The sequence below is a fragment of the Roseomonas sp. HF4 genome, assembly GCF_005222755.1.
In the GTDB taxonomy this organism is placed as follows: Bacteria; Pseudomonadota; Alphaproteobacteria; order Acetobacterales; family Acetobacteraceae; genus Neoroseomonas.
Genome location: NZ_STGD01000006.1, coordinates 167,050 through 221,931 on the forward strand (window position 1 = coordinate 167,050; position 54,882 = coordinate 221,931).

The 54,882-nt window shown below is 73.8% G+C and carries 53 protein-coding genes and 1 tRNA gene (2 of these 54 cut by a window edge); 43 read left to right on the forward strand and 11 right to left on the reverse strand.

Features of this window, described 5'->3' with window-relative positions; genetic code table 11:
• Positions 1 to 277, reverse strand: the start of a protein-coding gene (locus E8M80_RS11520) for an alpha/beta fold hydrolase (protein WP_137125839.1). The gene continues 839 nt to the left of window position 1, outside the view; 277 of the gene's 1,116 nt are visible here — the first part of the coding sequence; it begins with the start codon at positions 275 to 277; its stop codon lies off the left edge, out of view.
• A gap of 101 nt (positions 278 to 378) precedes the next feature.
• Here E8M80_RS11520 and E8M80_RS11525 point away from each other — a divergent pair, with 101 nt between their 5' ends.
• From E8M80_RS11525 to E8M80_RS11535, 3 genes are all read left to right on the forward strand, one after another.
• Positions 379 to 1,914 (forward strand): class I adenylate-forming enzyme family protein, encoded by a 1,536-nt coding sequence (locus E8M80_RS11525; protein WP_137125840.1) that lies wholly within the window; start codon positions 379 to 381, stop codon positions 1,912 to 1,914.
• Positions 1,915 to 2,016: 102 nt separating this feature from the next.
• Positions 2,017 to 2,490, forward strand: a complete 474-nt coding sequence (locus tag E8M80_RS11530) for a peptidase S1 (protein ID WP_206035619.1) — start codon at positions 2,017 to 2,019, stop codon at positions 2,488 to 2,490.
• Positions 2,491 to 2,646: 156 nt separating this feature from the next.
• A complete protein-coding gene (locus tag E8M80_RS11535) occupies positions 2,647 to 3,618 on the forward strand; it encodes a tripartite tricarboxylate transporter substrate binding protein (RefSeq protein ID WP_137125841.1) in 972 nt (323 codons plus the stop codon).
• Positions 3,619 to 3,811: 193 nt separating this feature from the next.
• Here E8M80_RS11535 and E8M80_RS11540 read toward each other — a convergent pair whose 3' ends face one another.
• Positions 3,812 to 5,065 carry a UbiH/UbiF/VisC/COQ6 family ubiquinone biosynthesis hydroxylase gene (locus E8M80_RS11540; RefSeq protein WP_137125842.1) on the reverse strand — a complete coding sequence of 418 codons (1,254 nt, stop codon included), beginning with the start codon at positions 5,063 to 5,065 and terminating at the stop codon, positions 3,812 to 3,814.
• 204 nt (positions 5,066 to 5,269) lie between these two features.
• Here E8M80_RS11540 and E8M80_RS11545 point away from each other — a divergent pair, with 204 nt between their 5' ends.
• A complete protein-coding gene (locus tag E8M80_RS11545; protein ID WP_137125843.1) occupies positions 5,270 to 5,608 on the forward strand; it encodes a P-II family nitrogen regulator in 339 nt (112 codons plus the stop codon).
• 11 nt (positions 5,609 to 5,619) lie between these two features.
• A complete protein-coding gene (locus E8M80_RS11550; RefSeq protein WP_370287368.1) occupies positions 5,620 to 6,987 on the forward strand; it encodes an ammonium transporter in 1,368 nt (455 codons plus the stop codon).
• A gap of 146 nt (positions 6,988 to 7,133) precedes the next feature.
• Here E8M80_RS11550 and E8M80_RS11555 read toward each other — a convergent pair whose 3' ends face one another.
• Positions 7,134 to 7,850 (reverse strand): response regulator transcription factor, encoded by a 717-nt coding sequence (locus E8M80_RS11555; RefSeq protein WP_137125844.1) that lies wholly within the window; start codon positions 7,848 to 7,850, stop codon positions 7,134 to 7,136.
• A 277-nt stretch (positions 7,851 to 8,127) separates the two neighbouring features.
• Between E8M80_RS11555 and E8M80_RS11560 the strand changes: the two genes are divergently transcribed.
• From E8M80_RS11560 to E8M80_RS11590, 7 genes are all read left to right on the forward strand, one after another.
• Entirely contained in the window at positions 8,128 to 9,318 is a 1,191-nt protein-coding gene (locus E8M80_RS11560) for a GTP cyclohydrolase II (protein ID WP_370287369.1), read from the forward strand.
• An 11-nt stretch (positions 9,319 to 9,329) separates the two neighbouring features.
• The gene (locus tag E8M80_RS11565; protein ID WP_137125845.1) at positions 9,330 to 9,827 is read left to right on the forward strand and encodes a L,D-transpeptidase; all 498 of its coding nucleotides are present in this window, start codon (positions 9,330 to 9,332) and stop codon (positions 9,825 to 9,827) included.
• A 277-nt stretch (positions 9,828 to 10,104) separates the two neighbouring features.
• On the forward strand, positions 10,105 to 11,217 hold the full coding sequence (locus tag E8M80_RS11570) for a glycosyltransferase family 4 protein (RefSeq protein ID WP_137125846.1): 1,113 nt from the start codon (positions 10,105 to 10,107) through the stop codon (positions 11,215 to 11,217).
• Between the two features lie 61 nt (positions 11,218 to 11,278).
• A complete protein-coding gene (murJ, locus tag E8M80_RS11575; RefSeq protein ID WP_137125847.1) occupies positions 11,279 to 12,841 on the forward strand; it encodes a murein biosynthesis integral membrane protein MurJ in 1,563 nt (520 codons plus the stop codon).
• A 717-nt stretch (positions 12,842 to 13,558) separates the two neighbouring features.
• A complete protein-coding gene (locus E8M80_RS26945; RefSeq protein WP_137125848.1) occupies positions 13,559 to 14,761 on the forward strand; it encodes a Hint domain-containing protein in 1,203 nt (400 codons plus the stop codon).
• 641 nt (positions 14,762 to 15,402) lie between these two features.
• A complete protein-coding gene (locus tag E8M80_RS11585) occupies positions 15,403 to 16,647 on the forward strand; it encodes a Hint domain-containing protein (protein ID WP_137125849.1) in 1,245 nt (414 codons plus the stop codon).
• Between the two features lie 255 nt (positions 16,648 to 16,902).
• Positions 16,903 to 17,814, forward strand: coding sequence for a Hint domain-containing protein (locus E8M80_RS11590; protein WP_137125850.1), 912 nt, complete (start codon positions 16,903 to 16,905; stop codon positions 17,812 to 17,814).
• 66 nt (positions 17,815 to 17,880) lie between these two features.
• Here E8M80_RS11590 and E8M80_RS11595 read toward each other — a convergent pair whose 3' ends face one another.
• Positions 17,881 to 18,852, reverse strand: a complete 972-nt coding sequence (locus tag E8M80_RS11595) for a tripartite tricarboxylate transporter substrate binding protein (protein WP_137125851.1) — start codon at positions 18,850 to 18,852, stop codon at positions 17,881 to 17,883.
• Positions 18,853 to 18,865: 13 nt separating this feature from the next.
• The gene (locus E8M80_RS11600) at positions 18,866 to 19,861 is read right to left on the reverse strand and encodes a tripartite tricarboxylate transporter substrate binding protein (RefSeq protein ID WP_137125852.1); all 996 of its coding nucleotides are present in this window, start codon (positions 19,859 to 19,861) and stop codon (positions 18,866 to 18,868) included.
• A 198-nt stretch (positions 19,862 to 20,059) separates the two neighbouring features.
• Here E8M80_RS11600 and lpdA point away from each other — a divergent pair, with 198 nt between their 5' ends.
• The 10 genes from lpdA (at position 20,060) to E8M80_RS11645 (ending at position 28,536) form a co-directional block, all read left to right on the forward strand.
• On the forward strand, positions 20,060 to 21,451 hold the full coding sequence (lpdA, locus tag E8M80_RS11605; RefSeq protein WP_137125853.1) for a dihydrolipoyl dehydrogenase: 1,392 nt from the start codon (positions 20,060 to 20,062) through the stop codon (positions 21,449 to 21,451).
• 66 nt (positions 21,452 to 21,517) lie between these two features.
• A complete protein-coding gene (locus tag E8M80_RS11610; protein WP_137125854.1) occupies positions 21,518 to 21,799 on the forward strand; it encodes a PGPGW domain-containing protein in 282 nt (93 codons plus the stop codon).
• Between the two features lie 41 nt (positions 21,800 to 21,840).
• Complete coding sequence (locus E8M80_RS11615) at positions 21,841 to 22,203, forward strand: DUF423 domain-containing protein (protein ID WP_137125855.1); 363 nt, start codon at positions 21,841 to 21,843, stop codon at positions 22,201 to 22,203.
• Positions 22,200 to 23,108 carry an SAM-dependent methyltransferase gene (locus tag E8M80_RS11620; RefSeq protein WP_137125856.1) on the forward strand — a complete coding sequence of 303 codons (909 nt, stop codon included), beginning with the start codon at positions 22,200 to 22,202 and terminating at the stop codon, positions 23,106 to 23,108. Before E8M80_RS11615 ends, E8M80_RS11620 begins: the two co-directional genes overlap by 4 nt.
• A gap of 190 nt (positions 23,109 to 23,298) precedes the next feature.
• A complete protein-coding gene (locus tag E8M80_RS25915; protein WP_170979348.1) occupies positions 23,299 to 23,598 on the forward strand; it encodes a hypothetical protein in 300 nt (99 codons plus the stop codon).
• 52 nt (positions 23,599 to 23,650) lie between these two features.
• Positions 23,651 to 24,523, forward strand: coding sequence for a YihY/virulence factor BrkB family protein (locus E8M80_RS11625; protein ID WP_170979349.1), 873 nt, complete (start codon positions 23,651 to 23,653; stop codon positions 24,521 to 24,523).
• Between the two features lie 34 nt (positions 24,524 to 24,557).
• Positions 24,558 to 25,646 (forward strand): enolase C-terminal domain-like protein, encoded by a 1,089-nt coding sequence (locus tag E8M80_RS11630; RefSeq protein ID WP_137125858.1) that lies wholly within the window; start codon positions 24,558 to 24,560, stop codon positions 25,644 to 25,646.
• A 13-nt stretch (positions 25,647 to 25,659) separates the two neighbouring features.
• Complete coding sequence (locus E8M80_RS11635) at positions 25,660 to 26,580, forward strand: NAD(P)-dependent oxidoreductase (RefSeq protein WP_137125859.1); 921 nt, start codon at positions 25,660 to 25,662, stop codon at positions 26,578 to 26,580.
• Complete coding sequence (locus tag E8M80_RS11640) at positions 26,577 to 28,304, forward strand: metallophosphoesterase (protein WP_206035621.1); 1,728 nt, start codon at positions 26,577 to 26,579, stop codon at positions 28,302 to 28,304. The genes E8M80_RS11635 and E8M80_RS11640 overlap by 4 nt, the downstream gene beginning before the upstream one ends.
• Before the next feature lie 145 nt (positions 28,305 to 28,449).
• Positions 28,450 to 28,536, forward strand: a tRNA-Leu gene (locus E8M80_RS11645).
• A gap of 11 nt (positions 28,537 to 28,547) precedes the next feature.
• On the opposite strand, the gene E8M80_RS11650 is transcribed toward E8M80_RS11645, so the two are convergent.
• Positions 28,548 to 29,288 carry a VacJ family lipoprotein gene (locus tag E8M80_RS11650; RefSeq protein WP_170979350.1) on the reverse strand — a complete coding sequence of 247 codons (741 nt, stop codon included), beginning with the start codon at positions 29,286 to 29,288 and terminating at the stop codon, positions 28,548 to 28,550.
• A 260-nt stretch (positions 29,289 to 29,548) separates the two neighbouring features.
• Here E8M80_RS11650 and E8M80_RS11655 point away from each other — a divergent pair, with 260 nt between their 5' ends.
• From E8M80_RS11655 to E8M80_RS25925, 7 genes are all read left to right on the forward strand, one after another.
• Positions 29,549 to 30,364 carry a DUF4239 domain-containing protein gene (locus E8M80_RS11655; protein WP_170979351.1) on the forward strand — a complete coding sequence of 272 codons (816 nt, stop codon included), beginning with the start codon at positions 29,549 to 29,551 and terminating at the stop codon, positions 30,362 to 30,364.
• Entirely contained in the window at positions 30,361 to 30,744 is a 384-nt protein-coding gene (locus tag E8M80_RS11660) for a hypothetical protein (RefSeq protein WP_137125862.1), read from the forward strand. The genes E8M80_RS11655 and E8M80_RS11660 overlap by 4 nt, the downstream gene beginning before the upstream one ends.
• 148 nt (positions 30,745 to 30,892) lie before the next feature.
• The gene (locus E8M80_RS11665; RefSeq protein WP_137125863.1) at positions 30,893 to 31,645 is read left to right on the forward strand and encodes a hypothetical protein; all 753 of its coding nucleotides are present in this window, start codon (positions 30,893 to 30,895) and stop codon (positions 31,643 to 31,645) included.
• Positions 31,646 to 31,688: 43 nt separating this feature from the next.
• Complete coding sequence (locus E8M80_RS11670) at positions 31,689 to 32,750, forward strand: PstS family phosphate ABC transporter substrate-binding protein (RefSeq protein ID WP_137125864.1); 1,062 nt, start codon at positions 31,689 to 31,691, stop codon at positions 32,748 to 32,750.
• 24 nt (positions 32,751 to 32,774) lie between these two features.
• On the forward strand, positions 32,775 to 33,497 hold the full coding sequence (locus E8M80_RS11675; RefSeq protein WP_137125865.1) for a hypothetical protein: 723 nt from the start codon (positions 32,775 to 32,777) through the stop codon (positions 33,495 to 33,497).
• 54 nt (positions 33,498 to 33,551) lie between these two features.
• A complete protein-coding gene (locus E8M80_RS25920) occupies positions 33,552 to 33,986 on the forward strand; it encodes a hypothetical protein (protein ID WP_170979352.1) in 435 nt (144 codons plus the stop codon).
• A 47-nt stretch (positions 33,987 to 34,033) separates the two neighbouring features.
• Positions 34,034 to 34,834, forward strand: a complete 801-nt coding sequence (locus tag E8M80_RS25925; protein WP_170979353.1) for a DUF4239 domain-containing protein — start codon at positions 34,034 to 34,036, stop codon at positions 34,832 to 34,834.
• 14 nt (positions 34,835 to 34,848) lie between these two features.
• Here the strand turns inward: E8M80_RS25925 and E8M80_RS11685 are convergent, their stop codons facing one another.
• Positions 34,849 to 35,448, reverse strand: a complete 600-nt coding sequence (locus E8M80_RS11685; protein ID WP_137125867.1) for a hypothetical protein — start codon at positions 35,446 to 35,448, stop codon at positions 34,849 to 34,851.
• Here E8M80_RS11685 and E8M80_RS11690 point away from each other — a divergent pair.
• The 4 genes from E8M80_RS11690 to E8M80_RS25930 are packed head-to-tail and all read left to right on the forward strand — an operon-like array spanning position 35,419 to position 38,619.
• Positions 35,419 to 36,501 (forward strand): hypothetical protein, encoded by a 1,083-nt coding sequence (locus E8M80_RS11690; protein WP_137125868.1) that lies wholly within the window; start codon positions 35,419 to 35,421, stop codon positions 36,499 to 36,501. The two genes, E8M80_RS11685 and E8M80_RS11690, sit on opposite strands and share 30 nt — an antisense overlap.
• Positions 36,498 to 37,232, forward strand: a complete 735-nt coding sequence (locus E8M80_RS11695) for a hypothetical protein (protein ID WP_137125869.1) — start codon at positions 36,498 to 36,500, stop codon at positions 37,230 to 37,232. The genes E8M80_RS11690 and E8M80_RS11695 overlap by 4 nt, the downstream gene beginning before the upstream one ends.
• A complete protein-coding gene (locus tag E8M80_RS11700) occupies positions 37,229 to 37,645 on the forward strand; it encodes a DUF6524 family protein (protein ID WP_137125870.1) in 417 nt (138 codons plus the stop codon). The genes E8M80_RS11695 and E8M80_RS11700 overlap by 4 nt, the downstream gene beginning before the upstream one ends.
• A complete protein-coding gene (locus E8M80_RS25930) occupies positions 37,642 to 38,619 on the forward strand; it encodes a hypothetical protein (protein WP_170979354.1) in 978 nt (325 codons plus the stop codon). Before E8M80_RS11700 ends, E8M80_RS25930 begins: the two co-directional genes overlap by 4 nt.
• A gap of 162 nt (positions 38,620 to 38,781) precedes the next feature.
• Here E8M80_RS25930 and E8M80_RS11710 read toward each other — a convergent pair whose 3' ends face one another.
• Positions 38,782 to 39,591, reverse strand: a complete 810-nt coding sequence (locus tag E8M80_RS11710; RefSeq protein ID WP_137125871.1) for an EcsC family protein — start codon at positions 39,589 to 39,591, stop codon at positions 38,782 to 38,784.
• 158 nt (positions 39,592 to 39,749) lie between these two features.
• Between E8M80_RS11710 and accD the strand changes: the two genes are divergently transcribed.
• Together accD and E8M80_RS11720 are read left to right on the forward strand one after the other, a co-directional pair.
• Entirely contained in the window at positions 39,750 to 40,676 is a 927-nt protein-coding gene (gene accD, locus E8M80_RS11715; protein WP_137125872.1) for an acetyl-CoA carboxylase, carboxyltransferase subunit beta, read from the forward strand.
• Positions 40,677 to 40,680: 4 nt separating this feature from the next.
• A complete protein-coding gene (locus tag E8M80_RS11720) occupies positions 40,681 to 41,976 on the forward strand; it encodes a folylpolyglutamate synthase/dihydrofolate synthase family protein (protein ID WP_137125873.1) in 1,296 nt (431 codons plus the stop codon).
• Here the strand turns inward: E8M80_RS11720 and E8M80_RS11725 are convergent.
• Complete coding sequence (locus tag E8M80_RS11725; protein WP_137125874.1) at positions 41,957 to 43,642, reverse strand: DEAD/DEAH box helicase; 1,686 nt, start codon at positions 43,640 to 43,642, stop codon at positions 41,957 to 41,959. The genes E8M80_RS11720 and E8M80_RS11725 overlap by 20 nt on opposite strands.
• A 252-nt stretch (positions 43,643 to 43,894) precedes the next feature.
• Here E8M80_RS11725 and E8M80_RS25935 point away from each other — a divergent pair, with 252 nt between their 5' ends.
• The 5 genes from E8M80_RS25935 (at position 43,895) to E8M80_RS11750 (ending at position 49,928) form a co-directional block, all read left to right on the forward strand.
• On the forward strand, positions 43,895 to 45,532 hold the full coding sequence (locus E8M80_RS25935; protein WP_170979355.1) for a squalene/phytoene synthase family protein: 1,638 nt from the start codon (positions 43,895 to 43,897) through the stop codon (positions 45,530 to 45,532).
• Between the two features lie 2 nt (positions 45,533 to 45,534).
• Positions 45,535 to 46,818, forward strand: a complete 1,284-nt coding sequence (locus tag E8M80_RS11735) for an FAD-dependent oxidoreductase (protein ID WP_170979356.1) — start codon at positions 45,535 to 45,537, stop codon at positions 46,816 to 46,818.
• A gap of 240 nt (positions 46,819 to 47,058) precedes the next feature.
• The gene (locus E8M80_RS11740) at positions 47,059 to 48,402 is read left to right on the forward strand and encodes an aldehyde dehydrogenase family protein (protein WP_137125876.1); all 1,344 of its coding nucleotides are present in this window, start codon (positions 47,059 to 47,061) and stop codon (positions 48,400 to 48,402) included.
• A 23-nt stretch (positions 48,403 to 48,425) separates the two neighbouring features.
• Positions 48,426 to 49,031, forward strand: coding sequence for a GNAT family N-acetyltransferase (locus tag E8M80_RS11745; protein WP_137125877.1), 606 nt, complete (start codon positions 48,426 to 48,428; stop codon positions 49,029 to 49,031).
• Positions 49,032 to 49,046: 15 nt separating this feature from the next.
• Positions 49,047 to 49,928 (forward strand): class I SAM-dependent methyltransferase, encoded by an 882-nt coding sequence (locus E8M80_RS11750; protein ID WP_137125878.1) that lies wholly within the window; start codon positions 49,047 to 49,049, stop codon positions 49,926 to 49,928.
• Positions 49,929 to 50,190: 262 nt separating this feature from the next.
• Here E8M80_RS11750 and E8M80_RS11755 read toward each other — a convergent pair whose 3' ends face one another.
• Positions 50,191 to 51,363: an acetyl-CoA C-acetyltransferase gene (locus tag E8M80_RS11755; RefSeq protein ID WP_137125879.1), complete on the reverse strand. Its 1,173-nt coding sequence runs from the start codon at positions 51,361 to 51,363 to the stop codon at positions 50,191 to 50,193.
• Between the two features lie 138 nt (positions 51,364 to 51,501).
• Between E8M80_RS11755 and E8M80_RS11760 the strand changes: the two genes are divergently transcribed.
• Positions 51,502 to 52,101, forward strand: a complete 600-nt coding sequence (locus E8M80_RS11760) for a hypothetical protein (protein ID WP_137125880.1) — start codon at positions 51,502 to 51,504, stop codon at positions 52,099 to 52,101.
• Between the two features lie 118 nt (positions 52,102 to 52,219).
• On the opposite strand, the gene E8M80_RS11765 is transcribed toward E8M80_RS11760, so the two are convergent.
• Positions 52,220 to 53,455: an alpha/beta fold hydrolase gene (locus E8M80_RS11765; RefSeq protein ID WP_137125881.1), complete on the reverse strand. Its 1,236-nt coding sequence runs from the start codon at positions 53,453 to 53,455 to the stop codon at positions 52,220 to 52,222.
• Between the two features lie 399 nt (positions 53,456 to 53,854).
• On the opposite strand from E8M80_RS11765, the gene phaR reads away from it, so the two are divergent.
• Together phaR and E8M80_RS11775 are read left to right on the forward strand one after the other, a co-directional pair.
• Positions 53,855 to 54,466, forward strand: coding sequence for a polyhydroxyalkanoate synthesis repressor PhaR (gene phaR, locus E8M80_RS11770; RefSeq protein WP_137125882.1), 612 nt, complete (start codon positions 53,855 to 53,857; stop codon positions 54,464 to 54,466).
• A 97-nt stretch (positions 54,467 to 54,563) separates the two neighbouring features.
• On the forward strand, positions 54,564 to 54,882 hold the 5' portion of the coding sequence (locus tag E8M80_RS11775) for a helix-turn-helix domain-containing protein (RefSeq protein WP_137125883.1). It continues 131 nt past the right edge of the window; the window shows 319 of its 450 coding nt (coding positions 1-319); its start codon is at positions 54,564 to 54,566; the stop codon falls past the right edge of the window.

Here is a 54,882-nt window from a genome sequence, read left to right on the forward strand (position 1 = left end):
GGGCGAAGGGCCGCAGGTCCGCATCATAGGCATCGGACCAGCCCGTGGTGCGGCCATAGCCGCGCTGGTCGGGCGCCACGACGTGGAACCCCGCCTCGGCCAGCGGCACCATCACGCGGCGCCAGGAAAAGGCGAGTTCCGGGAAGCCGTGCAGCAGCAGCAGCACCGGCCGGCCGGCCTCGCCGGCCTCGAGCACGTGCATGTCCATGCCGTTGATCCCGGGCACCATGCGGGCGCGGATGCCCGTGGGCAGGGTCGGGTGGCTGAGCGGTTCCATGGGCGGTCCTCCTGGCGGCGCGCGCATCCGGCCCGCGAAGCGCGGGGCTGGCAAGCCCCGCCGGTTTGACGCGGGCGCGGGCGGCGACGACCCTGCCCGCCATGCGGGATGGAATCGCCTGGTCGAACGACCTTCTCACCCTGGCCGCGCGCTTCGCGGGCCGCACCGCCGTCACGGACGGCACGGCGCAGATGGGCTTCGCGGAGCACGCCGCGCGCGCCCATGCGCTGGGCCACCGGCTGCGCCAGGCCGGCGTGATGCCGGGCGCGCCGGTCGCCACACTGGTGCCGAACGGCGTGGACGCCCCCTGGGTCAGCGCGGGCGTCACGATCGCCGGCGCCGCCGAGGTGCCGGTCAACGCCCATTCAACCGACGAGGAACTCGCCTGGTTCGCAGCGCTCGCGGGCTTCCGCCGCGTCATGGCGCCGGGGCGGCAGGCGGCGCGGCTCACGGCACTCGGCTTCGAGCCCTGGGCGGTCGAGGACATCGCCCCCGACCCCGCGCCGCGCGCGCTGCCGCCGGTGCCGTCCGAGGCCTGGGGCCGGCTGATCTTCACCTCCGGCACCACCGGCCGGCCGAAGGCGATCGTGCACACCCATGGCGGGCGCTGGACCGCGCACCTGCTGCAGCGCGCCGTGCTGCCCTTCACGCCGGGCGCGGGCGACCGCGTGCTGCTGATGACGCCCTATGTTCACGGCGCCTCGCTGATCGCCGCCGCCTGGCTCGAACAGGGCGCCGAGGTGGTGCTGCAGGACGGCGTCCGCGCCGAGGCGGTGCTGCCCGTGCTGGAGGCACGGCCGGCCGCGATCTTCGCCCCACCCACCGTGCTGGCCAAGATCCTGTCGCTGTTTCCCGGCCGGCGGTTCGCGGGCGTGCGCTGCATCTTCACCGGCACCTCGACGCTGTCGCGCGCCTTGTGGCAGCGCGCCGCCGAGGCCTTCGGCCCGGTCGTGCGCGTGACCTACGGCATGAGCGAATGCTTCAACCCCATCACGGTGCTGGAACCGCCCGAGGTGGCCGAGGCGATGGCCGAGGCGGAGGACGGCCTCGGCGCCTGCCTCGGCTGGCCGGCGCCTGGGGTGGAGGTCGCGATACGCGCCGAGGACGGCGCCGCGCTGCCGCCCGGCGAGGCCGGCGAGATCCACCTGCGCGCCCGGCACATGAACGCGGGGACCATCTCGGCCACCGGGTTCGCGCCGCGTGCGCCGGGCGCCTGGCACCGCACCGGGGACCTCGGCGCGATCGACGCGCGCGGGCGGCTGCATCTCTCGGGCCGCGCGGCGGACGTGATGAAGTCGGGCGGCTATCGTGTCCATCCCGGGGAGATCGAGGTGGCGCTCGACGGCGCCGCGGGCGGGCGCGCGATCTGCGTGCTCGGCCTGCCCTCCGACTACTGGGGGGAGGTGATCGTCGCGGTCGCCGAGGCGCCGCCGCCGGGCTGGGAGGCCGAGGCCGAGGGCCGCGTCGCCGCGCTCGCGCGTCCGAAGCGGCCGCGCGCCTGGCTGGCGCTGCCGGAGTTGCCGCGCAACGCCCAGGGCAAGGTGGTGCGCGCGAAGGTGCGCGATGCCGTGCTCGCGGCGCTGGTGCTGGAGGACGGGCCACACCCGCGCATTGTTGCGCGCGCGCCGCAGGCGTGACGCCGCTCACCCGATCTTCACGCCACAAGCGGAAAACGGCTTGCCCGCGCCACCAGCGGCGCGACACTCGCCGTTGACTGCCATGCCCGAGGAGAATCCACGATGCTTTCCAGACGCGTGATCGCCGGCGCGGCGCTGCTTGCTGCGCTTGGCGCCGGCGGTGTCGCCGCCCAGAACTTCAACCTGCCGCCGTCCTTCGGCACGGCCAACCTCCGCTTCAACTTCGCCCCCGACCCCTACGTGGTGAACGTGACAGCGGGCGGCACCATCCCGGCCGAGCGGATCGGCGGACCGGGCTGCGTCGGCGCCATCGCGCAGGCGCCGGACGTGCGGCTGAACTACCAGGCCGGCGGCGGGCTGCCGCTCTGGATCGGCGCGCGGTCCCGGGCCGACGTGACGCTGGTGGTGAACCTTCCGAACGGGCGCTGGATCTGCAACGACGACTTCCAGGGCACCGACCCCGGCCTGGTCTTCCCGAACCCGATGTCCGGCCAATACGACATCTGGATCGGCAGCTACGACCGCGGTCGCGGCATCCCGACGCAGGTCTTCTTCTCGGAAGTGCCGCCGCGCTGATCGACCTCGCGGCGCCGGTCGGGCAGCCCCGCCCGGCCGGCGCCGCCCGTGCCTGTCCGCGCCCGCGCTTCGCCGGGTCTTGCCGGGCGCCACGCGGCATGCTGTTGGATCGACCGCCGGGCCAGTCACCATCCAACAGCGAAGGAACGCGCAAGCATGCGCAGGATCCTGGGCGCCGCCGTGGCGCTCCTTGCTCTCATCATGCCCGGCCTTGCCGCGGCGCAAGCCCCCTGGCCGAGCCGGCCGATCCGCCTTGTCATCCCCTGGCCGCCGGGCCAGGCGACCGACCTCGCCGGGCGCGTCATCGCGCAACGGCTCGCCGAGCGCCTTGGCCAGCCCGTGGTCGCCGAGAACCGCGCCGGCGCCGGCGGCACGATCGGCACGGATGCGGTCGCGAAGTCGGCGCCGGACGGCTACACGCTGCTCGCCGCCTCCTCCGGCCCCTACACCATCGCGCCGCTGCTACAGCGCCTGCCCTACGACACCACGCGGGACTTCGCGCCGATCGCGATGTTCGGCGTCTCCCCCTACCTGCTGGTGGTGAAGCCGGATTTCCCGGCGCGCACGACGCAGGAATTCATCGCGGTCCTGCGCGCACGGCCGGGGCACCACACCTTCGGCTCATCCGGCCGCGCAGCGACGGCGCACCTCATCATCGAGGCCTTCAACGCGCGCGCCGGCATCGATGCGCTGCACGTGCCCTTCGCCGGCAGCGCGCCGTCCATGACCGCGCTGCTCGGCGGCCAGATCCACTACTCGATCGAGACCCTCGCGGCGACGAGCCCCCTGGTGCGGCAGGGCACGCTGCGGGCGCTCGGCATCTCGCTCGCGGAGGGCAGCACGCTGGTGCCCGACATCGAGCCCCTCGCGCGCGTGCCCGGCCTCGAAGGCTTCGACGCCGGCGCCTGGGTGGGACTGGCGGCGCGCGCGGGCACGCCGGCCGCCATCCTGGACCGGCTTGCCGAGGAAGTCGCGGCCGCCATGGCCGATCCTGCGGTCCGGGCCCGCTTCGAGGGCATCGGCGTCGAGCCGGTGCGGCGCGGTGGCGCGGCCTTCGCCACCTACCTGGCCGAACAGCGCGCGCTGTTCCAGGGCATCATCGAGCGGCAGAACATCCGGCTCGACTGACCGAGCGAGACACCGGCGGTCGAAGACATCGACTGCCGGTGTCATACCAACGGCACGAGGCTTTCACTCGTGCCGCGGCCGCGGATGCGGCTCATCGGAACCTCGGCGCAAGCCACGGAAACGGGCGGTTTCCGCCCGGCGCCTGAGGGCAGGGAAACGCGGATACCGGCGGTCGAAGCTTCGACCGCCGGTGTCAGGCGCGGCCCAGCCCCTGCCCGCCCAGCAGGCCGCCCGCGACGCCGCCCATCCCCATGGCCCGCCTGGCGAAGAACCGCTTCAGCTCCGGCATGCGGTCCACCGCCGCGATGCCGAGGCGGCGCGCGATCCGCAGCGGCGGCAGTCGGGACGTGAACAGCCGCTCCAGCACATGCGTGGCGCCCAGCATGACCAGGCTGTCCGGTCGCCGCGCCGCCTGGTAGCGCGCGAGCAGCGCGGCGCCCCCGGGGTCCTCGCCGGCGTTCACCGCCTCGATCACCATCTCGGCCAGCGCCGCCACGTCGCGGAAGCCGAGGTTGAGCCCCTGCCCCGCAATCGGGTGGATGCCGTGCGCCGCATCGCCCACCAGCGCCAGGCGCTCGGCCGTGTAGCGCGCGGCGTGCATGGCGCTCAGCGGATAGGACCAGCGCCGGCCGATCGGCCGCACGGCGCCGAGGTGGTCGCCCATCCGCGCCATGATCTGCCGCGCATAGGCCGCGTCGTCCATCGCGAGCGCCGCCCGCGCGACGGCGGTGCGCTCGGTCCAGACGATGGCGCTGACATGCGGGTGGCCGGGGATGCCGTTCATCGGCAGCTGCGCGAAGGGGCCATGCGGCAGGAACTGCTCGAGCGCCACGTTGTGGTGCGGCTTGTCGTGCGCGATCGCGCCGACCAGCCCCATGCAATGGTAGTCGAGCCGCGTGACCGGGATGCCGGCCTGGCGCCGCAGCGGGGAGTTGCGGCCCTCGGCGCCGACCAAGAGGCGCGCGTGGATGTCCTGGCCGGACGACAGGCGCACCGTCGCGCCCTCCGGCCCGCGTTCCACCCGCGCCTCGGCGGGCGCGAAGACCGAAAGGCCCGGCAGCGCGGGCAGGCGGGCGTTCAGCGCCACGCGCAGCGCGCGCGCCTCGACCATCCAGCCGAACGGGTCCTCCCCCACCTCCGCATGGTCGAAATGGAGCGAGAGAGGGGAAGCGCGCTCGCCCGGCCGGCCGTCGGCGACGCGAATGCCGAGGATCGGGCAGGGCGCCTCCGGCAGCCGGTCCCAGACCCCGGCGGCCGCGAGCAGGCGCTGCGAGGTCAGGGCGATGGCGTAGGCGCGGCCGTCGAATTCCGGCATCTCCATGGGCGGCAGCGGCGCGGCGTCGACCACGGCCGTGCGGACGCCGCCGGCGGCCAGTGCCGCGGCCAGGGTGGCGCCGACCGGGCCGGCGCCGATGATGCAGGTGTCGACCTCGAGGGGCATGCTCATGCCGCCAATCTAGGCGCACGGCGCCGCCGCGCCAGTATGCCCTCCGCTTAAGCATTTGCCCGAAATGAAGGCGTTTTCCATGGCGCGGCGCCGCGCGCGCGGCGGGCCGGGTGTGCGCCATGCCCGGTGCGGGCCGCCGCTGCCTCTGGCACGGCTCTTGGAAGCATCGAGGCGAGTTCGCCCAGGAGAGGATCGGTACCGGCCATGAAACTGGTGATGGCTGTCATCAAGCCCTTCAAGCTCGACGAGGTGCGCGAGGCGCTCACGCCCCTCGGCGTGCAGGGGCTGACGGTGACCGAGGTGAAGGGGTTCGGGCGGCAGAAAGGCCAGACCGAGATCTACCGCGGCGCCGAATACCATGTGAGCTTCCTGCCCAAGGTGAAGATCGAGGTCACCGTCCCCGACGAGTTGGCGGATGCGGTGGTCGAGGCGATCGCCACCACCGCCCGCACGGGCAAGATCGGCGACGGCAAGATCTTCGTGCTCGACGTGGAGCGCGCGCTGCGCATCCGCACGGGCGAGACCGACGGCTCCGCCCTGTGAGCCGCCCGACCATGACCGGAAAGGACCTGACGACAGTGAAGCGCATGATCGCGCGCTGCGGCCTCGCCGCGGCCACCCTCATGACGGCTGCGGCACCCGCCATGGCGCAGGACGCCAAGGTGGACACCGGCGACGCCGCCTGGATGCTCACCTCGACCGCCATCGTGCTCATGATGACGATCCCGGGCGTCGCGCTGTTCTACGCGGGCATGGTCCGCAAGAAGAACGTGCTCGCCACGATGATGCAGTCCTTCTTCATCTGCGGCCTGGTCTCGGTGCTGTGGATGGTGGCGGGCTATTCCATCGCCTTCGGCAACGGCGGTGCCTACTCGGCCTATGTCGGCGACTTCTCCCGCGTGCTGCTGAGCGGCCTGGCCGAGAACTGGGACAAGCCTTTCACCATGGGCACGGGCGACGCGACCGTCGCCTTCACCATCCCGGAGAGCCTGTTCGTGATGTTCCAGATGACCTTCGCGGTCATCACCGCCGCGCTGATCACCGGCGCCGTGGCGGACCGCATGAAGTTCTCGGCCCTGGTGTTCTTCATCAGCCTCTGGACTCTGCTGGTCTACAGCCCGGTCGCGCACTGGGTCTGGCATCCGTCGGGCTGGCTGTTCGTCGACGGTGCGCTCGACTTCGCGGGCGGCACGGTCGTGCACATCAACGCGGGCGTGGCCGGCCTGGTCGCGGCCATCGTGCTCGGCAAGCGCGTGGGCTACGGCACCGAGAACATGGCGCCGCACAACCTCGGTCTCGCGGTCATCGGCGCCTCGCTGCTGTGGGTGGGCTGGTTCGGCTTCAACGCCGGGTCGGCCGCCTCCTCGGGCGGCGGGCGCGCGGCGATGGCCATGCTGGTGACGCAGGTCGCCGCCGGCGGCGCCGTGCTGTCCTGGGTCCTTGCCGAATGGATGATCAAGGGCAAGCCGTCGGTGCTCGGCGCCATCTCGGGCGCGGTCGCGGGGCTTGTCGCCATCACGCCGGCGGCGGGCTTCGTGCTCCCGGGCTCGGCGCTCATCATCGGCGTCGCCGCGGGCCTCGCGGGCTATTGGGGGGCGACCGCGCTCAAGCACGCGCTCGGCTACGACGACAGCCTCGACGCCTTCGGCGTGCACGGCATCTGCGGCATCGTGGGCGCTCTGCTGGTGGGCTTCCTGGCCTATGGCCCGCTGTCGGCCACGGAAGCCTCGCCGGCCGGCACCTCGGGCTCGATGGAGCAGTTCATCAAGCAGTGCACGGCGGTCGGCGCGACAGTGGTCTTCACCGCGGTCGCGACCTTCATCCTGCTCAAGGTCACCGACCTGATCGTCGGGCTCCGCGTGAGCGAGGAGGAGGAGCGCGAGGGCCTCGACGTCACCATGCACGGCGAGCGCATCAACTGACCAACCCGGCCTTTCCGGTCGGCGGGTGGGCGCGGGGGGTAACCTCCGCGCCCGCTTTGTGTCCGAAGGCCGGTGCGGCCGGCACGCACGGCGCTGCGCCGTAGCGGGCCGTCCGGCAGGCCCCCCCCCGCCGGCGAAGTCCTGCCTCAGGCGTCCTGCGTGTCGAGCGCTGGCTCCAGCCGGTAGCCGCCGGCCTCCGTCACGAGCAGGCGGGCCTCGCCGGGGTTCGGCTCGATCTTCTGGCGCAGCCGGTAGATGTGCGTCTCGAGCGTATGGGTGGTGACGTTGCTGTTGTAGCCCCAGACGTCGTTCAGCAGCACGTTGCGCGGCACCGGCCGGCCGCCGGCGCGATAGAGGAACTTCAGGATCGCCGCCTCCTTCTCGGTCAGGCGGACGCGCTTGTTGCGCGCGGGGTCGTGCAGCTGCTTGGCGGCTGGGCGGAACAGGTAGGGGCCGACCTTGAAGACCGCGTCCTCGCTGCTGTCGTAGGCGCGCAGCTGGGCGCGCATGCGGGCCAGCAGCTCGTTCAGCCGGAACGGCTTGGCGATGTAGTCGTTGGCACCGGCGTCGAGGCCGCTGACGATGTCGCTCTCGCTATCCGAGCCGGTCAGCATGATGACGGGCATGCGCAGGCCAAGGCGGCGCAGCCGCGCGCAGAACTCGCGACCGTCGCCGTCCGGCAGCCGGATGTCGAGCAGCACGAGGTCGAAGCGCGCACCCTCGGCCATCAGCGCGGCGTCGGCCGCCGCGAGCGTCGGCGCCTCGACGGTCGCGAACTCGCCCTCCAGCGCCAGTTGCTCGGCGAGCGTCGCCGACAGGGCGGGATCGTCGTCCACGATCAGCACCGGGCGTGGACCGGTCATGCCTTCGATACCCCCATTCCGCGGCGACGCGCACGGCGCGACCGCCCAGGTTCCCCGCCAGAACGTATGACCGGTCGCGCCGCGAAGTGCCAGACGACAGCCACGCCGGATACGAACCTCGCGGGAGTGTGATTGACTTTTCGTGTATCTGGACGCGGCGTAGAATCCAACCACATGTAAGGCCGGCTTGGCATGCGCCCGGTCACATTGCTGCCCGCCGCGCGGGGGAACACGCGCCATGTCGAGGCCACATTCGCGGCGCGGCATGATCCGGAACATGGAACGCCAGACGATGACGCCTCCCGCCAACCTCGCCCCCGACACGACCGGCGCCGATGCCGCAGGGCGCGACGCCTGCGTGCTCGCGCTCCGTGGCGTGCACAGGGCCATGGCGGACCTGCGACGCGGCACGCCCGTGATCCTGCGCGGGCCGGATGGCTGCCTGGTCGTCGCCGCGGCCGAGACGGTCGGCGCCCAGGGGCTGGCCGACCTCGCGGGCGCGGCGCTGGCGGCGCCCGTGCTCGTGCTGGCGCCGGTGCGCGCGGCCGCCGTGCTGCACCGCCCGGTGCCCCATGCGTCCGAGGAGGAAGGCGCGGTCGCGCTTCGCCTGCCGCCCGCGCTGATGGCGCCCGAGGCGCTACGCAGCCTGGCCGACCCGGTGGCGGAGCGCCTGCTGCCCGAGGCGCCGGAGCGCGTGCCCGCGCCGGCGCTGGCGCAGGCCGGCATAGCGCTTGCCAAGCTCGGCCGGCTGCTGCCTGCGCTGGTTGCCGCCCCGGCGACCGAGGCCGCCGCCGCGCGGCTGTCGCTGCTCGGCGTGCCGGCGGCGGACGTGCTCGCCTACCCGGTCTCGGCCGCGACCTCCCTGACCCGCGTCGCCGAGGCGCGCGTGCCGCTCGAGGACGCGCCGGAGGCCCGGATCGTGGCCTTCCGGGCCGCCGATGGCGGCATCGAGCACCTGGCGATCCTGGTCGGCACCCCGGAGGCGACCGCCGCCGGCGGCGGCGCGCCGCTGGTGCGCGCCCATTCGGAATGCTTCACCGGGGACCTGCTCGGCTCGATGCGCTGCGATTGCGGGCCGCAGCTGCGTGGCGCGATCGCGCGCATGGCGCGCGACCCGGCTGGCGGCGTGCTGTTGTACCTGGCGCAGGAAGGCCGGGGGATCGGCCTCGTGAACAAGCTGCGCGCCTATACGCTGCAGGACCAGGGGCTCGACACGCTCGATGCCAACCGCGCGCTCGGCTACGGGGCGGACGAGCGGAACTTCCTGGTCGCGGCGACCATGCTGCGCGCCATCGGCGTGGGCCGGGTGCGGCTGCTCACCAACAACCCGGACAAGATCGCGGGGCTGTCCGCCTGCGGCATCGAGGTGCTGGGCCGCGAAGCGCATGCCTTCGACCCGAACGGCGTGAACGACGCCTACCTCAGGACCAAGGCCGCGCGCTTCGGCCACCTGCTGCCGGAAGCCTGACGCCGGCCGCCATGACCGGCACGGCGCACGTCACGCCCGACGGGCTGCTGCGCTTCCGCGGCGAGACGCTACGCTGCGCGCTCGGCCGCGGCGGTATCCGGGTGGACAAGCAGGAAAGGGATGGCGCCACGCCGGTCGGGCTGCTGCCACTCCGCCGCGTCCTCTGGCGCGCCGATCGCGGCCCGCGGCCGGCGACCGCCCTGCCGGTCGAGCCGATCGCCCCCGGGGATGGCTGGTGCGACGACCCCGTCCATGCCGACTACAACCGCGCCGTGCGCCTGCCCCACCCCGCCCGGCATGAGCGGCTGTGGCGGGAGGATGCGCTCTACGACGTGGTCGCGGTGCTCGGCTGGAACGACGCGCCGGTGGTTCGGGGCCGGGGCAGCGCGATCTTCCTGCATGTCGCGCGGCCGGACCTCGGGCCGACCGAGGGCTGCGTCGCGCTGCCGGAGGCTGAGCTACGGCGCCTGCTCGCGTCCGGGCTCTCGGCGATCGAGGTGCTCGCCTAGGCACCTCGAACCCGGGAGGGAACGGCGCTTTCCCCCGAGATCCCCCGTCGTCTTTGCGGCCCGGGGACCGACACCCGACGTCGGTTCCCAAAGGCTAAGGCTAAGGAAGGGAGGGGGTGCGGGGGAGGTTCTCCTCCCCCGGCCTTTTGCCGCCCATCCGGTGCCGAGACCGGGACGGTCGGCATGACCGGGCCTTGCGCCCCGCTGTGCCCCGCCCCGGGCCCGTCGCGACGGCCGCCCCCTCGTCGCGCGCCGCGAAACCGCCTAATCGGCCGCCATGAAGATCTGCGAGATCACGAACGTCGACTTCTCGCTCCGTCATTTCCTGCTTCCGGTGATGCAGGGCGCGCGGGCGCGCGGGCATGAGGTCGTCGGCGTCTCGGCTGAGGGCCCGCTGCTGGAGGTGCCGCGCGCCGAGGGCTTCCGGATCGAGACCGTGCCGATGGCGCGCAGCCTGAACCCGCTGGCACAGGCCCGCGCCTTGCGCGCGCTGGTCGGCCTGTTCCGGCGGGAGCGCTTCGACCTCGTGCACGCGCACATGCCGATCAGCGGCTTCCTGGCGCGCGCGGCGGCCAAGGCCGCGGGCGTGCCGCGCATCGCCTATACCTGCCACGGCTTCCTGTTCAATCAGCCCGGCCCCTGGTGGCGGCAGCACTTGTCGCTGCGGATGGAGCAGGTGGGCGGGCGGATGACCGACGTGTTCCTGACCGTCAGCGAGGAGGAGGCAGCCGATGCGCGGCGCCTCGGCATCCACCGGGCTGCGACCGCGGTGCTGAACGGCCGCGACCCGGCGCTGTACCATCCCGATGCCGCCGCCCGCGCCACCCTGCGCGCCGAGTTCGGCGCGGCGGAGGGCGATTGCGTGGTGGTCATGGTCTCCCGCCTCGTTCGCCACAAGGGCCATCCGGAACTGCTGCGCGCGATGGCGGCGACGCCGCCCAACGCTGTGCTCTGGGTGGTCGGCGAACGGCTGGCCTCCGACCACGGGGAGGACCTCGAACCGCATTTCGAGCGCGCCGCGGCGGTGCTTGGCCCGCGCCTCAGGCGCCTCGGCTACCGGCACGATGTCGCGCGCATCCTGGCGGCGGCGGATGTCTTCTGCCTGCCCTCCCATTTCGAGGGTCTGCCGATGAGCGTGATCGAGGCGATGATGACCGGCCTGCCCGTCGTCGCGACCGACATCCGCGGCCCGCGCGAACAGGTGGTGGACGGCGAGACCGGCTTCCTGGTGCCACCGATGGCCGATGCGCCGCTCGGCGCGGCGCTGGCACGGCTGGCGGCGGACCCGGCGCTGCGCGTGCGGATGGGCGCGGCCGGCCGGGCGCGGGCGCTGGACCGCTTCGACGAGGCGAAGGTGGTCGGGCGGACGCTGGACCTGCTCGGCCTGTAGGCACTCGCGCCGCGCGACCGGGCGCCTTGCTTCCGCCCCGAAGCGGAGGCATGCCGGCTCCATGCTCCGTTCCGTCCTGACCGTCGGCGCCTGGACCATGGCGAGCCGCGTGCTCGGCTTCGCGCGCGACATCCTGATCGCGTCCCGCCTCGGCGCCGGGCCGGTGGCGGATGCCTTCTTCGTCGCGCTCAAGCTGCCCAACCTGTTCCGCCGGCTGTTCGGGGAGGGCGCCTTCAACTCCGCCTTCGTCCCCGCCTTCGCCGGCGCCCTGGTGAAGGACGGGCGCGCCGCGGCGCAGGACCTGGCGGAACGGATGGGCACGCTGCTCGGGCTCTGGCTCGGCCTGCTCACGGTGGTCGGGCTGATCTTCATGCCGCAGGTGATCGGCGCGCTGGCGCCGGGCTTCGTGGCGAACCCGGACAAGTTCGCGCTGGCCGTGGACCTGACGCGCATCACCTTCGGCTACCTGCCGCTGATCTGCCTGACGGCGCTGGTCTCGGGCGTGCTGAACGCGCTCGACCGCTTTGCCGCCGCGGCCGCCGCGCCGGTCTTCTTCAACCTGTTGCTGATGTCGGCGCTGGTCGGGCTGTCCCCCTACGTGGCGACGCCCGGGCACGCGCTGGCCTGGGGGGTGCTGGCCTCGGGCTTCGTGCAACTCGGCCTGGTGTGGTGGGCGGCGCGGCGGGCGGGCATGGCGCTCGGCTTCCGCAAGCCCGCGCTGACGCCGCCGGTGGTCGCGGTGCTGCGGCGGATGGTGCCAGGGGTTCTCGGCGCCGGGGTCACGCAGATCAACCTGGCGGTCGACGTGATCATCGCGTCCCTGCTGCCGTCGGGGGCGGTGTCCTACCTCTATTATGCGGACCGCGTGGCGCAGCTGCCGCTCGGCGTGGTGGGGGCGGCGCTCGGCACCGCGCTGCTGCCGCTGCTGTCGCGCCAGCTGCGGTCGGGGCAGCGGCTCTCGGCGCATCGGAGCCTCAACCGCGGAGTGGAACTGGCGCTGTTGCTCGCGCTGCCGGCGGCGGCGGGGCTCGCGGCGGCGGCGGGGCCCATCATCGGCGCGCTGTTCCAGCGCGGCGCCTTCGGGGAGGCGGCGGCGGCGGCGAGTGCGGCGGCGCTGGTCGCCTATGCCTTCGGACTGCCGGCCTTCGTTCTGGTGAAGGTGTTCGCGCCCGGCTTCTTCGCGCGCGGGGACACGGCGACGCCCGTGAAGGTCGGGCTGTTCACGGTGGCGCTGAACCTCGGGCTGAACCTGCTGTTCATGGGGCCGCTCGGGCATGTGGGGGTGGCGCTGGCGACGGCCTGCGCGGCTTGGGTGAATGCGGGGCTGCTCGCCTGGCTGCTGGCGCGACGCGGGCACTACGTGCCGGACCGGCGGGCGCGGCGGGCGGTGCCGCGGATGCTGCTGGCGGCGGCGGCGATGGGGCTGGTGGTGGCCGCGCTCGCCTGGGCGCTGCCGGCGGTGGGCGATTCCGTCGGCCGCGCGCTCTCGGCGGCGCTGCTGGTCGGGGCGGGCGGCGCGGCCTTCCTCGGCATTGCCATGGCGCTCCGCGCTTTCGACCCGCGGGAGGTGGCGCGGATGCTGCGACGGCGCAAGCGCGCCGCCGGCACGACGCCTCCAGCCTGATGCAGATAGCGCGGGGCTTCGCCTTGTGCCGCGGTCGCGAACGTGGCCCGCCGGCAGTCCGGCGAAGCCAAGGCAATCGGGGGCTTCCGCCCTGCGTTTGATGGCGGGAAAAACCGAATACCAATGGTCGATGAATTCGACCGTTGGCGTGACAGGCGCCGCACCGCCGATCGCGGCCGGGTCCGGAGGCCGGACCTTCGCGAGGACGCGCCGCCCGGCGGGGCGGCTTCGGGATCCTGGCCCCTGGGCGCGAGTCCTGCTGCGGGCCGGTCGGTCTTCCCCGTCGGATGTCTCGATCGGACGCCGCATCGGCAGGATGCGGGCGCGGGCGCGGCCACGCGGCATCTGCGGAGGAGGATGGACGGCGGCCCGCGGCGGACGGCGCCGGCGGGCCGCAATTCCCGCGTGCGGGGCAGCGCTCCGACGCACGCAGATCACCCCACGATCGATACGATCACGCGCCTTGATGGAACATATGGGCGATCGCACGACTCCTGATTGCTTTATCTTTAGTAAATACTAGCGAGTTGGGGATTTTTTAAAGTATCCAAGGCGATTCTGCGAGTCAGAACGTGACATTCTGTCCGATAAGTATTAAATTTACTATGATGTGATCAAGCCGGCCGGCAACCCGGCCGCTTCCTCGCGTTGCCGTTCACCGCGCGCGGCCGCAAGTCGGGCGCGGCGGACGGGACCCAGGCAACAGGATCAGGCGTCATGTCCGGCACTTCAGGCAACGATCAGACGATCCTCGGCGCCCTCGCCGATGTCTATGTCGCGGGCGGCGGCGACGACAGCGTGCATGGCGGCGGCGGCAACGACACGCTGTTCGGCGGCACGGGCAGCGACACGCTCCGCGGCGAGACCGGCGACGACCGCCTGGTCGGCGGCGAAGGGGATGATTCGCTGGACGGCGGCGATGGCGCGGACCTGCTGCAGGGCGGCGCCGGCAACGACACGCTCAACGGCGGCGGCGGCGGCGACACGCTGGACGGCGGCCCCGGCGACGACCTCATGACCGGCACCAACTCGAACGACGTCTTCTATATCCGCACGCCGGGCGCGGGCAGCGACACGATCAACACCGGTGGCGGCAACGACACGCTGTTCGTCGAGGGCGTGACCGAGGGCGGCACGAAGGGCGTGAACGTCCCGAGCCTCAAGCTCGGCGACACGCTCGGCGGCGGCTGGGTCGTCATCGCCTCGGGGACCGCGAATTCCGGCGCCATCTCCAATGGCCAGGACACGATCTACTTCGACAACAGCCTCAACACGATCGCGCAGGGCAGCCTCTATCAGCCGCCGGACCCGGAGGAGCCCTGCTTCGCGACGGGCACGCTGATCGCGACCGCGCGCGGCGAGATCCCGGTCGAGGACCTGCGCGTCGGCGACCTGGTGCTGACCGCCCATGGCGGCGCTGCGCTGCAGCCCATCGTCTGGATCGGCCACAGCCGCGTCAACGTCGCGAAGCAGCGCAACCGCGCCGCCGTGGCGCCCATCCTGATCCGCGCCGGCGCGCTGGCGGATGGCGTGCCGCACCGCGACCTCCGCGTCTCTCCCGAGCACGCGATGTTCCTCGACGGCCGCCTGGTGCCGGCGAAGCACCTGGTGAACGGCACCACCATCGTGCAGGAACTCTGGTGCCCCGAGGTCACCTACTGGCATGTCGAGTTGCCCGCGCACGGGCTGCTGGTAGCCGAGGGCGCGATGTCGGAATCCTACTTCGACGACGGCAACCGCAAGAACTTCGACAACTACGGCATCACCACGCTGTTCAAGGACTTCGCAGCCGAACGCCACAACGGCCGCTACGCCGAGGCCGCCTGCTACCCGCTGCTGGAGGACGGCCCGCTGCTCGATCGCATCCGCGCGCGCATCGCAGCCCGCACGGAGCGGCGTGAGGCACGCCGATCCGCCTGACACGACATGCCGCGGGCCGCGCCCGCCCGCGGTGTTACGGATCAATTTTGGGACAGACCGCATGGAATTGAAATTTTCTTGTGCTACGCTCCGCTCTCGGCTACGTCAGTTGTGGGTTCGTATTTCGCGCCAGGGATAACATCCACGTGATCACCGTCGCGTCGCATCTGCAGGGGAGTGTGGGGGGTGGCATCTGTCGCGCCCTCGTCGCTGCCTGCGGCGCGGGCGCGGGCGGCCGGATCGCGCGGGCGCCGTCGCGGCGCCGCGGGGCGGTGTTCGCGCTGGCGCCTGTCGCGGCCTTCGCCGTAGCGACGCCAGACCCTTCGCCGGGTTCGCTGACCGGCCAGCAGGCGGATGACACCGGGCTTGCCGGCACCTGCCTGAGGCCGGCACCGCGCGCCAGGTCCGCGCGGCCCACCACGCGACGCCCGGGCGGCGCGCGCAGGCCCGCCGCCAAGGGCGGCCGGGGCCGAGGCGGCCGAGGACACCCACCAGGATCGATGACGCCGCGCTTCGGGCTGATGCCCGTGGCGTCGTTTGTCGTGCGCCGTCCGCGGGCCGAGAGGCCTGCGGCGGCACTTTGCGTTTCCACCACGTCCCGCGCCGCGTGCCCGGGCCAGACCTCGCGATAGGAGAGCACCATGTCCGGCACCAACAGTTCGGGGACCCCCAACAACGACACCACCGTCCTCGGCGCAGGGAACGACACGTTCCTGGGCCTCGAGGGCGATGACTTCATCGACGGCGCGGGCGGCAACGACGTGCTGTTCGGCAATGAGGGGAACGACACGCTCGTGGGCGGCACCGGCGTGAATCGCCTGGTCGGCGGCGACGGCAACGACAGCCTTGTCGGGGGCGCCGACGCGGACCTGCTGCAGGGCGGCGCCGGCAACGACGTCATCATTGCCGGGACCGGCGCGAACACCGTCGACGCCGGCGCCGGCGACGACTTGATCCAGGGCGGCAACGGCGCCGACGTCTACTTCCTCTCGACCGGCACGGGTCAGGACACCATCCAGACGGGCGGCGGCAACGACGACGTCTATGTCCAGGGCATGGACAGCACCCTGGGCGGTCCGACCGGCGTCGTCTGGGGCAGCCTGAAGACCGGCGACACGCTCGGCGGCGGGTGGGAAGTCGTCAAGGTCCAGGGCGGCGGCAACAGCGGCTACCTCTTCAACACCAACGGCACCGACACGGTCTCCTTCGACAACAGCCCGAACCGGATCATCAGTGGCGAATACTACGAACAGCCGCCCGACACCGAGCCCTGCTTCGCCACCGGCACCCTGATCGCGACCGCCCGCGGCGAGGTCGCGGTCGAGGATCTGCGCGTCGGCGACCTCGTGCTCGCCGCCCATGGCGGCGCCGCGCTGCAGCCCATCGTCTGGATCGGCCACAGCCGCGTCAACGTCGCGAAGCAGCGCAACCGCGCCGCCGTGGCGCCCATCCTGATCCGGGCCGGCGCGCTGGCGGATGGCGTGCCGCACCGCGACCTCCGCGTCTCTCCCGAGCACGCGATGTTCCTCGACGGCCGCCTGGTGCCGGTGAAGCACCTGGTGAACGGCACCACCATCGTGCAGGAACTCTGGTGCCCCGAGGTCACCTACTGGCATGTCGAGTTGCCCGCGCACGGGCTGCTGGTAGCCGAGGGCGCGATGTCGGAATCCTACTTCGACGACGGCAACCGCAAGAACTTCGACAACTACGGCATCACCACGCTGTTCAAGGACTTCGCAGCCGAACGCCACAACGGCCGCTACGCCGAGGCCGCCTGCTATCCGCTGCTGGAGGACGGACCGCTGCTCGAGCGCGTCCGCGCGCGCATCGCGGCGCGGGCGATGGGCACCGGCACCGGGGAAGGACGCCGCGCCCGGGCCGTCTGACCCGGTCGCAACAAAGGCGGCGGGCGCGCAACACGGGCGCGCCCGCCCCTTCATCCGGAGCCGTGCAGTGCACGGGACAAGACCGTTTCATCGATAGCCCTAATGAATCATTGAAATCATTCGCCCTGCCGATGTAGTTCGCGTGGGGTCCGCGGGACACGCTGACTTCCGTCACGTGCGCTGCGGTCATTCCTGCGCGGCCGCCAGGCACCAGCCTCGGCCCAGGTCTAGTGGCGCACCGGGGGAACGTGGCTGATGACGACGAAATCGATCACGCTGAACGATGTCGACCCGGATCCCTTGGTCGTTCCCGGCGGCACGGCCACGGTCACCTTCAACTACACAGGCAACTACACCGGAACCGTCGAGATCCTCGCGACGCCGGTCGGCGGCGGCACGCCGGTCGTCGTCGGTTCGGTCACGGTCAGCCAGTCGAGCGGCAACAACACCTATGTCCGGACCATCGACCTCGATACCTCGTCGCTGGATCCGAATGTCGACTACATCTTCACGGCGACCGGCGGCGGGGTCACGAGCAATTCCGTCGGCCCGCAGGACATCGCTCCCTGCTTCGCGACGGGCACGCTGATCGCGACCGCGCGCGGCGAGGTCGCGGTCGAGGATCTCCGCGTCGGCGACCTGGTGCTGACCGCCCATGGCGGCGCCGCGCTGCAGCCCATCGTCTGGATCGGCCACAGCCGCGCCAACGTCGCGAAGCAGCGCAACCGCGCCGCCATCGCGCCGGTCCTGATCAAGGCCGGCGCCCTGGCCGACGGCGTGCCGCACCGCGACCTCCGTGTCTCGCCCGACCACGCCATGTTCCTCGACGGCCGCCTCGTTCCCGCGCGGCACCTGGTGAACGGCACCACCATCGTACAGGAACTCTGGTGCCCCGAGGTCACCTACTGGCATGTCGAGCTGCCCGCGCACGGACTGCTGGTAGCCGAGGGCGCGGTGTCGGAATCCTACTTCGACGACGGCAACCGCAAGCACTTCGACAACTACGGCATCACCACGCTGTTCAAGGACTTCGCGGCCGAACGCCACAACGGCCGCTATGCCGAGGCCGCCTGCTATCCGCTGCTGGAGGACGGTCCGCTGCTCGAGCGCATCCGCGCGCGCATCGCAGCCCTCACGGAGCGTGCCGCCGAGCTTCGCTCAGCCTAGCGCGGGGCCGGATCGGCGCCGGCGGCAGGCATGAGCGGGGGAGGCTGAACCCTCCCCCGCCCGGTTTCAGTCGATGCTGAGGTTGAGCCGCGCGACCATGCGGCGCTCGTACACCGCCCTCTCGCGCGCAAAGGCCGTGTAGTCGGCCGGGCCGAGATACTCGTTCGGCATGTCGTGCTGCGCCATGTAGGCCTGCACGCGCGGGTGGTTCTGCGTCTTGCGGAAGGCCTGGTGCAGGATTTCCGTGATCTCCGGGTCCATGCCCTTCGGGCCGGCGATGCCGTAGGGCGAGGTCACCACCATCTCGTAGCCGAGTTCGGTCAGCGTCGGCGCGGCCGGGAAGGCGCGCAGCCGGTCGCGCGTCCAGACCGCCAGCAGGCGCAGCTGCCCCGCCTCGACGTTCGGGGCCCAGGAATTGGCGTTGGCGATGACGTTGAGCTGGCCGGACAGCATGGCCGTGATGTTCTCGGTCGCGCCGCGATAGGGCACGTGCAGCATCTGCACGCCCTCCTTCTCGCACAGTTCCTCCATCGCCAGGTGGTTCGTGGTGGCGACGCCCGAGGTGCCGTAGGTCAGCCGCCCGGGCTGCGCGCGCGCCGCCGCCCACATCTCGGCCAGCGTGTTCCACCCGGAATCCGGCCGCACCACGATGCCGAAGACGAAGCCCGTCTGCTGCATCACGTAGGTGAAGTCGCCCACCGGGTCCCAGCTCGGCTGCCGCGTCAGGAAGGGGTGGCGGATCACCGAGAGGTGATGGTGCGCGATGGTGTAGCCGTCCGGCCGCGTCTGGCTGATGAGCTGCCGCGCGGCCAGCGTGCCGCGCGCGCCGGGCCGGTTCTCGATGACCAGCGACTGGCCGGTGTCCTGCTGGAACAGCTCCGCCTGGATGCGGATGAAGCCGTCCAGGATGCCCCCCGGCGCCCAGGGGATCATGAACTTCACCGGGCGGTTGGGGAACCGCCCCTGGCCGAGCGCGGGGCGCGCGAGCGCGGCCCCGGCGGCCACCAGCAACGCGCCGCGGCGGGCTATGCGTGTCATCGCAGCGTCTCCGTCAGCCGATGCTCAGGTTGAGCCGGCGGATCATCGCCTGCTCGTAGGCCGCGCGGTCCCGGATGAACTGCGCGTAGTCGGCCGTGTTCCGGTATTCCAGCGGCATGTCGTAGTTGCCCCGCACCCGCCGGTTCTCCTCGGAATCCAGCGCCTCCTTGAAGGCGTCATGCAGCGTCCGCACGACCCCCGCATCCATCCCCTTCGGTCCCATCACGCCATAGGGGGAGGTGACGACCATGTCGTAGCCGAGCTCCTTCAGCGTCGGCACCTCGGGGAAGCGCGACGCACGTTCGGGCGACCAGACCGACAGCAGGCGCATCCGCCCCGCCTCGACCATCGGCGCCCAGGTGGAGGCATCGGCGATGCAGTCGACCTGCCCGCCCAGCACGGCGGTCACGCCCTCGTTGGCGCCGCGGAAGGGGACGTGGGTGAGTTCCATGCCTTCCTTGGCCGAGAGCTCCTCCATCGCCAGGTGGTTCGTGGTGGCGATGCCGCTGGTCGCGAAGGTGACGCGGCCGGGGTTGCGCTTGGCGTTGTCGATGAAGTCCCGCCAGGTGCGGATGGGGCTGTCGGCGCGCACCGCCACGCCGAACAGCCAGCCGCAGAGGCCGATGATCGGGGTGAAATCCTCGACCGGGTCCCATTGCGCGTTGCGCACCAGGTAGGCGCGGCGGATGACCGAAAGGTGCATCTGCCCGAGCGTGTAGCCGTCCGGCCGCGCTTCCCGCGCCAGGTACGGCGCATGCAGCGTGCCGCCGGCGCCCGGCCGGTTCTCGATCACGATGGGCTGGCCGAGGCGGCGCGTCGCGATTTCCGCCATCGAGCGCAACTGGCTATCCGCGCTGCCGCCCGGCGGCCAGGGGATGATGAAGCGGATCGGCCGGTCGGGGTAGCGACCCTGGGCGCGCGCCAGGCCGGGCGCGGCAAGGGTGGCGACGCCGGCGGCGAGCAGCGCGCGGCGCGGGGCGGACGGGTTCGGGAAATCCCGGTCGGGCATCGGTCGTCATCCTCCTGAGGGCGGCGCGTCTGGCGGCGCCTGCCCGGCTGCGCAGCCTGCCCGTGCGCCCGGCGTCCTTCAACCGTTTCCGCGGGCGCCGGCGCGGACCGGGGCGGAGGCTGCCGCGCGGCGCACCTTGACAGGGGGGGCCGGTTGGTTTTCGTCCGCCCTGCCCAGGTCTCAAGGATTGCCGCCGCCATGCCCGACAGTTTCGACGTCATCGTGATCGGCGCCGGCCCCGGCGGCTATGTCTGCGCCATCCGCGCGGCGCAGCTCGGCATGAATGTCGCCTGCGTCGAGATGCGGGAGACGCTGGGCGGCACCTGCCTCAACATCGGCTGCATCCCCTCCAAGGCGCTGCTGCAATCCTCGGAACTGTATGAGGAAGCCGCGCACAAATTCGCCGACCACGGCATCGGCGTCGGTGGGCTCAGCCTCGACCTCGCGAAGATGCAGGCGCGCAAGGCCGAGGTGGTCGGCGCCAACGTCAAGGGCGTCGAGTTCCTGTTCAAGAAGAACAAGGTCACCTGGCTGAAGGGCGAGGGGCGGATCACCGCCCCCGGCACCGTGCAGGTCAGCGGCACCGACTACGCCGCGAAGCACATCGTCATCGCAACCGGCAGCGAGAGCACGCCGCTCCGCGGCGTCGAGGTCGACGAGACGCGCATCGTCACCTCCACCGGCGCGCTCGAGCTCGCCGCCGTGCCGAAGCACCTGGTCGTGATCGGCGGCGGCGTCATCGGGCTCGAGATGGGCAGCGTCTGGCGCCGCCTCGGCGCGCAGGTGACGGTGATCGAGTTCCTCGACGGCATCCTGCCCGGCATGGACGGGGAGGTGCGCAAGCAGTTCGAGCGCATCCTGACGAAGCAGGGGATGACGTTCCGCCTGAAGTCGAAGGTCACGGGCGCCAGGGTCGACGAGGCCGGCGTGACGCTGGCGGTCGAGCCCGCCGCCGGCGGCGCGGCGGAGGAGATCCGCGCCGATGTCGTGCTGCTCGCGATCGGGCGGCGCCCGTACCTCGCGGGCCTCGGGCTCGAGGCGGTGAGCGTGGCGCTGGACGAGCGCGGCCGCGTCAGGACCGACGCGCATTTCGCCACCAGCGTCCCCGGCATCTACGCGATCGGCGACGCCATCGCCGGCCCCATGCTCGCCCACAAGGCCGAGGACGAGGGCTACGCGCTGGCCGAGATGCTCTCCGGCCAGAAGCCGCACATCAACTACGATGCCATCCCGGGCGTGGTCTACACGTGGCCCGAGGTCGCCGCGGTGGGCGCGACCGAGGAGCAGCTGAAGCAGGCCGGCACCGCCTACAAGGTCGGAAAATTTCCCTTCATGGCGAATGGCCGCGCGCGCGCCATGGGCGAGATCGACGGCTTCGTGAAGGTGCTGGCCGACAAGGCGACCGACCGCGTGCTGGGTGCGCACATCATCGGCCCCGACGCCGGCACGCTGATCGCCGAGATCGCGATGGCGATCGAGTTCGGCGCCTCGGCCGAGGACATCGCCCGCATCAGCCACGCCCACCCTTCGCTGAACGAGGCGGTGAAGGAGGCGGCGATGGCCGCCTGGAGCAAGCCGCTGCACATCTGACGGACCGTTCCGGACAGCGCCGGCCCGGCGGTTGCAGCGGCGGGCACCGCGGGCCATCTCCGCGCCATGGTCATCCTGCGCCCCTCCCTCACCCGCAAGGCCACCGGCTGGTCTCTGATCGTGCTCGGCGTCCTCGGCGTCGTGCTGCCCTTCCTGCAGGGCTTCCTGTTCCTGGCCCTGGGCGTCTTCGTGCTGCGCGACCAGCACATCTGGGCGGCGCGGCGCTGGGGCTGGGTCGCCGGGCGCTGGCCGCAGCACGTGGCGAAGGTTGAGGAGATGGAGGCCAGCCTCGGCCGCCGGCTCGCCGGGGCGCGCGAACGCCTCCGTCGCCTGGTCAGCCGCGCCTGACGACCCTGGCCCGCGCGGCGCCGCGGGCGTAAGGCTCCGCCATGCATCGCCTCTGGCTTTTCCTCGGCGCCGTCGCCGGCCTTCTCGCAGTCGGGCTCTCGGCCTGGGCCGCGCACGGCACGCCCGCCGGCTTCGACGGACTCCAGCGCCGCGCCATCGACAGCGCGCTGATGATCCAGGGCTGGCATGCCGCCGTGCTGCTCGTGGCCGGGCTGATGGCCGAGCGCGGCCGGCGGATCGCCCACCTGGCCGGGGCCGCCTTCGCGCTCGGCACCGCCATGTTCTGCGGCGCCGTCTGGTGGGGGAGCCTCGGCGGCGCCTCCCTCGGACCCTTGGCGCCCATGGGCGGGATGCTGCTCATGGCGGGCTGGGCGCTGCTCGCGGCCGCGGCCCTGAAGCGGTGATCCGCAGCGCCTACCTAGCCGCCGAGGGCTTCGAGGCGGACCTGGCCGAGGACCTCCGCCGCGCCGGGGCACGCCTCGCGGCCTGGCACGGGCGGCTCGCGTTCTCCCCCGACCCGCCGGTGCCCGCGCCTTGGTCGCTCGACACCTGGACCGACCCGCGCGAGATCGCGGTCCCCTCGGTCAAGGCCGGCGCCGACGCGCTGCGCGCGATCCAGCGCAACTGGGCGCACTACCCGCTGCTGCACCATCGCCGGTCCGCCCTGCTGGCCGAACGCCTGCCGCCGGTGAAGGCCCGCCCCCTGGTCTTCCCGGAACCCGCGCCAGCCGGCCATCTCGGCGCCTGGACGCTGCTCGCGCCGGACCGGATGCTGGCGAGCCCGGCCAAGACCAGCCCCTTCGTGAACGGCGAGGTCCGCTTCGCAGAGGACCGCGAAGGCCCGCCATCCCGCGCCTACCTGAAGCTGTGGGAGGCGCTGACGCGTGCCGGCCGGCATCCGGGCCCGGGGGAGACCTGCCTCGACCTCGGCGCGTCGCCCGGCGGGTGGACCTGGGCGCTGGCGCGGCTCGGCGCGCGCGTCACGGCGGTGGACAAGGCGCCGCTCGACCCGGCGGTCGCGGCCATGCCCGGCGTTTCCTGCCGGCAGGAGAGCGCCTTCGGCCTCGACCCCCGGCAGGAAGTGCCGGTCGACTGGCTGTTCTCGGACATCATCTGCTACCCGGCACGCCTGCTGGCACTGGTGCAGCGCTGGATGGCGGCGGGGGCGGCGCGGAACTTCGTCTGCACCCTGAAATTCCAGGGCGAGACCGACCACGACACCGCGGCGGACTTTGCGGCGCTGCCGGGGGCGCAGGTTTTCCATGGGTTCCACAACAAGCACGAGCTGACCTTCGTGCGGTTGGCGTGAGGCGGGGGGAGAAGGGAACTTCTCCCCCCGCACCGTCCAGGACCGGCGCCAAGTGCCAGAGAAGGGAGGGGGCTCGAGGGAGGTTCCCCTCCCCCGACCTGCATCTGGCACGCCGCCTGCAACGCCTCCTCCGCGCCAGGACGGCGCCGCCCGGAGGATCCGGGCGCCTCGCACGACGGAGGTCGCAGCCATGCAGGTCATCCCGGACAGGTCCCTCACCGCCCCCCAGGCCATCCGCGAGTTCCGCATGCAGAGCAGGCACGATGCCGCTCGGCTCCAGGCTGCCGGCGGCGGACAGGACTTCGCCGCCACGCTGCAAGGATTGCAGCAGCGCCCCGCCAACATGGCCGGGCCCGGGACACCCACGGGCAATACGCTCGCGCACCTGCTCCAGCGGCTGGACACCGACCAGGATGGACGGATCACGCCGCTGGAGCTCGGGGCTTCTTCCCCCACCCAGCAGCCTCCTGCGGCAGCGCGCATCGGCTGATCCGCGCCGCGGGGGTTCCGCCGCGCACCGCCGCGCCCTACCTTCCCGGGACATGGATGCGACCCCGCCTGCCCAGGGCATGCTGGCCGGCCGCGCGGGCGCCGGGCGCGTGGCCCGCCGCTTCCTGGCCGGGGCGATGTCCGACCGCGTCGCGCTCACCTCGGCGGGCTGCGCCTTCTACGCCATGCTCGCGCTGTTCCCCTCGATCTTCCTGCTGGTGCTGGTCTACGGCCTGGCCTTCGATGCCGCCTCGGTCGAACCGCAGCTCGAGGTGCTGGGGGAACTGGTGCCCGAGGAGACCTTCGCGCTGATCTCGGACCGGCTGAAGGAGCTGGTCGCTCACCCCAAGCCCCGGCTGGAATGGGGCGCGATCCTGTCGGGCGGCATCGCGCTGTGGTCGGCCTCGGCCGGGACGCGGGCGATGATCCGCGCACTCAACATGTCGCATGGCGAGCCCGAGACGCGGCACTTCCTGCACTTCCACCTGCTGGCGCTCGGCATCACGCTGTCGATCACGCTGGCGGCGACGCTCGCCATCGCCTCGCTGGTCGCGCTGCCGGGGGTGGTCGCGCTGTTCGGCCTGCCGGCGCCGCAGGCCTGGGCGCTGCGCGGCATGTCCATGGGCGCGCTGCTGCTGCTGGTCTTCTTGGGCCTCGTGGTGCTGTATCGGCTCGGGCCCTCGGGGCGGCATCCGGGGCTGCTCTGGACCCTGCCGGGGGCATTTGTGGCCACGCTGCTCTGGGCGGCGGCGTCCGCGGCCTTCTCGCTCTATGTGTCGCACTTCGCGGGCTACGACCTGATGTATGGGCCGCTCGGCGCCACGGTCGGCCTGCTGATGTGGTTCTGGGTCAGCGTCTACGTCGTGCTGCTGGGATCGGAGCTGAACGTCGCGCTGATGCGGGGGGCCGCCTCGACGGACGGCTGAGGCGCGGGCAGGATCGCGGGCGGAGGAGACGCCCATGCCGATGCCGGTCATCCGCGAGGTCCGCGTGCGCGCGGTCGACGCGCCGCTCGACCCGCCGCTGCGCAACAGCCTCAACACCATCGGGCGCGCGCCGCTCGTGGTGGTCGACATCGCGACAACCGACGGCGTGGCGGGGACCGCCTATGTCTTCCCCTACACGCCCGCGGCGCTCGGCCCGACGGCCGCGCTGGCGCGCAGCCTGGGCGCGGGCCTGGTCGGCCGGCCGCTGGCGCCCGCGACGCTCTGGCGGGAGGCGCAGGACGCCGGCCGGCTGCTCGGCACCGAGGGGCTGGTGCAGATCGCGCTCGCCGCGCTCGACATGGCGGCCTGGGACGCGCTGGCGATGCGCGCGGGCCTGCCGCTCTGCGTCCTGCTCGGCGCGGAGCCGCGGCCGGTGCCGATCTATGCCTCGCTCCGCGGCTGGGGGGCCGCGATGCTGGCCGAGGAGGCGGGGCGCGCCGTCACCACGCTCGGTGCCCGCGCGGTGAAGTTCAAGGTGGGGCAGGCGCGGCTGGAGGACGACCTCGACACCGTGCGCGCCGTCCGCGCCGCCGTCGGGCCGGACGTCGCGATCATGGTCGACTACAATCAGGCGCTGAGCCTAACCGAGGCCGAGCGCCGCGGCCGCGCGCTCGAGGCGCTGGACGTCCGGTGGCTCGAGGAACCGCTGCCCGTGCAGGACGATGCGGGGCTGGCGGAACTCGCGCGCCGCCTGGCGCTGCCGATCCAGGGCGGCGAGAACTGGTGGGGGCCGGCCGCGATGCACAAGGCGCTGATGGCGGGCGCGGTCGACCTCTGCATGCCGGATGCGATGAAGATCGGCGGCGTGACGGGCTGGATGCGCGCCGCCGCCATGGCCGCGGCGCATCGCGTGCCGATGTCGTCGCACCTGTTCGTCGAAGCCAGCGTCCACCTGCTGAACGCGACGCCGACGGCGCACCTGCTGGAGCACCTCGACATCGCGGCGCCGCTGCTGGCCGAGCCCATCGCGGTGAAGGACGGGATGGCGCTGGTGCCGGACCGGCCGGGCATGGGTATCCTGTGGGATGAGGCGGCGCTCGCGGCGCATGCCGCGGATGTGTGAGGGGAAGACCGGAATGCGCGCAGCCTTCGTCGATGCCAACGCCTCCCTCGCCGAGGTGATGCGCCGCCTGCACCGGCCGGGCGACCTGCCGGTCGCGATCCACGAGGACCCCGACATCACCCCCGACGCGCTGCCCGCGCTGCTGGCCGGCGTCGAGATCGCCATCGACGACCACACCCATTTCCCGGTCGAGGTCGTGAAGCGCTGCCCCGACCTGAAGCACATCGTCTTCCTCGGCACCGGCGCGCGGTCCTACATGGACCCCGAGGCGCTGGAAGCGGAGTGCGGCGTCCGCGTCCACATCATCAAGGGCTACGGCGACACCGCGGTGGCCGAGATGGCCTTCGCCCTGATGTGGGCGGCGGCCCGCGGCATCGGGGCCATGCACCACGGCATCACGGGCGGCGGCTGGCCACGCACGGACGGGATGCAGCTGACGGGCAAGACCGCGGGCATCGTCGGCTTCGGCGGCATCGGGGCCGAGATGGCGCGGCTCTGCGCCGGCGCGGGCATGAAGGTGCTGGCCTGGAACCGGACGCCGAAGGCGCATCCGGGCGTGACCTTCACCGACCTCGACACGCTGCTGGCCGAAAGCCACGTCGTCAGCCTGCACCTGCTGCTGAACGACGAGACGCGCGGGTTCCTGAACGCGGAACGCCTCGCGAAGATACGTCCCGGCGCGCTGTTCGTGAACACGGCCCGCGGCGCCATCGTGGACGAGGCCGCGCTGACCGAGGCGCTGCGGTCGGGCCGCATCGGCGCCGCCGGCCTCGACGTGTTCGTCGAGGAACCGCTGCCCGCGGGCCATCCGCTCGCCGCGCTGCCGAACGTCACGCTGACCTCCCATTCCGCCTTCCGCACGCCGGAGGCGACGGACAACCTGATCGAGGCCTCGCTCGAACACTGCCGGCGGATCCTGGCGACCGGCGCGTGACCTTCGCCGACCCGCGGGACGGCGACCTCGAGGACGACGCATCCAGCACCACGCGGCATTCGCTGCTCGGCCACGCGACGCACATGCTGCTCGAGATCAGCCTGCCGAAGCTGGCGCTGGCGGCGACGCTGCTGCTGCTGGTGCCGGCGCTGCTGCTCGGCGCCGCGCCCAAGGCCGCGGTCTGGTTCGCCGACGAAGTCTGGCACCGGGTAGCGGGCTTCGGGGTGGTGCTGGCGGCGCTGGCCTTCGCGGCCATCCTCGGCGCCGTCGGCTGGCGCTGGGGTCGGGTTCTGTTCCGCACGGTCGAGCGGAACTTCTGGGCGCTGAATGCGGGCCTCGTGCAGCCGCTCTACACCGCGCTGCGGGAAGTCGCGCGGCTGCTGCTGGAACGCGCGGCACCCGGCCGCCCGCTCCGGGCTGTGCGGCGGGACGCCGGGCTCGCCGCCGGCGCGTCGATCGCACTGCTGGCGGCGCTGGTCGCCTACGCCACGGGGCCCCTGCCGACGCTGCGCGTGGCGGAGGTGACGACCGCCGGCCTCATGGGCGCGCTGTCCGATGCGCTCGGCAACGGCATCTGGGTCGTGGCCGTCTACCTGATGGTGGGCGCGCCCGCCTGGTCCATCGCCGAGGCCATCGCCGGCACGCCCGAGGACCTTGGCCCGCTGCCGGCCGGGGGCGTCGCGGCGTGGCGCGTGGCGCACCTGTCCGACATCCACACCGTCGGCGACCGCTTCGGCTTCCGCCTGGAATCGGGGCGCGACGGGCCGCGCGGCAACGACCGGCTGCACCGCCTGTTCCGGCTGCTGGCGGCCGAGGATGCGACGCACCCGCTCGACTGGATACTGATCACGGGCGACATCACCGATGCCGGCCGGAACGCGGAATTCATCGCCTTCGAGGATGCGCTCGACGCCCATCCGACGCTCCGCGACCGCGTGCTGATCCTGCCCGGCAACCACGACGTGAACATCGTGGACCGCGCCAATCCGGCGCGGCTCGAACTGCCGATCGCGCCGGGCGGGTCGCTCCGGCGGCTGCGGATGCTGGCGGCGACGGCACGGCTGCAGGGCGACCGCGTGCGGCTGGTGGACCGCGGGACGCGCCGCGCCGGCCCGACGCTCGCGGCCTGGCTTGCGGCGGACGGGCGAGGCGAGGCGCTCGCGCGCTTCATAGATGCGGGCGGGGTGCGGGCCGGCTTCGCCGCGCGGCGGATGTGGAACGATGCCTTCCCGATGCTGGTGCCGCCCGGCACGCCGGACGGGCTCGGGGTCGTGTTGCTCGACACGAATGCCGAGACGCATTTCTCCTTCACCAACGCCCTCGGCCTGGTGGGGATGGACCAGCTGCGCGCCGCGGAGACGGCGATGGCCGAGTGGCCCGCCGCGCGCTGGCTGATCGGGCTGCATCATCACCTGGTGGAATACCCGCGTCCTGGCGCGACGCTGGCCGACCGGATCGGCACGGCCCTGGTGAACGGCCACTGGGTGCTGCAACGCCTGCGCCGAATCGCGCCGCGCGCGGTGGTGCTGCACGGGCACCGTCATGTGGACTGGATGGGGTCCTGCGGGGGGCTGCGTATCCTCTCAGCACCTTCGCCGGTGATGGGCGCGGGCGATGCGGAGGACCGGCATTGCTGGCTGCACGCCCTGGCGCCGGCGCCAAATGGCGGCCTTGCGCTGCTGGCGCCGCGGCGGCTCGCCATTCCGGGCGAGTCGGTGGCCTGATTCCGGGCGAAGCGTGGATGGGGCGTCCCGCGCGGATCGGGGCGGCGAATTGAAAATCCCCGGTACCGGCGTTAGCTCCGGGACGGGTGATCGGTTCCGCGGGATGCTTCCCGAAGGGACCGGCGCCGATCAGGATGCGTCCGGCGCGGGCGTGGCGGAATAGGCAGACGCAGCGGACTTAAAATCCGCTTCTGGCAACAGAGTGTCGGTTCGAGCCCGACCGCCCGCACCAGGCCGCCCGCCTCAGCGCGTGGCGCCGGCCGCCGCGACAGCCTCCGGCTCGTCCTCCTGCTCCTGTTCGGCCAGCGCTGCGCGATCGGCCGGGCAGGATGCGGCGCGGCGCTGCAGGTAGGCGCTCCGGTGCAGGGCGTAGGAATCGAGCGCCGCCGCCTCGATCGCGCCCAGGTCGGCATGCACCTCGACATAGCCTGCGAACAGGTCGCCGGCGCGCCAGCCGGCCACCAGCTCCGTCCCCAGGGCCTGCGCCAGCGCCGCATGGGTCGCGATGGTGGCGCCGGCATCGCGCAGAGTCGAAGGGCCCAGCACCGGCAGCACCAGGAACGGCCCGCTCGGCACGCCCCAGCTGCACAGCGCATCCGTCATGGCGAAGGGCCGCCGCGGGAAGCCGAGGCCGGTCGCGGCATCCTGCGCGCCGCCGAGACCGAGCGTCGTGTTGATCCCGAAGCGCAGCATGGCGTTCGCGGCGATGCCGAGTTGCCCGGCCGCAAGGCCGCTCAGCGCCGAGACCGGTTCGCCGAGATTGGCCAGCGCATTGCCGATGCCGCGGCGTACGCCGGGCGGCGTCACCGCCACATAGGCCTCCGCCGCCGGCGTCAGCACCCAGGACTGCATGACGCGGTTGAGGGCATGGACGCGGCGGTTCAGCGGCTCCAGCGGATCAGGCGCCGCCTGGACCGGCACCGCCGCCAGCATGAGAAAAAGCCCGAGGGCGGCGCCGAGGGCGCCTTGGATCCGGCCTTGCATCCGATCCGACCTTCCGTTCGCGGATGCCGTCCCGGGCCGGGTTTTGCGGCGCGGGAGCCGTACGCGGCTGCGGGCCGGCATCTCACGCGACGGGTAATAGTTAAGAAATGGTTGACGCGCCAGCATCGCGTCGCTGCGCGCCCCGGATCCGCGGTACCACCCATCCCGGATGCCTGCCGGTGCCCGACCCGCCGCCGACGCCCTAACCGCTTGGTCAACATCGCCATGTCATGGTCCGCGCCCCGGGACGCGGCCATTCCATGGACATCGTCGATTTCCTCCGAGCCCTGCCGAGCGCCGCCGTCTACGGCGCCTTCATGGCGACCGGCGCGGCGCTCGCCGCGCTGTCCTGCCGCCTGGTCGCGCCGCTGGTCGGCACGCCGCCCACGAAGGAGATGCTGGACGTCGCGATGCGCACGACCGCTGCCGTGACCGGCGCGCTGACGCTGACACTCGCCTTCTGCGCCGTGCAGGCGCGCAGCCAGATGACCGACGCGCAGCGCAGTGTGCACGTGGAGGCGGCGGCGATCGGCGGCCTGCTCCGCCTGGCCGACCGGCTGGGCGAGCCCGCCCGCGCGCTCGTGCCCGCCATCGCCGCCTATCTGCGCAGCATCACGGAGGAGGAATTCCCCACCATGGCCGGGACCGGCCGCCACCCCGCCACGCAGCGCCTCGCCGAGGCGATCGAGGCCGCCGCCCACGCCGCCGCCGTCGCGGCCACCGGCAGCCTCGCGGCCGACATGCTGAAGGAGGCCAACGAGGTCGAGACGGCGCGGGAGGACCGCCTCCAGGCCGCCACCGTCGCGCTGCCGCAGGAATTCTGGGTGCTGATCCTGCTGCTCGCGGGCCTGGTCCTCGCGAGCGGCACCCTCTATCCGCCACGGGCGCATGTCGTCGCCATGCTCGCGATCCAGGCCGCGGGCCTCGGCGCGCTGGTCGCCTTCGTCTTCCTGATCGAGCAGCCCTTCCGCGGGGAGATGCTGGTCTCGACCGACCCGTACCGGGTGCTTGCACGGAGCGTCGCGCATCGCCTCGACCCCGGCGGCGGCCCGGTGCCCGGCGCCGCGGCGCCGTGAGCCCGGGACGGTCGCCGGGCGCCTGCCTCGCCATCCTGGACGGCATCGGTGGCTCCCTGGTCCTGCACCACGACCGCGTGCGCATCCTGCGCCACGGCGCCTGGTTCAGCGCGATCAACCTGCTCTCGCATGTCGAGCGCGAGATCGAGACCACCATCCTGCTGCGCCGCCTGGCGGCGGTGCACCTCGTGGGCGCGCTCGGTGTGCTGCAGTTCCTGCGCCTGAGCTACGCCGGCGCACCGCCGCCGACCGGGCACCATCTGCGCGACGCCTTCGCCGAGAACGCGTTCCTGTTCGGGCTGCTCGACAATCGCCCCCTGTTCGCCATGGCGACGCGCATCCAGGCGGCGGCGCGCGCCGGCGGCCCGCCCGGCGCGTGAGGCGGCCCGCGCCATGCCGCGGCGCGGCGCCGTTAAGCGTCGGACAACCCGACCGATGCTCTAGTCCGTTCGTCGCCGATCGCGCGGCACCGCCCCAACACCGGGATCGAGGACGACGATGAGCGCAGGGCACGCCACGGGAACTCCATTGCCGAACGCCCACGCCGCACGCGGCCCGCGCCTGGCATCGGCGCTACGCCCGCTGCTGACGCCCGCGCTCGGCGTCGCCTGGGGCTTCGCGCTGGCCGCGCTGCTGCTGTCCGGCGCCGCCGGCGGCGATGCGCCGCGTGGCGCGCAGGCGGCGGCCCCGCCGGCCGAGGCGTTGGTCGAGCGCGTTGCACGCCTCGAGGCCGCGCTCGCGCATGTCGATTCCGGCCCGCGGGACGAACGCTTCATCGCGGCGGCGCTGCTGCTGCAAGCGGCGATCGCGACACCCCGGCCCTGGCTGCGCGAATACCGGGCCTTGGCGCGGCTCGCGCCGCCCGGCGCGCTGCCGGCGCCGCTGGCCGAGGTGCTGCTGAGCCACGCCGCCCGCGGCCTGCCGAGCGAGGCGGAACTGCGCGAACGCTACGCCGCGCTGCAGCCGCAGCTCCTCGCGCGCGCACCACGGCCCGACGGCCTCGTGCAGCAGGCGACGCTCACGGTCCGCGCCGCTGCCTCCGGCATAGGGTTGATGTCCGCGCCCGCCCCGACCGACCAGGACCAGGCGATCGCGGGCGTCGCGCAGCAGCTGCGGCGCGGCAACCTGGCCGCGGCGGTGGCGGATGCCGCGGCGCTCGACCCCACGCTGCAGCCGCTGCTGGCCGGTTGGCTCGCCCAGGCCGGCGCCCGCCTCGCGGTCGAGCAGGCGCTGCAGGAGACACTGCTGCGCATGCTCTCGCCATCCGCCCGTCCCGGCTGACGCCCGATGCCCCCGCATCCCGCCCCGCATCAAGGAGCCCCCCGTGCGACGCCACGCCCTTGCCCTGTTCGCCGGCCTCCTGCTGGCGCACGCCGCCGGCCCCGCCGGCGCCCAGTCCTCCATGACGCTGCGCGACCGCCTGGTGGTGGTCAGCTCGGCCTCCTCCGCTGGCATCACGCAACTGCTGGCGGACGGCTTCACGCAGCGCCACCAGGGCGTGGTGCCGCCGATCACCGACGCCCTCGGCTCGACCCGGGCGCTCGAGTTGTTCTGCACCGGCGTCGGGCCACAGACGCCCGACCTCGCGGTGGTCACGCGCCGCATGACGCGCGCGGTGCAGGAAGCCTGCAACGCGAACGGCGTGCGCGACATCATCGAGTTGCAGATCGGCCTCGGCGCCGTCGTCCTCGTGACCCGGCGGGGGGAAGCGCTGCCCGGCCTCACCACCCGCCAGGTCTGGGAAGCGCTGGTCGCCGAACGCCCGGCTGAGGAGGATTTCACGGCGAACGGCGCACGCCTCTGGTCAGACCTCGGCGCCGGGCTGCCCCGCTCCGAGATTCGCGCCGTCCTGCCCGAACACGGCTCGGGCACCCGCGCGCTGTTCGACGACCTGGTGCTCGAGGCCGGGTGCCGCCACGTCCGCGCCATCCGGCTGATCTTCGAGGCCGCCTACCGGCGGCGCAAATGCGTCACGCTGCGCGACGACGCACGCATCACCGACGTGCCGAGCGACAGGGTGACGGCGGCGCTGCTCGCGGCGCCGCCCGGCACCGTCGCGGCCGTGAGCTACGACCAGCTCGTCGCGAGCGGCGGCAACCTGGTGGCGATCCCACTCGACGGCGTCGTGCCCTCCCCGCGCAGCATCGGCACGATCGACTACGAGCCGGCGCGCACCTTCTTCGTCTACGCCAAGCGCCAGCACAGCCGGAACCAGCAGGGCGTGGGCGTCGTGCGGGGCGTGCGGGAATTCATGATCGAGGCGACCAGCGAGCATGCCGGCGGGCCGGGCGGCTACCTGGCCGAGGCCGGCCTCGTGCCGCTGCCGCCGGCCGACCGCGCGGCACAGCGCCGCGTGGCCGAACGCCAGTCCCTGATGTCCCGCTGACCGCCCCCCGCCGGAGTTCCCGCCATGCACGCCAAGGCCATGCTTCTCGCCGCGATCCTCGCCCTGCCGCTGCCCGCCGCGGCGCAGCAGGCGCCGGGCGCGGCGCCCGGCAGCGTCATCCCGACGCCGCTGCAGGACCTGCCCTCGGATGACGGGCTGCTCGACCGGGCGGAACGGCTCTGGGGCAGCGTCATCGACCGGCTCGGCTTCGGCTTCGGCACTTCCGCCTTCACCCGGCAGCACAGCGCCGTGGAGCGGCTGCGCGCGCAGGAGGACTTCGCCTGGCTGATGGACCTGGCCGGCTACAAGCTGAAGGAGATCGAGAGCTCGATCAGCCTGCTACCCAGCCTGTCGCTCACCTTCGGCCAGGCGCGTGAACTGACCGAGGCCGACCGCGAATACATCGAGCGCATGCTGGAGCGCCACGCGATCAACCACCCCGGCCCGCTCTCGGCCGTGCAACGCATGATCGTGCGGGGCGTGGTGGAGGCGGGCGAACTCGGCAGCTTCTCGGTCGACAAGGTCGAGGTGGACCTCTTTCCCCTGCCGCGCGTGAGGTTCCAGCTCTCGCCGACCGATGCGCCGCTCGGCGTCGAGGCAAGCCGCATCATGCGCGCGATCGAACGGCTGAACGAACGCGTCACGGCGCTCGGCGCGCGCCAGCCGGGTTCGGGCACCGGCCAGCAACTCGACCTCGACCGGCAGCCTCCCGGCCGGACGCGGCCGGCGGCGATGATCCTTCACTGACCATAAAGGACGCGGCCGCATCAATGCGGCCGAGAGACGAAAGGCAGGATGCCGATGACCGCGACCGACGACGTGCCCCGGGGCCAGTACGGGGAGCTCGTGAAACTGCAGCTTCACGGCCGCCGCTTCCTCGACCGCGAGCAGGAGCGCCGGCTGCTCGAGGAAGGGCTCGTGCGCTACGGGCTGACGCTCGACGACGCGCGCGGCCTCATCCGCGCAGCGGCGCAGCAGAACGAGGTGGCGCTGGAGGGCGAGCTCGGCACCTCGACGCGCGAATTGCTGCGCACCCTCGCCGACGGGCGCCAGCGCCTCGCGCGGGAGGATTTCGACCGCGCCGCCGCCTTCTACCGCGCCCGTGCCGGCGGCGGCGTGACCGAGCCCGAGGCCGCGCGGCGCGTGAAGCGTCTGATGGAGGAACTCGACCTCCGCCCGAAGCCGACCGGACGGCTGCTCCGCTCGAACCGCTGGTACCGCGCCATCGAGGCCTGAGCGCCCGCCGTGCAGCCGCGCGGCAGGCTCTCCGAAGGATCGCGGACGTGGACATCGTGCTGCCCCATATTCTCGCCGGCCTGCCCGCCTGGGCGGGCATCATCATCACCATCGCGGTGCCGGTGCTGCTCGCGCTGCTGCTCGGGCGCGTCATGTACGCGCTGTTCACGCATGCGGAATTCCAGGCCAATGCGGTGGTCGGCGCCGTCAAGTACGGCTTCGTGGTCGAGATCTACGCCGTCGTCGCCGCGCTGACGCTGGTCGGCAGCTGGGACACCTTCCAGACCGCCCGCGACACCCTGCAGAAGGAGGCGTCCGGCCTCTACATGCTGGCACTGTCGGTCGACACCTTCGACGGGCCGAACCTGGCCGCGACACGGCAGGAGATGCGCGCCGCCATCCGCAACTACGCGGCGGCCGTGGTCGCGCAGGACTGGCCCGCCATGCAGGCGGGCGTCACATCCTCCGGGTCGGACGCCGCCTTCCAGCGCATGACGCGCGCCTTCCTCGACGCGCCGAGCGAGCGCTCGGCGCAGCAGGTGCTGCAGCAGAAGACCGGCGACTGGCTCGGCCAAGTGGCGGAGGCGCGGATCGCGCGCCTCTCGGTCGCGTCACGCACGCTGTCGGGGCTGATCTGGCTGCTGGTGCTGACCGTCTCGGTGGCGGCCATCGCCTTCCAGTGGTTCTTCGGCGGCGCCAGCGCGGCGATGCACTACGCCATGGCGGCCGTCATCGCCATCATCGTGGGCGCGGTGCTGCTGGTCTCGGTGAAGCTCGCCTTTCCCTATGTGGGGCAGCCGCCGCTGCTCTCGCCGGCGCCGTTCCTGGCCATGATGGACCTGCGGTGATGCCGCGCGCGCCGTCAATGCGCCGGGCGCGGGGCGTAGCGCCAGCGCTGGAACAGCAGCAGCGCCAGCCCGAAGGTCCAGAAGCCCATCCGTGCCGCCAACCAGCCCGCCAGATGCAGCCCGTAATGGAGCAGCGCCGCGACGAGCCCGGCCTGCAGCAGCACGGCCGCCATCGCGCGCAGCGCGTCGATGCCGTTCCAGAGCCGCGTCGCGACCGCGACGCCGCAGGCCAGCGCCATGGCCGAGCCCCAGGCCGCGAGACCGCCGATGCCGGCCGGGTTCCGCAGCGCGTCGAGCAGCGCGGCGCCTGCGCCCACGCCCGGCAGCGCGTGGTCGGACAGGAAACGCCCGAGGCCGAGGCTCCAGGGCGCCGCCGCCTCGAGCATCCGCCCGGGCAGGAAGGCAGCGGGATCGGGCGTCGTGGCGAGGAGCGCGAGGCCGAGCGCGAGCCCCGCCACGGCCCCCGCCGCGCGCAGTGCGGGCACCGCCTCGGCGTCATGCGGCGCGACGGCGCGGACCCCCGCGGCGCCGAGGCGGAGCAGCGCGACGGGCAGCAGCGCGGCCAGCGCCGCAAGGAGGATGGCATGCAGCGCGCCGGCGACATCGTGACCCATGCCCGACGGATAGCCCCCCGCCGCCTAACGCGCGGTTCATGGCACGCGGCGCTGGCGCTCAGCATCCTGGCGGCGGTGCCAGCGCGGGCCGAGACGCTGGCCGTCGTGGCGCCAGGCGCGGCCGCCTGCGTGCTCCGCGCGGCGCCGGAAGGGACGGCGGCGGCCGAGATCGCGGCGCTCGAAGCGGCGGCCGAGACGCTCGGCGGGCGCGCCCGGCGCCTGCTGGCCGATGCCGCGACCATGCGCCTCGCCCCGGCGCGGGAAGGCGTGCCCGGCTTCGGCGACTGGGCCTATGGCTGGGTGCAGAGCTACGTCACCTCCTACCGCATCCTGGCGCGCGGCGTGGCGAGCCTGTCGGGCAGCGTCGCCAATGGCGGGGAGACGCCGCTCGCGGCCCGCCTGGCCGAGGAAATGGCCGAGCCGATCCGCGCCGAGTTCCGTGCGCGGGTGCTGGCGCCGGCGCTTGGCGGGGCGGCCTTCGTCAGCGACCTCGCGCATGTCGGCGCAGTGCTGGACGATGGCTGGCAGGCGGCGCTCGCGGCCAGTGCGGCGCGCCTCGCACGGCTGCCGCCGGCGACGGCCGGGGCCGTGGCGGTGCGGCGCATCGACCTCGCGGCGGCGGCCGCGCCTATGGCGCCGGCGCTGCGCGCCGCGACACCCGCCGACCCGGCGGCCCTGATCGCCGAGGACGGCACGGATGGCGGCGCGGCCTTCCTGCGGGCGCTCCGGCCGATGGCCGCGCGCCTCGGCGCCGTCCTGGTGCGGCTGAGCGAGTTCGGCTCGGCCGTCGCGGCCGGCGGCGTCTTCGGCTTCGCGGTGGGCGGCATGACCGGCAGCGCGGCGGGTGTCGCTGGCGGCATCGGCGTCGCCTGGGGCATCGACTGGCTGTTCAACCGGCTGGACGCGGGGCTCAACCGCACCGCCTTCGAGGCACAGGCGCTAGACGCCATCGCGCGCGCCGAACGCCGCCTGGCCGAGGACGCGTCGCGCGCCGCGACGGCGGCCCTGGCGGCGCGGCTCGGCGCCGTCGCCGGCGAAGGGGGGTGCCGATGACCGACGAACCGGCGGAGGACGCGCCGCTGCCCGCGCGGCCCGAATGGAACGCGCTGCTCGCCATGACCGTCGCGGCGGCCGCGGCGATGTTCGCGGGCCTGGCGCTCGCGGTCTCGATGGGGGCGGGCACGCCGCAGGTCGCGGCCGCGGCCCATGCAGCGACGCCGGCGCAGGACGGCCCGTCGCCCGGCCGCGCCGTGACGGCCGACCGTGCCGCCTGGCCGCTGGTCGCGATCGAATTGCTGCTGCCGCACGTGCCACGGCCCGAGCCCTATCCGCGCGCCTTCGCCGTCGCGGTCGCCCTCGCCGCCGCCGACACGGAGGCGACGCGCCTGCTGCTGCCGCTGGCCGCCGCGGCGGCCGAGGGCGCGCCGACCCGGGCGGACCTCGTGGCCGGCTTCGCGGCGGCGGCGGAGGCGGCGACCTTGGCCGAGATCGGCTTCACCCCCGATGCCGGCTGGATCGCGCGCCGCGTCGCCGCCACGGCGCGCTTCGGCGCAGGGCTCGGCGCCGCCGGAACGCCGGGCCTGGCCGCGCTGCGGGATGCGGCAGGGCTGCTCGAGGCCGGCGCCCTGGCCGATGCGGCGCAGGCACTCGACGCCCTGCCCGCCGAAAGCGCGGCGGCGCTCTCGCCCTGGCGGGCGGGGCTCGACCGCCGCATCGCCGCCGACCTGGCGCATGGGCGCCTGTCGGACCTCGCCCTGCGCCGCGCGCACGAGGCGGCGCGATGACCACGCGGCCCTTCGACTGGCGCGGCGTCGTCGCGCGCGCGCTGTTCTGCCTTTTCGTCGTCTTCGCGATCTACAACCCCTCCGGGACCTCCTTCCTGCACTGGGTGCTGGGCGGGTTCGACTGGTTCTGGGTGAAGCTTGCGGTCGGCGCGACGCTGGCGGCGGTCTGCATGGTCGTCTGGCGCACCACGCTCGGCGTGCTCGGGCGGCGCGGCATCGGGCTCGTCGTCGCCTTCTACCTCGGTGCCGGCATGACGGTGCTGCACCTGGCCGGCGAGAGCCCGTGGTCGGGGCAGACGCTGCTGGTCTGGCTGCTGGTCAGTGTTGCCGGCGTGTTCACGGCGGGCCTCTGCTTCTCGCACCTGCATCATCGCCTGGGCGGCATCAGCCACACGGAGGACATCACGAAATGACCGCGACCGCGCCGCCCCCGGGCAAGGCCGACACCTTCCTCGTCAGCTGCATCGACCCGCGCCTCACCGACGACGTCACCTTCCTGATGGCCGCGCTCGGCCGCACCGGGCGGTACAGCGAGATGCGCATCGCCGGCGCCGCGCTGGCCGCGGCCGAGGACTGGCGCCCCGCCTGGAGCGCCACGCTCTGGGACAACCTGGCCGCGTCGCGCCAGTTGCACGGCGTGCGCCGCGTCGTATTCGTGAACCACCGCGACTGCGGCGCGATGCACCTGCATGCCGGCCGACGCCTGGCCGATGACCCGGCCGCCGAGTTCCGCGCGCATGAGGCCGTGCTCAACCGTGCCGCCGCCGCCGTGCGCGCGCGCCATCCCGACATGACGGTTGAATTGCAGCTGATGGAGCTCGACGGCAGCGTCCGCATCCTGCCCTGCGCCGGCTGCGCGCCCGCCGGCGGGCTGCGGGCCGAGGCGGTGGCCGACCCGGCCGGGCGCAGCATCGACGCCGCCGCCGCCGCGGGCGGGGCGCGCTTCGCGCCGCCGAAGCCGCCCGCCGCCCCATCCGACCCCGCGGGCTTCGCCGAGCGCGCCCGCCTGCACGCCGCCGACGGCAACCCGGACCCCGCGGCGGAACTCGCGCTGCTCAGCGACGGCGTCACGCATCACGGCCTGACCGCCGCCGAGGCCCGCGCCCTGCTGGAGGCCGAGGCGTCGCGCCACGGCATCCTGGGCGACGCCGCCGGGGCGCGGGAAGCGCGCGCCTTCCTGCGCGCCCAGGCCGACCCGGCCGGGCGCGTCGCGCGCGCCGATGTCGAACGCGCCGCTGCGCTCTACCGCAATATCACCGGGCGTCGGGTCACCGAGGTCGAGGCCGTGCGGCGCGTGCTCGGCATGCTCGAACAGGACAACCTGCGGCCCCGGCCGGCCGGCATGCTGCTGTCGACCGCCTGGCACCGGCGCATGGCGCAGGCCTGACGCCCGAAGCCCGAAGGCCCGGCCCGCGGCCCGAAGGGACGAGCCGCCGAATGGCGGCCGCGGCGCGGGCCGCGAAGCCAAGGGCCGCGGATGCGACCCGCCCGGCGTCTGAGGGGCACGAAGGCTTCACCTTCGCGCGTCCGGCACGACCCGCCGGCGCCGCTATCGGCCGCGCGCGATGAAGGGCTCGTCCCGCGCGGCCGACAGCGCGTCCCAGGCGGCGCGGATGCGCGCCGCGCCATGCGTGCGCTCCAGCCGCCGCAGCGTGAAATGGCCGCGCGCCACGCCGCGGAAATGCTCGAGGAAGGCGAGATTGACCGCGGCGCCCGCCGCCGCCCCCAGGATCGGCGCCGCCTGGGCCGAGACCTTGAGCCCGACCGGTCCCACGAAGCGCGCCGCCACCGCCGCGACGAAGCCCGGCACGATCGTGCGCCCGACCGTACCCTTCAGCGCCTCGGCCAATGCCAGGCGCACGGTGAAATAGCCGCTCTCGGCCGCGTCGTCGGCCGGGCTGCTGCCGCCCAGCGCGAAGACCTTGAGGCATTCCGCCGCCGCCTCCGGCGCATCCAGGTCCTCGCCCTCCTCCCCCGCGATGGCCGCGACCTGGCGCAGGAGGATGGTCGTCGAGACCGGCAGTTCGACCAGCGTGCCCGGCAGCCCAAAGGCGCCGCCCATGGCGCCGGACACCGCCGCGAGCCCGCGATGGAACCACGATGACGGCACCGGCAGCGGCACCACTGCCGGACCGGACCGCAGCGCCGCCCCCATGGCCAGCGAGAGCGCCGCCCGCGCCGCGCCATCGACGCCGCCCTGCAGCGCCGCGGGCAGTCGCGCGCGCAGCGCCTCCGCCGGCAATCCCGCCAGGCCGGCCAGTCGCGCGGCGAGGGAGGGATTCTCGAGTGCGTCGCGCGCGGCGCGGAGGTCGCGCAGCGCCTCGGCGGGCAATTGGGCGGGAAGGATGGTGAGGCTCATGCGCCCTGAGACATGGCGCCGCCGGGGCGCGGGGTCCAGGGCGGGCGGAGAGGTTCCCATCCACCCGCGCCCTCGACGCCCATGGCCCTCGACCCCGCCACCCCATATAACGCGGGCGCTGCGACGGGGCCGTCCCGCGCATGCGAAGGGCGTGTGCGATGAACTGGATCAGTGACTGGGCCCTGCCGAAGATCTCGGGCCTCTTCAAGCGGGACGTGCCGGAGAACCTCTGGCACAAATGCCCCGCCTGCGAGCAGATGATCTTCCGCCGGGACCTCGACGCGGCGCTGAACGTCTGCCCGCATTGCGGCCACCACATGCGCATCTCCGCCACGCGGCGCCTCGAATGCACGCTCGACGAGGGCTTCTCCCGCATCGAGTTGCCGAAGGCGCCGGCCGACCCGCTGCGCTTCCGCGACCAGCGCCGCTACACGGACCGGCTGAAGGAAGCGCAGGCCAAGTCTGCGATGGACGACGCGGTGGCCGTGGCGCACGGCACGATCGAGGGCCAGCGCGCCGTCGTGGCCGCCATGGAGTTCGCCTTCATGGGCGGCTCGATGGGCGCCGGCGTGGGGGAGGCGATCGTCACCGCGGCCAAGCTCGCGGTGCTGCAGGACGCGCCGCTGATCGTCTTCACCGCCTCGGGCGGGGCGCGCATGCAGGAAGGCGCCATCAGCCTGATGCAGATGCCGCGCACCGTGATCGCGACGCGCATGGTCAAGGAAGCAGGGCTGCCCTTCATCGTCGTGATGTGCGACCCGACCACCGGCGGCGTCACCGCGTCCTTCGCCATGCTGGGCGACATCCACATCGCCGAACCGAACGCCATGATCGGCTTCGCCGGCGCGCGCGTGATCGAGCAGACGGTCCGGGAGAAGTTGCCCGAGGGTTTCCAGCGCGCCGAATACCTGCTGGAGCACGGCATCCTCGACATGGTCGTGAAGCGCGGCGAGATGCGCGAGACGCTGGCCCGCGTCATCGCGCTGCTGCGCGTGCCGCTGGTGCTGCGCGAGCCGGAGGTCTCGGTCGAGGAGGTCGTCGCCCTGCCGCCGCCCGAGGACCCCGCCGCCCCGGCCCAGGCCTGACGCCATGTCGCGCGCCGAGGCGATCGTCGAGCGCCTGCACGCGCTGCATCCGAAGCTGATCGACCTCAGCCTCGGCCGCATGCACCGGGCGCTGGCCTCGCTCGGCCATCCGGAGCGCCGCCTGCCGCCCGTGGTCCATGTCGCGGGCACCAACGGCAAGGGCAGCACCTGCGCCTTCCTGCGCGCGATCGCCGAGGCCGCCGGGCAGCGCGTGCATGTCTATACCTCCCCGCACCTCGTGCACTTCCATGAGCGCGTCCGGCTTGCCGGCCGCCTGGTCACCGACGCCGCCCTGACCGCCGCGCTGGAGGAGGCCGAGGCCGCCAATGCGGGCGAGCCGATCACGGTGTTCGAGATCACGACCGCGGCGGCGCTGCTGCTGTTCAGCCGCATCCCGGCCGACCTGCTGGTGCTGGAAGTGGGCCTCGGCGGGCGGCTCGACGCGACCAACGTGGTGGACCGGCCGGTCGCCACAGCAATCTCCTCCATTTCCATGGACCACATGGATTTCCTGGGCGAGACGCTGGAGGCCATCGCCTTCGAGAAGGCCGGCATCATCAAGCCCGGCGTACCCTGCGCCACCGGCGCGCAAGACCCGGCGGCGGCCGCGGTCATCGCGCGCGTTGCGGCCGAACGTGGCGCGCCGCTGCTGACGCGCGGACGGGACTGGACCTGTGAACCGACCCCGGGCGGGCTGCGCTATGCCGATGCGCGGGACGCGATCGACCTGCCGCCGACCGGCCTGCCCGGCCCGCACCAGGCGGACAATGCCGGCATCGCCATCGCCGCGCTGCGCGCCTGGAACCCGCCCTGGCTGACGGATGCCGCCATCGCGCGGGGCGTCGGCGCCGCCGAATGGCCGGCGCGGCTGCAGCGGCTGCGGGGCGCGCTGGCCGACATGCTGCCGCCGGGCTCCGAACTTTGGCTCGATGGCGGGCACAATGCCGGCGCGGGCGTGGCTCTCGCGCAGCATTTGCCCTCATGGGGCGACCGGCCGCTGCACCTCGTGGTCGGCATGAAGAAGGGCAAGGCGAGCGTCGAGTTCCTCCGCCCGCTGCTGCCCTTCGCCACGACCCTGACGGCGGTGGCGGAGCCCGGCCAGCACCTCGCCATGCCGGTCGAGGACATCGTCGCGGCCAGCGGCGGGCTGGCGCGGCAGGGGCCGACGGTCGCGGCGGCGCTGGCGCGGATCGCGGCCGAGGGCGTGCCCGGCCGCGTGCTGGTCTGCGGCAGCCTCTATCTGGCCGGGGAAGTGCTGAAGGCGGACGCCCCGGCCGAACTCATGGCCGCCGGCGCGTAGCGGCGCCGGCCGGCGGGCGCGGCCGGCGCGGCGGCCCCTGCACCGGCTGCATCGGCTCGACGCGGATATGCGCGTCGTCGCCCTCCGCGCGGCGGGCGGCGGCTGCGAAGCGCGCGGCGGCATAGGGCGCCACCTCGAACTGCGTCTCCCGCCCCAGGATGCGGATGCGGCCGATCTCCTGCCGCGTCACGTGGCCGCGACGGCAGAGGAACGGCAGCAGCCATTTCGGGTCGGCGCGGCCGTCGCGCCCGACATCGACGCGGAACCAGATGCCCTCCTGCGCGCCGCCCTGCGGGACGGGCGCGTCGCGCGCCGGGCGGGGGGCCGGGCGCTCGGAGATCTCGGCCAGTTCCTCGGGTGCCGGCAGGGGTGCGCGCAGCACGCGCACCAGCGCGGCCGCCAGCGCCTCGGCGCCACGGGCAGCGAGCGCCGGCTCGGCCAGAAGGCTGCGCGCGACGGCGAGGTCCTCCTCCGCCGGCTCCTCGGCCGCGAGCGCCAGCACCTGCGCGGCCAGCCGCTCGGCGTCGCGCGCGCGGATCGCCTCGGCCGAGGGCGCGGGGCCGAGGCTCGCCTTCACCCGCGCGCCGGCCACCAGCCGCTCGGCGATGCGGCGGCGGGTGTGGGGGACCAGCAGCACGGACACGCCCTTGCGCCCGGCGCGGCCCGTGCGGCCGCTCCGGTGCAGCAGCGTCTCGGGGTCGCGCGGCAATTCGGCGTGGATGACGAGGCCGAGGTCGGGCAGGTCGATGCCGCGCGCGGCGACATCGGTCGCGACGCACACCCGTGCGCGCCCGTCGCGCAGCGCCTGCAGCGCGCGCAGCCGCTCGGCCTGGGACAATTCGCCCGACAGCGCGACGGTCGAGAAGCCGCGCTCGGCCAGGTTGCCGTGCAGCCGCGCCACGGCCGCGCGAGTCGCGCAGAACACCATGGCGATGCGCGGGTCTTCCAGCCGCAGCACGTTGACGACGGCGCGCTCGATCTCGTGCGGCGCGACCATCAGCGCGCGGTACTCGATGTCGCCATGCGGCTCCCGCTCGCCGCCCACCTCGAGGCGCAGAGCGTCGCGCTGGTAGCCCTTGGCGAGGGCTGCGATGGCGCGCGGCACGGTGGCCGAGAACATCAGCGTGCGCCGGCCCTCGGGCGTTTCCTCGAGGATCGCCTCGAGCTCCTCCTTGAAGCCGAGGTCGAGCATCTCGTCCGCCTCGTCCAGCACGACGGCGCGGAGGCTGCCGGGGGCGAGGTTGCCGCGTTCCAGGTGGTCGCGCAGCCGCCCGGGCGTGCCGACGACGAGATGCGCGCCCTGCGCCAGCATCCGCCGCTCCGCCACCGGGTCCATGCCGCCGACGCAGGAGACGACGCGCCCGCCCGCCGGCGCATAGAGCCAGGCGAGCTCCGCCTTGACCTGCAGCGCGAGCTCACGGGTCGGCGCCACGACGAGCGCGAGCGGCGCGCCGGCCTGGGGCAGGCGCGGCGCGGTGCCGATCAGCTCCGGCGCCAGCGACAGCCCGTAGGCCACGGTCTTGCCGGACCCGGTCTGGGCCGAGACCAGCAGGTCGCGGCCCGCGGCCTCGGGGGCCAGGACGGCGGCCTGGACGGGGGTGGGCGCGGCATAGCCGCGCGCGGCGAGGGCGTCGCGGAGCGGCGCGGGGAGATCGTCGAAGGACATGAGGGGAGCAGAGGTCGGCCCATGCGCGGCCGCGGTCAAGCGCGGACTGCGCGGGGCTGCCGTGCGGGGCGCGGACGGCGCGGCCTCGGGGGGCCTCGCGCGGCCCGGCCGCGGCATGGGGGCGCGGCGCGCGGCTTCCATCGCGGTCCGGGCTGGTGGCGTGGCCCTCCGAGGCCATATCCTGCCGGCCATGATCTCCTCGTCGAGGCGCTCGGTGGCCGGGGGCGCGCCCTCTCCCCCGGCCTGCCGCCCATGACCGTCGCCGCCGGCCCGCCCACCCGCGACGCGGGCAGCGAGAATTTCCCCGTGGCCTCCCTGCTGCTGGCACCCGCGCTGCGGCCGAAGGTGCTCGGCTTCTACCGCTTCGTGCGCACGGCCGACGACATCGCCGACGCGCCGGACCTCGCGGCCGAGGAGAAACTCGCGCGGCTCGACGCGCTCGGGCGCGCCCTCGACGACCCCGCCACGGACGAGCCAGCGGCACGGCCGATCCATGACAGCGGCTGCGGCACGTCGGAAGCGCGGGCCATGCTCGCCGCCTTCCGCCAGGACGCGACGCAGCGCCGCTACGCCGACTGGGCGGCGCTCGAGGCCTATTGCGCGGCCTCGGCCAATCCGGTCGGGCGGATGCTGGTGCGCCTGCACGGGACGGCGGCGCCGGGCGCCGAGGCGGCGGCGGATGCGCTCTGCACCGCGCTTCAGGTGCTGAACCACCTGCAGGACCTGGGGCCGGACCGCGCGAACCTCGACCGCATCTACCTGCCGGTATCCTGGATGGCGCTGGCGGGCGGGGAGGAGGCCTTCTTCGAACCCGCCAATGCCGCGCCCCGCCGCGCCGTGCTCGACGCCGCGCTCGACCGCGTGGAGGAACGGCTGGACGCGGCCGCCGCCCTGCCGCGGCTGGTCGGGTCGTGGCGGCTGGCGATGGAATCGCGGGTGACGATCGCGCTCGCGCGCCGGCTGCTCGCGCGGCTGCGCGCGGCGGACCCGGTGGCGGGGCGCGTGGCGCTCCGCAGGCCGGACTTCGCCCGCGCCTTCGCAGCCAGCCCCTTCGCCGGACCGTCCGATGCCGCGCTGGTCCGCGCGCGCGTCGCGGCCGCCGGGTCCTCCTTCGCGAAGGGCATGTCGGCGTTGCGGGGCGACCGCCGCCGCGCGCTCTGGGCCGTCTATGCCTTCTGCCGCGCGGTGGACGACATCGCCGACGGCGCCATGCCCGAGGCCGAGAAGCGCCGGTTCCTGGCCGACTGGCGCGCGAAGCTGGAGCGCCCCGACTGCGCGCTGTCCCGCGAACTGGCCCGCGCACGCGACCGCTACGCGCTGCCCGCCGAGGAATGCGAGGCGATGATCGCCGGCATGGAAACCGATGCGGCGCCGCGGCTGCGCATCGCGGACGCCGCCGCGCTCGACCAGTACTGCCGGCGCGTGGCCGGCAGCGTGGGCGCCATGGCCGTGCGCATCTTCGGCGCGCCGGAGGCGGCCGGCTTCGGCCTGGCGCTCGGCCGCACGCTGCAACTGGTGAACATCCTGCGCGACATGGACGAGGACGCGACGCGCGACCGCGTCTACCTGCCGCTCGACCTGCTGGCCGCGCAGGGAGTCGCCGACGGCGACGCCGCGCGCATGATGGCGGCGCCGGGCACGGCCGCCGCGGCGCAGGCGCTGGCCGCCGAGGCCGCTGCCGGCTTCGCCCGCGCCGAGGAGGAACTCCGCGCCTTCGACACGCCCGCGCTGCTGCCCGCCCGCATCATGATGTGGGGCTACCGGCGCATCTTCGACCGGCTGGTGGCGCGCGGGTTCGGCCCGCCGCGCGCCCGGCCGCGCCTGACGGCCGGCGAGAAGGCGCGCATGGCCGCCTATGCGCTCCGCCTCGCCCCCGTGGCGGCGCGATGAGCATGGCGGGCCCGACCGGTCCCTGCCCCTTCGGGCCGCAGGGCAGCCGCGCCGTGCATGTCGTCGGCGCCGGCGTCGCCGGGCTGGTGGCGGCGCTGGCGCTGGCGCGCGCCGGCGCCGCGGTCACGCTGCACGAGGCCGCGCCATCCGCCGGCGGGCGCTGCCGCGCGCTGCCCGACGGCACCGACAACGGCACCCACGCGCTGATGGGCGCGAACCACGCCGCGCTGCGCTTCCTCGACGCCATCGGCGCACGCGCGGGCTGGATCGAGCCCGAGCCCGCGGGCCTGCCCGTGCTCGACCTGGCGGATGGCGCGGCGCGGCGCATCGCGGCCTCCCCCCTCGCCTGGCGGGACCCGGCGCTGCGCCCGCCGGGGCTCACCGCGGGCGGGCTCGTGGCACTTCTCCGAATGGCGCTGCCGCTGACCGACCGACCGGTGGCCGAGGCGCTGGCGAAACACCCGGCTCTGCTGCGCGGCTTCGTGGAGCCGCTCACCGTCGCCGCGCTGAACACGCCGGCGACGGAGGCCTCCTCCGCCCGGCTCGGCCAGGTGCTGCGGCGGATCGGCGGCAGCGGCGCGGCGCGGCTGCTGGTGGCGCGGGACGGGCTCGGCCCGGACCTCGTCGCGCCGGCGCTGGCCGCGCTGCACGCGGCGGGCGCCACGGTGCGGTTCGGCCGCCGCCTGCGCGCCATGACCACCGCCGAGGGCCGCGCCACCGCGCTCCATCTGAACGAGGAAACGCTGTCGCTCGCCGAGGGCGACGCCGTCATCCTTGCCCTGCCGCCCTGGGAGACGGCGCGGCTCATCCCCGGCCTCAAGGTCCCGGAGCGCCACGCGCCCATCCTGAACCTGCATTTCGCGCATCCCGGGGACGGGCCTGTGCGCTTCCTCGGCCTCGTCGGCGGCCTCGCGCAATGGGTGCTGGTGCGGCCCTCGGGCGTGTCGGTCACGGTCAGCGCCGCGGATGCCGAGACCGAGGAAACGGCCGAGGCGCTGGCGCCCCGCGCCTGGGCCGAAATCCGCCGCGCGGCGGCCGCCTTCGGCCTGCCCGGCCCCTGGCCGGACGCGCCGCCGCCCTGCCGCGCGGTCAAGGAACGCCGCGCCACGCCGCGCCACGGCGTCGGCATCCCGCCGCACGCGCCGCGCCGACCGATGCGCAACATGGCGCTCGCCGGCGACTGGACCTGGCCCGGCCTGCCCGCGACGATCGAGGCCGCCGCGCGGTCGGGGGAAGCCGCGGCACGCGCCATCCTGCCGCTGCTGCCGCGCAAGGCGGCGGCGTGATGCGGGTGCGGCAGGACGGTGGGGAAAAGACAGGGGGAGAAGAGAACTTCTCCCCCCGCCCCCCCTCAACCTTCGTCGTCGTTTGGCGCCCCACCTTCCAGGACGGGCTCCAGGTGCCAAACAAGGGAGGGGGAGCGGGGGAGGTTCTCCTCCCCCGCCGCTTCGCCATCCGGCCCGCGCCGGAGCCAGCGCCACCCCCCGAGCAACGCCAAGGGCAGCGCGCCGCATGAGACCCCGCCGATGACCCCCGCATCCGCCGCCCTGGCCGCGCTGCGCGCCGCCGAGGCGCATGACGGCGCCCCGGACGCAGCTCGCCGCCGCGACCTGCTCGCGCGGCTGGCCGCCGAGGTGAAGCGCCGCGCCGAGGACATCGCCACCGCCGCCGCCGCCGATTTCGGCGCGCGCGACCGGATCGAGACGCTGCTCGCCGATGCCGTGCTCGTGGCGGATTTCGCGCTGCATGCGCGGCGGCACCTGCGGGCCTGGATGCGGCCCCGCCGCGTCGGCGTGCCCTTTCCCTTCTGGCCGGCCCGCGCGCGGGTCGAGCCGGTACCGAAGGGTGTCATCGGCATCATGGCGCCCTGGAACTACCCGTTCCAGTTGGCGCTCTCCCCGGCAGTGGACGCGATCGCGGCGGGCAACCGCATCGCGGTGAAGCCGTCCGAGCACGCGCCGCGCTCGGCGGCGCTGATCGGCGAGATCCTGCACGCCGCGCTGGGCCCCGACATGGCGCGCTGCGTCACGGGGGATGCGGCGGTCGCCGCCGATTTCGCGGCGCAGCCCTGGGACCACCTCGTCTTCACCGGCGGCACCGCGACCGGGCGGCGCGTGGCGCAGGCGGCGGCGGCGAACCTCGTGCCGGTCACGCTGGAACTGGGCGGCAAGTGCCCGGTGGTGGTGCTGCCCGGCGCCGACCTGGCGCGGACGGCGCGCGAGATCCTGGTCGGCAAGGCGCTGAACGCCGGCCAGACCTGCGTCGCGCCCGACACCGTGCTGCTGGTCGGCCACGCGCCGGCCGCCTTCGAGGCCGCGTGCCGCGCCGCCTGCATCGCGCTGCCCGGCACCGCGCTGCTGAACGAAGCACAGGAGGCTCGGCTCGATGGGCTGGCGGCGGGTGCGACGCTCGTGCCGCTCGGCGCCGACGGTCCGGGGCGGCAGCGCGCGATCGCACTCGCCACCGTGGACGACGACGCGCCGCTCGCGCAGGAGGAGGTCTTCGGCCCGATCCTGCCCATCCGCCCCTGCGCCGACCTGGCCGAGGCGATCGCCTGGATCGCCGCGCGCCCGAGCCCGCTGGCCATCTACCTGTTCGGCGCCACGTCGGCCGAGGAGGCGGCGGTCGCGGCCGGCACGCGCTCCGGCGCCATCGTCGCCGGGCGCTGCATCGAGCATGTCGGCTTCTCCGCCTTGCCCTTCGGCGGCGTCGGCGCGTCGGGTCACGGAAGGTTGCATGGGGAGGAGGGATTCCGGTCCTTCTCGACGTTGCGCGCGCGCGTCCGCCACGCCAGTTTTTCGCTCGCCCGGATGTTCGATCCTCCGCGTAGAAAATTGGCGGAGATCATCGCGCGACAGTTGGTGCGTTGACAGAAGCGGGGTAGATTCCCGGCATGGTTGTGCCCACCCCCGCGCTGTCGCCCATCGAGACGCCTCGGCTGCGGCTGCGCTGCGCGGAGCCGCAGGACGCCCCCGCGCTCTCGGCGCTGATGAGCGAGGCCGTGAGCCGCCGACTCGCCTCCTGGCCCGTGCCCTACACGCCGCCCATGGCGCTCGACCGCATCGCCGGGGTGCGCATGGCCGCAGCCGAGCGCCGGTCCCTGCCGCTGGTGATCGAGCGCCGCGCCGATGGCGCGGTGACGGGCTGGATCAGCGTCTCCCGCGCGCCGGGGGAGGGCTCGACGGCGCTGCTCACCTACTGGCTGGGCGAGGCCTTCCAGGGCCAGGGGCTGATGCGCGAGGCCGCGCCGGCCGCACTTTCCGAGGCCTTCCGCCTGATGGATGTCGCGCGGGTGCGCGCGGCGGTGCAGCCGGACAACGCGCCCTCGCTCGCGGTGGTGCGGCTGCTCGGCATGGCGCCGCTCGGCGAAGGGCGCATCTGGTGCCCGGCCCGCGGGCGGGACGAAGCGTGCCTGTGGTTCGAGACGCTGCGCGGCGAGGCGGCGGCCGCGCGGCCCGAGGCCGCCAGCGACCTGCCAGGCGCCGCGGCGATGACCTGAGGGCCGGAGGCGGCCATGAGCGGCCAGGACGCGGCGGCGCTGCGCGCGGCGCTGGCCCCCGCCTTCCGCCAGGTGCCGGCCGCCGCGGCACGCCACCTCTGGTCCTGCGACGACGAGACCTTCGCCCGCACCGCAAGGCCCGAGCCCGGCTGGTGGGGCCGGCAGCCCGGCGGCTATTTCGGCGCCGCCTACGAGGCCATCGCCGCCCGCTTCCCGGGCGCAGACGGCGCCGCGGAGGGCGAGCGCACGCGGCGCGAGGTCGAAGCGGTGCTGCGCATCGCCGCCGCGCAGTTCGGCGACCGCCGCCCGCGCATCCTCGATGTGCCCTGCGGCGGCGGGCGTCATGCGCGCGCTCTCGCGGCGCGCGGGTTCGAGGTGGTGGGGCTCGACCTGCAGGAAGGCCCGCTCGCCATGCTTCGGCCGCTTCCCTGCGCGGTGGCGGACATGCGCCGCATGCCGGTCGCATCGGGCAGCTTCGACCTCGTGCTGAACCTCTGGAACTCGCTCGGCTACTTCCTGGAGGAGGCGGAGGACCTCGCCGCATTGCGCGAGTTCCGCCGCGTGCTGCGGCCGGGCGGCCTCGCGGTCGTGCAGTCCGATCTCGATGCGCCGGCCGTGGCCGAAGGGCGCTGGCGGCAGCACATGAAGGTGCCACTCGGCGACGGCGTGCTGTTCCTGGTGCGCCAGGTGCCGGTGGCGGCGGGCGGGCTCGCCTGCCTGTCCTGGGTGGTCTTCCCCGGCGAGGATCCCTGGCAGGGCCCGGCCTATTTCCTGCGGCTGCGCGACGACGAGGGCTGGCGGCGCCTCGCCGCCGCGGCGGGCTTCCGCGAGGCCGGCATCGCGCGGAGCGCGCCCGGCGCCGTGCCGCACCAGGCGATCGTGCAGCTGGTCGCCTGATCCTCGACACAGGATTCTCCGGCCTCGGGGCCGAGTGGCAGCACGGGGATGCCTGCGGAGCCAGGGCGGCCGTATGGCCACCAACCGGCGCCCGAGGGGCACGAAGGTGAAACCTTCCTCCGTTCGGCACGACCGCCGGGCGCACGACGCCCCCCGACGCGGCCCGACCGCGCCGGGTTGCGCAGGGGGGAACGCGATCGTGCGGGCAGCATGTGCCCCGTCGACGGAACAGCGCCGCGGCGCCGCCCGACGGGGCGCCGCGCTACCGCTCCAGGCACATGGCGACGCCCATGCCGCCGCCGATGCAGAGCGTCGCCAGCGCCTTCTTGGCGCCGCGCTTCTGCATCTCGAACAGCAGGGTCGTCAGCACCCGCGCGCCGGAGGCGCCGATCGGGTGGCCGAGCGCGATCGCGCCGCCATTGACGTTCACCTTCGACGTATCCCAGCCGAGATCCTTGTTCACCGCCAGCGCCTGCGCGGCGAAGGCCTCGTTCGCCTCGATCAGGTCGAGGTCGTCGATCGTCCAGCCCGCCTTCTTCAGCGCCTTGCGGCTGGCCGGGATGGGGCCCGTGCCCATGATCGACGGATCGACGCCGGCGGTCGCCCAGGAGACGATGCGCGCCAGCGGCGTCAGGCCGCGCTTCGCCGCTTCCGCCGCGGTCATCACGACCACCGCCGCGGCGCCGTCGTTGATGCCCGACGCATTGCCCGCGGTGACCGAGCCGTCCTTGGCAAAGGCCGGGCGCAGCTTGGCCAGGATCTCCATCGAGGTCTCGGGCTTCGGGTATTCGTCGGCGCTGACCACCACGTCGCCCTTGCGGCCCTTGACCGTGACGGGCGCGATCTCGTCGGCGAAGCGGCCGGACTTCATCGCCTCGCCGGCCTTGCGCTGGCTGTTGAAGGCGAATTCATCCTGCTGTTCGCGCGTGATCTGGAACTTCTGCGCGACGTTCTCGGCCGTGTTGCCCATGTGGTAGCCGTGGAAGGCGTCCCACAGCCCGTCCTTGATCATGGTATCGACCAGCGCGAGGTCGCCCATCTTCTGCCCGGCGCGCAGCTGCTGGGCGTGCGGCGCCTGGGTCATGCTCTCCTGGCCGCCGGCGATGACGATGCGCGCATCGCCGGTCGCGATCTGCTGCGCCGCGAGTGCCACGGCGCGCAGGCCCGAGCCGCAGAGCTGGTTGATGCCGAAGGCGGTATGCTCGACCGGGATGCCGGCATTGACCGAGGCCTGGCGGGCCGGGTTCTGGCCGGCGCCGGCCGCCAGGATCTGGCCGAGGATGACCTCGTCCACCTCGCCGCCCTCGATCCCGGCGCGCGCCATGGCGGCCTGGATCGCCGCGGTGCCGAGGGCATGGGCGGAGAGCGAGGCGAAGGCGCCGTTGAAGGCGCCGACCGGCGTGCGCGCGGCCGAGGCGATGACGATGTCGTCCATGACTGTATTCTCCCACGGGACTTTGCGGCGCAGCATGCGCCGGGGCGGGGGGGGATCACAAGCCGCGATCGGCCGCCTTGTGGCGCATCGCCGAGGCACGGGATACTCATGCCGTGGCTTGGAGGAAGAACGCGCGTGATGATCCGTCGGTTCGGTGTCCTGCTAGCCCTGATGCTGGTCGCAGCCTGCGGGACGACGACCTACCCGATGCCTTACCAGCCGACCGGCCCGGTGGCGGGCGCCAGGCCACCTGGCCCCCTGGCCCGCGTCTCCGACGTCGCGGTGACGCGCCGCACCGGGCGCGAGGACCCAGCCTGGATCGGGACGATCCGCGGCGGCTACGGCAACCCGCTCAAGGCCCTCCAGGCCGACCGGCCGCTCGATCAGGTGGTGCGCCGGGCACTCGACGACGCGCTGGCGGCGCGGGGCTGGCTCGCGCAGCAGGACCCGCGCGTGGACCTCCTGGCCGAGGTGTCGCAGTTCGACGCGAACCGATACGCGAGGCTGGAGGCAACGGTCGTGATCACCCTGCGCCTGCGCGAGAGAAGCAGCGGCCGCGTGCTGGCGGAACGGACGGAACGCGCCCGCAACGTCACCGGCAGCGTGCTGGCGCTCGACACCGGCATCTTCGCCTCACCCGAGGAACTACACGCGCTGATGCTGCGAACGATGAACGAGGCGATCGACCGACTGCTCGACAGCGACGAGGTCGTGGCGGCGCTGGCCGCGGCCCGCTGACACCGACCGCGCCAGGACGCAAGATCGCAGGGCTGACCTTCGGCATCCGGCTTGGCGCGCGCCGCCCGGCGGCGCCGGATCGGAGGCCGGGCGCGGGATTGCGTCCGGTAGGCAGGGATCACGCCAAGGCCGACAGCCACGCCTGGAACGGCCGCCACAGCGCCGCCTCCGCCCCCGTGCCCGCCACCATCCCGATATGCCCGCCCGCCGCGACATGCACCGTGGCCGCCGTGAAGCGCGCCGCCGCCGCGGCCGCCGAGGCCGGCGGCACGATCCGGTCGCGCTCCGGCATCGCGACGAAGGCCGGCCCGCCCCAGGCCGCCGGATCCACCACCTGCCCCGCGATCCGCCAGGCGAGCCGCCCGGGCTCGTTCCGCCCGTACCAGCCGGCCAGGCATTGTCGCGCGACCGGGGCTGGCAGCGGCACGCCGTCGTTCAGCCAGTCCTCGAGCGCGACGAACAGGCGGGCGCGGTCGGAGTCCGGCGCCAGCCGCGCGAAGGCGCGGAACTTCTGCGCCACGCCGAAGGGGTCGAGCATGGCGAACAGCGACTGGATGGCATCGACCGGCAGCGCCGCGGTCGGCTCCATCAGCGCATCGAGCCCCGGGAGCAGGGCGGCGGCGGTGCGCGCGCGGCGCGGCCCGTCCGGCCCGGCATGGAAATCCCAGGGCGTGGCCAGCAGCGCGAGCGCGCGCACGCGGTCCGGCCGGCGCAGCGCGGCGGCGAGTGCCAGCAGCCCGCCCATGCAGTAGCCCGCCAGCACGACCGGCCCAGGGGCGGCCGCCAGCGCGCGTTCCAGCCGTCCGGCGACGTAGTCGGTCAGGGTGAAGTGGCGCTCCGCCTCCCCGGGCCAGCCCCAGTCGAGCAGCAAGGCGCGGAAGCCCTGCCCCGGCAGCCACCGCAGCAGCGAGCGCCCCGGCAGCAGATCGAGCACGTAGGCGCGGTTGACGAGGGAAGGGACGAACAGCACCGCCGGCCCCTCGCCGCCATGGTCGAGCAGGCGGGACCCCCCTTCGGTCCAGATCGCGGGCGGATCCGCAGCATCACGGGCGAAGGGATGGCGACGATAGGCGGCGATGCCCGCGACCAGCGCGCGATCGGCCCGCGCGAGGCGGGCGAGGACGGCGGGCAGGAGCGCGTCAGGCCGGTGGCCGCCGGCGGCGAGGGCGCCGAGGATTCTGGCCCGTTCCGCCTGCCCCGCCTTCGAGATCGGCCAGGCGGCGTTCGAGTGCGGCCAGCCGCTCGGCCATGGCGTCGCGGCCAGGCCGGTCGTCGCCGCCAGCGCCCGCATCCCCGCGAGGCCGAGGTGCAGCGGCAGCGGCCGGGGGCCCCGGCGGCGGAGCGGGCCGGTCATCGGGCGTCGCCGCGTGCGGCGCCATGGCCGAGGGCGCGTGCGGCGCCATGGCCGAGGGCGCGTGCGGCGCCATGGCCGAGGGCGCGTGCGGCGCCATGGCGCTGGCCGCGCGCATCCATGCCGCGCCGAGCGCGGCCCAGGCGGCCCATTGCTCGGCCAGTTCCGGATCGGCCGCCAGTCCGGCGATCTCGCTCTGCCACAGCGCGATCCAGTCCTCCGCGAGGCTGTCGAGATCCTCAGGGCCGTCCATGGGGGTTCCTCGCCAGGCCCGACCATAGCCGGGCCGGCGCGCGGACGGAACGGGCGGCATCCGGTGAAGGACCGGCGATTGCGGCTTTCATGGCGGGCTGTTCCGCGTGCTAGTGTTGGATAAGAAGGCGTTTGGGGAACGGAGAGACAATGGCGGGCAGCACGGCGACGACCGGCGCGCAGGGGGCCGAGGGCGCGGCGCCGCCCGTGGTGGTGAAGAAATACGCCAACAGGCGGCTCTACAACACCGAGGCTTCCTCCTACGTCACGCTCGACGACCTTGCGAAGATGGTGCGCCTCGGCCGCGATTTCGTTGTCTACGATGCGAAGACCGGCGACGACATCACCCGTTCCGTGCTCACGCAGATCATCGTCGAGGCCGAGAGCAAGGAAGGCCAGAGCCTGCTACCGACCCCCTTTCTGCGACAGTTGATCGGCTACTACGGGGGCAACCTGCAGGGGCTGGTGCCGCGCTACCTGGAATTCGCCATGGCGTCCTTCGGCCGGCAGCAGGACCAGATGCGTCGGACCATGGAGCAGACCATGGGCGGCCTCATTCCGTTCCCGGCCAATTTCGGGAACCTGGAAGAACTCGGCAAGCAGAACATGGCCATGATGGAACGCGCCATGACCCTGTTCGCCCCCTTCGCCCGGCGGGACGATGCCGCCGAGGGTGGATCGGACCGCGAGGCCATGCGCGCCGAGATCGAGGCCCTCCGCCAGGAACTTGCGCGGTTGAAGGGCAAGCCGCCGAAGGACTAGCGTGTGCGACTGCCGCTCACGCTCCGCGTGATGCCCGCATAAGTAGAAATTCATGATTGATGCCACACCCTTTCGGTGTAGCGTAGAAAGCGACGCCATGAGCCCGATCTCCTCCAGCCAGCCGGCCGGCCCCGCTCCCGCGGCGGATGACGACAGCACCTCGCACCGTGCGGGTCTGGTCGACCATCATGTCGGCGCGCGCATCCGCGAACGGCGCACGACGCTCGGCCTGTCGCAGCAGCAGCTGGCGAAGATGATCGGCGTGACCTACCAGCAGGCCCACAAGTACGAGCGCGGGCTGAACCGCATCTCGGCCGGCCGCCTGTTCGAGATCGCGCAGGTGCTCGACGTGCCCGTCTCCTACTTCTTCGAGGGGCTGCAGCCCGGCAGCGAGGCGCAGCCCGTGACGCAGCGCC

What these genes read in the sequence shown, in the direction of transcription:
- E8M80_RS11525 (WP_137125840.1), top strand. Translation starts at nt 379, where the DNA reads ATGCGGGATGGAATCGCCTGGTCGAACGACCTTCTCACCCTGGCCGCG.
- E8M80_RS11530 (WP_206035619.1), top strand. Translation starts at nt 2,017, where the DNA reads ATGCTTTCCAGACGCGTGATCGCCGGCGCGGCGCTGCTTGCTGCGCTT.
- E8M80_RS11535 (WP_137125841.1), top strand. Translation starts at nt 2,647, where the DNA reads ATGCGCAGGATCCTGGGCGCCGCCGTGGCGCTCCTTGCTCTCATCATG.
- E8M80_RS11540 (WP_137125842.1), bottom strand. Translation starts at nt 5,065, where the DNA reads ATGAGCATGCCCCTCGAGGTCGACACCTGCATCATCGGCGCCGGCCCG.
- E8M80_RS11545 (WP_137125843.1), top strand. Translation starts at nt 5,270, where the DNA reads ATGAAACTGGTGATGGCTGTCATCAAGCCCTTCAAGCTCGACGAGGTG.
- E8M80_RS11550 (WP_370287368.1), top strand. Translation starts at nt 5,620, where the DNA reads ATGACCGGAAAGGACCTGACGACAGTGAAGCGCATGATCGCGCGCTGC.
- E8M80_RS11555 (WP_137125844.1), bottom strand. Translation starts at nt 7,850, where the DNA reads ATGACCGGTCCACGCCCGGTGCTGATCGTGGACGACGATCCCGCCCTG.
- E8M80_RS11560 (WP_370287369.1), top strand. Translation starts at nt 8,128, where the DNA reads ATGGAACGCCAGACGATGACGCCTCCCGCCAACCTCGCCCCCGACACG.
- E8M80_RS11565 (WP_137125845.1), top strand. Translation starts at nt 9,330, where the DNA reads ATGACCGGCACGGCGCACGTCACGCCCGACGGGCTGCTGCGCTTCCGC.
- E8M80_RS11570 (WP_137125846.1), top strand. Translation starts at nt 10,105, where the DNA reads ATGAAGATCTGCGAGATCACGAACGTCGACTTCTCGCTCCGTCATTTC.
- murJ (WP_137125847.1), top strand. Translation starts at nt 11,279, where the DNA reads ATGCTCCGTTCCGTCCTGACCGTCGGCGCCTGGACCATGGCGAGCCGC.
- E8M80_RS26945 (WP_137125848.1), top strand. Translation starts at nt 13,559, where the DNA reads ATGTCCGGCACTTCAGGCAACGATCAGACGATCCTCGGCGCCCTCGCC.
- E8M80_RS11585 (WP_137125849.1), top strand. Translation starts at nt 15,403, where the DNA reads ATGTCCGGCACCAACAGTTCGGGGACCCCCAACAACGACACCACCGTC.
- E8M80_RS11590 (WP_137125850.1), top strand. Translation starts at nt 16,903, where the DNA reads ATGACGACGAAATCGATCACGCTGAACGATGTCGACCCGGATCCCTTG.
- E8M80_RS11595 (WP_137125851.1), bottom strand. Translation starts at nt 18,852, where the DNA reads ATGACACGCATAGCCCGCCGCGGCGCGTTGCTGGTGGCCGCCGGGGCC.
- E8M80_RS11600 (WP_137125852.1), bottom strand. Translation starts at nt 19,861, where the DNA reads ATGCCCGACCGGGATTTCCCGAACCCGTCCGCCCCGCGCCGCGCGCTG.
- lpdA (WP_137125853.1), top strand. Translation starts at nt 20,060, where the DNA reads ATGCCCGACAGTTTCGACGTCATCGTGATCGGCGCCGGCCCCGGCGGC.
- E8M80_RS11610 (WP_137125854.1), top strand. Translation starts at nt 21,518, where the DNA reads ATGGTCATCCTGCGCCCCTCCCTCACCCGCAAGGCCACCGGCTGGTCT.
- E8M80_RS11615 (WP_137125855.1), top strand. Translation starts at nt 21,841, where the DNA reads ATGCATCGCCTCTGGCTTTTCCTCGGCGCCGTCGCCGGCCTTCTCGCA.
- E8M80_RS25915 (WP_170979348.1), top strand. Translation starts at nt 23,299, where the DNA reads ATGCAGGTCATCCCGGACAGGTCCCTCACCGCCCCCCAGGCCATCCGC.
- E8M80_RS11625 (WP_170979349.1), top strand. Translation starts at nt 23,651, where the DNA reads ATGGATGCGACCCCGCCTGCCCAGGGCATGCTGGCCGGCCGCGCGGGC.
- E8M80_RS11630 (WP_137125858.1), top strand. Translation starts at nt 24,558, where the DNA reads ATGCCGATGCCGGTCATCCGCGAGGTCCGCGTGCGCGCGGTCGACGCG.
- E8M80_RS11635 (WP_137125859.1), top strand. Translation starts at nt 25,660, where the DNA reads ATGCGCGCAGCCTTCGTCGATGCCAACGCCTCCCTCGCCGAGGTGATG.
- E8M80_RS11650 (WP_170979350.1), bottom strand. Translation starts at nt 29,288, where the DNA reads ATGCAAGGCCGGATCCAAGGCGCCCTCGGCGCCGCCCTCGGGCTTTTT.
- E8M80_RS11655 (WP_170979351.1), top strand. Translation starts at nt 29,549, where the DNA reads ATGGACATCGTCGATTTCCTCCGAGCCCTGCCGAGCGCCGCCGTCTAC.
- E8M80_RS11675 (WP_137125865.1), top strand. Translation starts at nt 32,775, where the DNA reads ATGCACGCCAAGGCCATGCTTCTCGCCGCGATCCTCGCCCTGCCGCTG.
- E8M80_RS25920 (WP_170979352.1), top strand. Translation starts at nt 33,552, where the DNA reads ATGACCGCGACCGACGACGTGCCCCGGGGCCAGTACGGGGAGCTCGTG.
- E8M80_RS11690 (WP_137125868.1), top strand. Translation starts at nt 35,419, where the DNA reads ATGCAGCGCGCCGGCGACATCGTGACCCATGCCCGACGGATAGCCCCC.
- E8M80_RS11685 (WP_137125867.1), bottom strand. Translation starts at nt 35,448, where the DNA reads ATGGGTCACGATGTCGCCGGCGCGCTGCATGCCATCCTCCTTGCGGCG.
- E8M80_RS11695 (WP_137125869.1), top strand. Translation starts at nt 36,498, where the DNA reads ATGACCGACGAACCGGCGGAGGACGCGCCGCTGCCCGCGCGGCCCGAA.
- E8M80_RS11700 (WP_137125870.1), top strand. Translation starts at nt 37,229, where the DNA reads ATGACCACGCGGCCCTTCGACTGGCGCGGCGTCGTCGCGCGCGCGCTG.
- E8M80_RS25930 (WP_170979354.1), top strand. Translation starts at nt 37,642, where the DNA reads ATGACCGCGACCGCGCCGCCCCCGGGCAAGGCCGACACCTTCCTCGTC.
- E8M80_RS11710 (WP_137125871.1), bottom strand. Translation starts at nt 39,591, where the DNA reads ATGAGCCTCACCATCCTTCCCGCCCAATTGCCCGCCGAGGCGCTGCGC.
- accD (WP_137125872.1), top strand. Translation starts at nt 39,750, where the DNA reads ATGAACTGGATCAGTGACTGGGCCCTGCCGAAGATCTCGGGCCTCTTC.
- E8M80_RS11720 (WP_137125873.1), top strand. Translation starts at nt 40,681, where the DNA reads ATGTCGCGCGCCGAGGCGATCGTCGAGCGCCTGCACGCGCTGCATCCG.
- E8M80_RS11725 (WP_137125874.1), bottom strand. Translation starts at nt 43,642, where the DNA reads ATGTCCTTCGACGATCTCCCCGCGCCGCTCCGCGACGCCCTCGCCGCG.
- E8M80_RS25935 (WP_170979355.1), top strand. Translation starts at nt 43,895, where the DNA reads ATGACCGTCGCCGCCGGCCCGCCCACCCGCGACGCGGGCAGCGAGAAT.
- E8M80_RS11735 (WP_170979356.1), top strand. Translation starts at nt 45,535, where the DNA reads ATGGCGGGCCCGACCGGTCCCTGCCCCTTCGGGCCGCAGGGCAGCCGC.
- E8M80_RS11740 (WP_137125876.1), top strand. Translation starts at nt 47,059, where the DNA reads ATGACCCCCGCATCCGCCGCCCTGGCCGCGCTGCGCGCCGCCGAGGCG.
- E8M80_RS11745 (WP_137125877.1), top strand. Translation starts at nt 48,426, where the DNA reads ATGGTTGTGCCCACCCCCGCGCTGTCGCCCATCGAGACGCCTCGGCTG.
- E8M80_RS11750 (WP_137125878.1), top strand. Translation starts at nt 49,047, where the DNA reads ATGAGCGGCCAGGACGCGGCGGCGCTGCGCGCGGCGCTGGCCCCCGCC.
- E8M80_RS11755 (WP_137125879.1), bottom strand. Translation starts at nt 51,363, where the DNA reads ATGGACGACATCGTCATCGCCTCGGCCGCGCGCACGCCGGTCGGCGCC.
- E8M80_RS11760 (WP_137125880.1), top strand. Translation starts at nt 51,502, where the DNA reads ATGATCCGTCGGTTCGGTGTCCTGCTAGCCCTGATGCTGGTCGCAGCC.
- E8M80_RS11765 (WP_137125881.1), bottom strand. Translation starts at nt 53,455, where the DNA reads ATGACCGGCCCGCTCCGCCGCCGGGGCCCCCGGCCGCTGCCGCTGCAC.
- phaR (WP_137125882.1), top strand. Translation starts at nt 53,855, where the DNA reads ATGGCGGGCAGCACGGCGACGACCGGCGCGCAGGGGGCCGAGGGCGCG.